This window comes from Limnothrix sp. FACHB-406 (assembly GCF_014698235.1).
GTDB lineage: Bacteria > Cyanobacteriota > Cyanobacteriia > CACIAM-69d > CACIAM-69d > CACIAM-69d.
Genome location: NZ_JACJSP010000003.1, coordinates 1 through 56,513, shown reverse-complemented (window position 1 = coordinate 56,513; position 56,513 = coordinate 1). Strand labels below are relative to the sequence as shown.

Annotated in this window: 50 protein-coding genes, 3 tRNA genes, 1 other RNA gene, 5 pseudogenes and 1 CRISPR repeat array; of the genes and pseudogenes, 34 read left to right on the top strand and 25 right to left on the bottom strand. The window is 54.9% G+C overall.

The genetic code is table 11. The annotated features are described in order from the left end of the window. Window positions 1-161: 161 nt before the first annotated feature. Window positions 162-833, bottom strand: a complete 672-nt coding sequence (locus H6G53_RS03910) for a hypothetical protein (RefSeq protein ID WP_099534138.1) — start codon at window positions 831-833, stop codon at window positions 162-164. A gap of 211 nt (window positions 834-1,044) precedes the next feature. On the opposite strand from H6G53_RS03910, the gene H6G53_RS03905 reads away from it, so the two are divergent. Both H6G53_RS03905 and H6G53_RS03900 read left to right on the top strand, forming a co-directional pair. Continuing rightward, window positions 1,045-1,117 (top strand) — tRNA-Ile (locus H6G53_RS03905). A 155-nt stretch (window positions 1,118-1,272) separates the two neighbouring features. Next, on the top strand, window positions 1,273-3,087 hold the full coding sequence (locus tag H6G53_RS03900; protein ID WP_190531001.1) for a M3 family oligoendopeptidase: 1,815 nt from the start codon (window positions 1,273-1,275) through the stop codon (window positions 3,085-3,087). 47 nt (window positions 3,088-3,134) lie between these two features. On the opposite strand, the gene H6G53_RS03895 is transcribed toward H6G53_RS03900, so the two are convergent. Continuing rightward, entirely contained in the window at window positions 3,135-4,439 is a 1,305-nt protein-coding gene (locus H6G53_RS03895; protein ID WP_370567785.1) for an AmpG family muropeptide MFS transporter, read from the bottom strand. Between the two features lie 163 nt (window positions 4,440-4,602). Here H6G53_RS03895 and H6G53_RS03890 point away from each other — a divergent pair, with 163 nt between their 5' ends. Next, complete coding sequence (locus H6G53_RS03890; protein ID WP_190529914.1) at window positions 4,603-5,151, top strand: DUF1003 domain-containing protein; 549 nt, start codon at window positions 4,603-4,605, stop codon at window positions 5,149-5,151. A 105-nt stretch (window positions 5,152-5,256) separates the two neighbouring features. On the opposite strand, the gene H6G53_RS03885 is transcribed toward H6G53_RS03890, so the two are convergent. From H6G53_RS03885 to acs, 3 genes are all read right to left on the bottom strand, one after another. Further along, window positions 5,257-5,745 carry a type II toxin-antitoxin system VapC family toxin gene (locus H6G53_RS03885; protein ID WP_190531000.1) on the bottom strand — a complete coding sequence of 163 codons (489 nt, stop codon included), beginning with the start codon at window positions 5,743-5,745 and terminating at the stop codon, window positions 5,257-5,259. 45 nt (window positions 5,746-5,790) lie between these two features. Further along, window positions 5,791-6,390 (bottom strand): hypothetical protein, encoded by a 600-nt coding sequence (locus tag H6G53_RS03880; protein WP_190530999.1) that lies wholly within the window; start codon window positions 6,388-6,390, stop codon window positions 5,791-5,793. Between the two features lie 90 nt (window positions 6,391-6,480). Then, complete coding sequence (gene acs, locus H6G53_RS03875) at window positions 6,481-8,451, bottom strand: acetate--CoA ligase (RefSeq protein ID WP_190530998.1); 1,971 nt, start codon at window positions 8,449-8,451, stop codon at window positions 6,481-6,483. Window positions 8,452-8,594: 143 nt separating this feature from the next. Between acs and H6G53_RS03870 the strand changes: the two genes are divergently transcribed. The 4 genes from H6G53_RS03870 to H6G53_RS03855 all read left to right on the top strand — a co-directional run bounded on the left by H6G53_RS03870 (window position 8,595) and on the right by H6G53_RS03855 (window position 11,197). Then, a complete protein-coding gene (locus H6G53_RS03870; protein ID WP_190530997.1) occupies window positions 8,595-9,365 on the top strand; it encodes a GIY-YIG nuclease family protein in 771 nt (256 codons plus the stop codon). Between the two features lie 95 nt (window positions 9,366-9,460). Beyond that, window positions 9,461-9,901 carry a DUF29 family protein gene (locus tag H6G53_RS03865; RefSeq protein ID WP_190530996.1) on the top strand — a complete coding sequence of 147 codons (441 nt, stop codon included), beginning with the start codon at window positions 9,461-9,463 and terminating at the stop codon, window positions 9,899-9,901. A 5-nt stretch (window positions 9,902-9,906) separates the two neighbouring features. Further along, on the top strand, window positions 9,907-10,329 hold the full coding sequence (locus H6G53_RS03860; RefSeq protein ID WP_190530995.1) for a DUF29 family protein: 423 nt from the start codon (window positions 9,907-9,909) through the stop codon (window positions 10,327-10,329). A 61-nt stretch (window positions 10,330-10,390) separates the two neighbouring features. Next, window positions 10,391-11,197 (top strand): hypothetical protein, encoded by an 807-nt coding sequence (locus H6G53_RS03855; protein WP_190530994.1) that lies wholly within the window; start codon window positions 10,391-10,393, stop codon window positions 11,195-11,197. Window positions 11,198-11,286: 89 nt separating this feature from the next. Here H6G53_RS03855 and H6G53_RS03850 read toward each other — a convergent pair whose 3' ends face one another. Next, a complete protein-coding gene (locus H6G53_RS03850) occupies window positions 11,287-12,363 on the bottom strand; it encodes a hypothetical protein (protein WP_190530993.1) in 1,077 nt (358 codons plus the stop codon). 381 nt (window positions 12,364-12,744) lie between these two features. Next, window positions 12,745-14,251, bottom strand: a pseudogene (locus H6G53_RS03845) (leucyl aminopeptidase). A 217-nt stretch (window positions 14,252-14,468) separates the two neighbouring features. On the opposite strand from H6G53_RS03845, the gene H6G53_RS03840 reads away from it, so the two are divergent. The 6 genes from H6G53_RS03840 to H6G53_RS03815 all read left to right on the top strand — a co-directional run bounded on the left by H6G53_RS03840 (window position 14,469) and on the right by H6G53_RS03815 (window position 19,046). Then, complete coding sequence (locus H6G53_RS03840; RefSeq protein WP_099532734.1) at window positions 14,469-14,648, top strand: hypothetical protein; 180 nt, start codon at window positions 14,469-14,471, stop codon at window positions 14,646-14,648. 57 nt (window positions 14,649-14,705) lie between these two features. Then, complete coding sequence (locus H6G53_RS03835; RefSeq protein ID WP_190530992.1) at window positions 14,706-15,425, top strand: class I SAM-dependent methyltransferase; 720 nt, start codon at window positions 14,706-14,708, stop codon at window positions 15,423-15,425. A gap of 36 nt (window positions 15,426-15,461) precedes the next feature. Further along, the gene (locus tag H6G53_RS03830) at window positions 15,462-15,863 is read left to right on the top strand and encodes a nucleotidyltransferase family protein (RefSeq protein ID WP_242030732.1); all 402 of its coding nucleotides are present in this window, start codon (window positions 15,462-15,464) and stop codon (window positions 15,861-15,863) included. A 21-nt stretch (window positions 15,864-15,884) separates the two neighbouring features. Beyond that, a complete protein-coding gene (locus tag H6G53_RS03825) occupies window positions 15,885-16,235 on the top strand; it encodes a DUF86 domain-containing protein (protein WP_190530991.1) in 351 nt (116 codons plus the stop codon). 272 nt (window positions 16,236-16,507) lie between these two features. After that, window positions 16,508-17,905: an NAD-dependent malic enzyme gene (locus tag H6G53_RS03820; RefSeq protein ID WP_099532731.1), complete on the top strand. Its 1,398-nt coding sequence runs from the start codon at window positions 16,508-16,510 to the stop codon at window positions 17,903-17,905. A 178-nt stretch (window positions 17,906-18,083) separates the two neighbouring features. Continuing rightward, entirely contained in the window at window positions 18,084-19,046 is a 963-nt protein-coding gene (locus tag H6G53_RS03815) for an alpha-E domain-containing protein (protein WP_099532730.1), read from the top strand. Between the two features lie 270 nt (window positions 19,047-19,316). Here the strand turns inward: H6G53_RS03815 and gndA are convergent, their stop codons facing one another. Next, complete coding sequence (gndA, locus tag H6G53_RS03810) at window positions 19,317-20,738, bottom strand: NADP-dependent phosphogluconate dehydrogenase (protein ID WP_190530990.1); 1,422 nt, start codon at window positions 20,736-20,738, stop codon at window positions 19,317-19,319. 1,257 nt (window positions 20,739-21,995) lie between these two features. On the opposite strand from gndA, the gene H6G53_RS03805 reads away from it, so the two are divergent. The 3 genes from H6G53_RS03805 (at window position 21,996) to H6G53_RS03795 (ending at window position 24,462) form a co-directional block, all read left to right on the top strand. After that, a complete protein-coding gene (locus H6G53_RS03805; RefSeq protein ID WP_242030731.1) occupies window positions 21,996-23,798 on the top strand; it encodes an adenylate/guanylate cyclase domain-containing protein in 1,803 nt (600 codons plus the stop codon). Between the two features lie 95 nt (window positions 23,799-23,893). Next, a non-coding RNA gene (ssrS, locus tag H6G53_RS03800) (6S RNA) lies at window positions 23,894-24,099 on the top strand. A 198-nt stretch (window positions 24,100-24,297) separates the two neighbouring features. Further along, window positions 24,298-24,462: a hypothetical protein gene (locus tag H6G53_RS03795; protein ID WP_190530989.1), complete on the top strand. Its 165-nt coding sequence runs from the start codon at window positions 24,298-24,300 to the stop codon at window positions 24,460-24,462. Between the two features lie 125 nt (window positions 24,463-24,587). Here the strand turns inward: H6G53_RS03795 and H6G53_RS03790 are convergent, their stop codons facing one another. The 4 genes from H6G53_RS03790 to H6G53_RS03775 all read right to left on the bottom strand — a co-directional run bounded on the left by H6G53_RS03790 (window position 24,588) and on the right by H6G53_RS03775 (window position 28,354). Then, a complete protein-coding gene (locus tag H6G53_RS03790; protein ID WP_190530988.1) occupies window positions 24,588-24,854 on the bottom strand; it encodes a type II toxin-antitoxin system RelE/ParE family toxin in 267 nt (88 codons plus the stop codon). A gap of 19 nt (window positions 24,855-24,873) precedes the next feature. Continuing rightward, window positions 24,874-25,209 (bottom strand): hypothetical protein, encoded by a 336-nt coding sequence (locus H6G53_RS03785; RefSeq protein WP_190530987.1) that lies wholly within the window; start codon window positions 25,207-25,209, stop codon window positions 24,874-24,876. 185 nt (window positions 25,210-25,394) lie between these two features. Next, a complete protein-coding gene (locus H6G53_RS03780; protein ID WP_190530986.1) occupies window positions 25,395-27,230 on the bottom strand; it encodes a helix-hairpin-helix domain-containing protein in 1,836 nt (611 codons plus the stop codon). 158 nt (window positions 27,231-27,388) lie between these two features. Beyond that, window positions 27,389-28,354: a PRC-barrel domain-containing protein gene (locus H6G53_RS03775; protein ID WP_190530218.1), complete on the bottom strand. Its 966-nt coding sequence runs from the start codon at window positions 28,352-28,354 to the stop codon at window positions 27,389-27,391. Between the two features lie 489 nt (window positions 28,355-28,843). On the opposite strand from H6G53_RS03775, the gene cas3 reads away from it, so the two are divergent. The 4 genes from cas3 to cas7c all read left to right on the top strand — a co-directional run bounded on the left by cas3 (window position 28,844) and on the right by cas7c (window position 35,005). After that, window positions 28,844-31,198, top strand: coding sequence for a CRISPR-associated helicase Cas3' (gene cas3 / locus H6G53_RS03770; protein WP_190530985.1), 2,355 nt, complete (start codon window positions 28,844-28,846; stop codon window positions 31,196-31,198). A 77-nt stretch (window positions 31,199-31,275) separates the two neighbouring features. Next, window positions 31,276-31,962, top strand: coding sequence for a type I-C CRISPR-associated protein Cas5c (cas5c, locus tag H6G53_RS03765; protein WP_347343089.1), 687 nt, complete (start codon window positions 31,276-31,278; stop codon window positions 31,960-31,962). Window positions 31,963-31,971: 9 nt separating this feature from the next. Then, window positions 31,972-33,789 (top strand): type I-C CRISPR-associated protein Cas8c/Csd1, encoded by a 1,818-nt coding sequence (gene cas8c, locus H6G53_RS03760; RefSeq protein WP_190530983.1) that lies wholly within the window; start codon window positions 31,972-31,974, stop codon window positions 33,787-33,789. 70 nt (window positions 33,790-33,859) lie between these two features. Continuing rightward, window positions 33,860-35,005, top strand: a complete 1,146-nt coding sequence (gene cas7c, locus H6G53_RS03755; protein WP_190530982.1) for a type I-C CRISPR-associated protein Cas7/Csd2 — start codon at window positions 33,860-33,862, stop codon at window positions 35,003-35,005. Between the two features lie 85 nt (window positions 35,006-35,090). Next, a CRISPR array of direct repeats spans window positions 35,091-37,569; the repeat unit is 37 nt; unit sequence GCAGCGCCCGGCCCCCGGGCTGGGCGAGGATTGAAAC. 111 nt (window positions 37,570-37,680) lie between these two features. On the opposite strand, the gene H6G53_RS03750 is transcribed toward cas7c, so the two are convergent. Then, a complete protein-coding gene (locus H6G53_RS03750; protein ID WP_190530981.1) occupies window positions 37,681-37,968 on the bottom strand; it encodes a YggT family protein in 288 nt (95 codons plus the stop codon). A 258-nt stretch (window positions 37,969-38,226) separates the two neighbouring features. Between H6G53_RS03750 and psbX the strand changes: the two genes are divergently transcribed. The 3 genes and pseudogenes from psbX to H6G53_RS03735 all read left to right on the top strand — a co-directional run bounded on the left by psbX (window position 38,227) and on the right by H6G53_RS03735 (window position 40,289). Beyond that, complete coding sequence (gene psbX / locus H6G53_RS03745) at window positions 38,227-38,349, top strand: photosystem II reaction center X protein (RefSeq protein WP_099533165.1); 123 nt, start codon at window positions 38,227-38,229, stop codon at window positions 38,347-38,349. Window positions 38,350-38,485: 136 nt separating this feature from the next. After that, window positions 38,486-39,325, top strand: a pseudogene (locus H6G53_RS03740) (Ycf66 family protein); the annotation flags it as partial. A 394-nt stretch (window positions 39,326-39,719) separates the two neighbouring features. Next, window positions 39,720-40,289 carry a biopolymer transporter Tol gene (locus tag H6G53_RS03735; protein ID WP_234406568.1) on the top strand — a complete coding sequence of 190 codons (570 nt, stop codon included), beginning with the start codon at window positions 39,720-39,722 and terminating at the stop codon, window positions 40,287-40,289. 176 nt (window positions 40,290-40,465) lie between these two features. On the opposite strand, the gene H6G53_RS03730 is transcribed toward H6G53_RS03735, so the two are convergent. The 3 genes from H6G53_RS03730 to H6G53_RS03720 all read right to left on the bottom strand — a co-directional run bounded on the left by H6G53_RS03730 (window position 40,466) and on the right by H6G53_RS03720 (window position 41,692). Then, on the bottom strand, window positions 40,466-41,242 hold the full coding sequence (locus H6G53_RS03730) for an RNA methyltransferase (protein WP_190530979.1): 777 nt from the start codon (window positions 41,240-41,242) through the stop codon (window positions 40,466-40,468). 14 nt (window positions 41,243-41,256) lie between these two features. Then, window positions 41,257-41,340 (bottom strand) — tRNA-Leu (locus H6G53_RS03725). Window positions 41,341-41,500: 160 nt separating this feature from the next. Beyond that, window positions 41,501-41,692 (bottom strand): hypothetical protein, encoded by a 192-nt coding sequence (locus H6G53_RS03720; RefSeq protein ID WP_190530978.1) that lies wholly within the window; start codon window positions 41,690-41,692, stop codon window positions 41,501-41,503. 46 nt (window positions 41,693-41,738) lie between these two features. Between H6G53_RS03720 and murA the strand changes: the two genes are divergently transcribed. From murA to H6G53_RS03705, 3 genes are all read left to right on the top strand, one after another. Further along, window positions 41,739-43,085 carry a UDP-N-acetylglucosamine 1-carboxyvinyltransferase gene (gene murA / locus H6G53_RS03715; RefSeq protein WP_190531272.1) on the top strand — a complete coding sequence of 449 codons (1,347 nt, stop codon included), beginning with the start codon at window positions 41,739-41,741 and terminating at the stop codon, window positions 43,083-43,085. 59 nt (window positions 43,086-43,144) lie between these two features. Then, entirely contained in the window at window positions 43,145-44,008 is an 864-nt protein-coding gene (locus H6G53_RS03710; protein WP_190530977.1) for a M48 family metallopeptidase, read from the top strand. Between the two features lie 14 nt (window positions 44,009-44,022). Then, window positions 44,023-44,103 (top strand) — tRNA-Leu (locus H6G53_RS03705). A 353-nt stretch (window positions 44,104-44,456) separates the two neighbouring features. Here the strand turns inward: H6G53_RS03705 and H6G53_RS03700 are convergent. After that, a complete protein-coding gene (locus tag H6G53_RS03700; RefSeq protein WP_190530976.1) occupies window positions 44,457-44,975 on the bottom strand; it encodes a molybdenum cofactor biosynthesis protein B in 519 nt (172 codons plus the stop codon). Between the two features lie 99 nt (window positions 44,976-45,074). Continuing rightward, window positions 45,075-45,416 carry a photosystem II reaction center protein Psb28 gene (psb28, locus tag H6G53_RS03695; protein ID WP_099532117.1) on the bottom strand — a complete coding sequence of 114 codons (342 nt, stop codon included), beginning with the start codon at window positions 45,414-45,416 and terminating at the stop codon, window positions 45,075-45,077. A gap of 211 nt (window positions 45,417-45,627) precedes the next feature. Here psb28 and H6G53_RS03690 point away from each other — a divergent pair, with 211 nt between their 5' ends. Then, a complete protein-coding gene (locus H6G53_RS03690; protein WP_190530975.1) occupies window positions 45,628-46,092 on the top strand; it encodes a hypothetical protein in 465 nt (154 codons plus the stop codon). Window positions 46,093-46,175: 83 nt separating this feature from the next. Here the strand turns inward: H6G53_RS03690 and H6G53_RS03685 are convergent, their stop codons facing one another. Further along, complete coding sequence (locus tag H6G53_RS03685) at window positions 46,176-47,159, bottom strand: GntR family transcriptional regulator (RefSeq protein WP_099532097.1); 984 nt, start codon at window positions 47,157-47,159, stop codon at window positions 46,176-46,178. A gap of 462 nt (window positions 47,160-47,621) precedes the next feature. On the opposite strand from H6G53_RS03685, the gene H6G53_RS03680 reads away from it, so the two are divergent. From H6G53_RS03680 to H6G53_RS03670, 3 genes are all read left to right on the top strand, one after another. Then, the gene (locus H6G53_RS03680; RefSeq protein WP_190528874.1) at window positions 47,622-48,272 is read left to right on the top strand and encodes a thylakoid membrane photosystem I accumulation factor; all 651 of its coding nucleotides are present in this window, start codon (window positions 47,622-47,624) and stop codon (window positions 48,270-48,272) included. Window positions 48,273-48,283: 11 nt separating this feature from the next. Next, on the top strand, window positions 48,284-49,042 hold the full coding sequence (locus tag H6G53_RS03675; protein WP_190530974.1) for a HEAT repeat domain-containing protein: 759 nt from the start codon (window positions 48,284-48,286) through the stop codon (window positions 49,040-49,042). A 156-nt stretch (window positions 49,043-49,198) separates the two neighbouring features. Further along, window positions 49,199-49,393: a transposase gene (locus tag H6G53_RS03670; protein ID WP_370567784.1), complete on the top strand. Its 195-nt coding sequence runs from the start codon at window positions 49,199-49,201 to the stop codon at window positions 49,391-49,393. A gap of 318 nt (window positions 49,394-49,711) precedes the next feature. Here the strand turns inward: H6G53_RS03670 and H6G53_RS03665 are convergent, their stop codons facing one another. The 5 genes and pseudogenes from H6G53_RS03665 to H6G53_RS19155 all read right to left on the bottom strand — a co-directional run. Next, window positions 49,712-51,412: an MBL fold metallo-hydrolase gene (locus H6G53_RS03665; RefSeq protein WP_347278310.1), complete on the bottom strand. Its 1,701-nt coding sequence runs from the start codon at window positions 51,410-51,412 to the stop codon at window positions 49,712-49,714. Window positions 51,413-51,462: 50 nt separating this feature from the next. Continuing rightward, on the bottom strand, window positions 51,463-51,585 hold the full coding sequence (locus tag H6G53_RS18905; protein WP_099533167.1) for a hypothetical protein: 123 nt from the start codon (window positions 51,583-51,585) through the stop codon (window positions 51,463-51,465). 331 nt (window positions 51,586-51,916) lie between these two features. Beyond that, complete coding sequence (locus H6G53_RS03660) at window positions 51,917-52,807, bottom strand: PD-(D/E)XK nuclease family protein (protein WP_190530972.1); 891 nt, start codon at window positions 52,805-52,807, stop codon at window positions 51,917-51,919. A gap of 30 nt (window positions 52,808-52,837) precedes the next feature. Continuing rightward, entirely contained in the window at window positions 52,838-53,275 is a 438-nt protein-coding gene (locus H6G53_RS03655; protein WP_347343096.1) for a Uma2 family endonuclease, read from the bottom strand. A 34-nt stretch (window positions 53,276-53,309) separates the two neighbouring features. Further along, window positions 53,310-53,606 (bottom strand): annotated as a pseudogene (locus H6G53_RS19155) (transposase); the annotation flags it as partial. Between the two features lie 21 nt (window positions 53,607-53,627). Here H6G53_RS19155 and H6G53_RS19150 point away from each other — a divergent pair. The 4 genes and pseudogenes from H6G53_RS19150 to H6G53_RS03630 form a co-directional block, all read left to right on the top strand. Beyond that, a pseudogene (locus H6G53_RS19150) lies at window positions 53,628-53,893 on the top strand (GNAT family N-acetyltransferase); the annotation flags it as partial. A gap of 109 nt (window positions 53,894-54,002) precedes the next feature. Beyond that, window positions 54,003-54,737 carry an alpha/beta fold hydrolase gene (locus H6G53_RS03640; protein WP_190530970.1) on the top strand — a complete coding sequence of 245 codons (735 nt, stop codon included), beginning with the start codon at window positions 54,003-54,005 and terminating at the stop codon, window positions 54,735-54,737. A 104-nt stretch (window positions 54,738-54,841) separates the two neighbouring features. Beyond that, on the top strand, window positions 54,842-55,153 hold the full coding sequence (locus tag H6G53_RS03635; protein WP_190530969.1) for a hypothetical protein: 312 nt from the start codon (window positions 54,842-54,844) through the stop codon (window positions 55,151-55,153). 409 nt (window positions 55,154-55,562) lie between these two features. After that, a complete protein-coding gene (locus H6G53_RS03630; RefSeq protein WP_190530968.1) occupies window positions 55,563-56,012 on the top strand; it encodes a hypothetical protein in 450 nt (149 codons plus the stop codon). 122 nt (window positions 56,013-56,134) lie between these two features. Here H6G53_RS03630 and H6G53_RS03625 read toward each other — a convergent pair. After that, window positions 56,135-56,407: pseudogene (locus tag H6G53_RS03625) on the bottom strand (DapH/DapD/GlmU-related protein); the annotation flags it as partial. Window positions 56,408-56,513 lie beyond the last annotated feature (106 nt).

The window sequence follows — 56,513 nt, the reverse complement described above, 5'->3', positions numbered from 1 at the left end:
TCCCAAGGAGGGCGAAGGGGAGCCAGAAATGCTGGTTTACGGCGATCTCGTTGGTGATGGTCAAGTCCCTCTCCCGACTTGGGAGAGGGATTTAGGGTGAGGGTCTTGATTGATGCAAGAGGTCTAATGGCTGATGGAGCTGTGGCCAAGGGCGATCGACCCTAACGCACGGGAATGCCCTGAATTTGAAGCTGTAATTGCTGATCGGGATAATCGGTCAGAGACAGTTGCAACGACTTCACGCCATCCAGCAACACCGTCGGCACGATCGCCTTGCCCCGAACGGTGGCTCCGTCGGCCGGTAGCTCACTGGGCAAATCTTCCACGATCGCGCTCAGGGGATCGCCCCGATCGTCCGCCATTTCCAAAAAGCTATAGAGAAACTGCACCGCCCGATCGCCTTGATTGCGCAGCGTCAACTCCAGCACCAACGAATCGCCCACCCGACTGGCTCCCACCACCGTCAGGGTCACACCTTCCGCCTTGGCCGAAATGGGCAACTTGGCCACCGCCGTTTGTGACAAAGGCTTGGCCTGAGGTTGAGTTTGGGTCAAAGCCGGATCCACCGGCTTGGGCGGCGCATTGCCCACGGGAGCCGTTTGGGTGATGGCCTTGGTTTTGGCCAGCAACTGTTGCTCATTCAGCAGTTTCAGGGGAGCCGGTTCCGGTCGCTTGCCGCCTCGTCCTGAGGAGTCCGCCGTGGGGCGAAAGTCCGGCTGCACAATGCCCTTCAGCGCCTCCCGTCCGAGGTTGTAGCCCCAGGAGGTGCTGGCGATGCCCGTGCCCGCCATCAACAACAACAACAGAATGGTCAAACCAGCGCTGGGATTCACGGCAGTTGATGAAGATTACTTGAGAGAGGTTGAGAGATCCAGGACAGATGGCGGCTGGCTGATCACTCAAGCCATTCAAACTCTATCCAAGAATATTGCCCAAACTAGCGGCCAATGGCAAAATTAATGACGAGTGTAAACTCACACGACTCTCCAAAAGCGATAGACCGCCCCCACAACCTATCGCTGAGCATTGAGTCTTCGACATTTTCCAGGGTTGGCCGAGCGGTTTAGGCAGCGAACTCATAATTCGCCTCAGACAGGTTCAACTCCTGTACCCTGGATTGTTTTACGATCGAACCGACTTGATCAAGCCAAATCGATCGAGCTGGCTCACTCGAACCGGCCTGATTGAACTGGCTTGATTGAACCGGCTTGAATTGAATGTGACTGTCTGAAATTGCTGCGTGAACCCAAGGTTGAGGCGAAGGTTGGAGCTATGGTAGCAAGTGCGATCGGGACGGCCCAAACCACCGACAAGAACGACCCATTAACCTGGAATTTAGCCGATTTATACGCGGGATTTGATGATCCCCGCTATGAGGCTGATTTGCACTGGGTGAGCGATCGAGCAGAGAATTTTCGGATCGCCTACCGCGATCGCGTGGCCCTGCTGACGGCGCAGGAGTTGGCCCAGGCTTTGGAAGAACTAGAAGGCATCTACCAAGCGGTGGGCTATCTTTGGAGCTTTCCCTCGCTCACCTTTGCGGCCAACACCCGAGACACCACCGCCCAAGGGGAGGTCGATCGAATCCAAACGGCCTTGACCACCGTGAATAACGAGCTGGTCTTTTTTGACTTGGAACTTCAGGCCATGAGTGCCGACCACTTGGCGGAGTTGCGACAGGCCCCAGAACTGCGGCTCTACGCCCATTACCTGGAATCCGTGGGGCGATTTGCGCCGTTTCGGTTGCCGGAAGTGGTGGAACAAACGCGCAACCGAGACAGCCTGACCGGGCGGCAGGCCTTTATTCAGTTGAGATCGATCCACTTGGGCGAACAGACCTACACCCCCGTCACCACGGCCGATGGCAAAACCGCCACCACGGAAGCCGAACTTTCGGCTCTGTTGTTTCAGGGCGATCGCACCGTGCGCGAACAGGCCTATCACTCGGTGCGAGTCGTCAGCCAACAGCACAACACCCTCTATGCCTACATCCTGAGCACGATCGCCCAGGATCACGCGATCGAAAACCAAATGCGCGGCTATCGATCGACCCTGGAAAAACAGTTAATTAGCGACGAAGTGCCCGAAGGGGTGTTTTGGGCCGTGATGAATGGCACGCGCGATCGCACCGAAATTTGGCAAAACTATTACCGCATCAAAGCAAAAGCCACCGGAGCCGCCATTCGCACCTGTGATGTTTATGCTCCCTGGAGCACCGAACCGATCGCCCCGCTCTCGTTCTCAGAAGGCATTCAAATCCTGCTGGCGGCCCTGGAACAATTCGACACCACCTATGCCCGCCGGGCCGAAGAGTTTTTCCTAAACCGTTGGGTTGATGCTGCCGTGCGGCCGGGCAAACGAGGCGGCGCATTTTGCAACTATACCCACGGCAAACATAGCTATTTGTTTTTGTCCTACACCGACGATTACAGCTCTCTATTCACCTTGGCCCATGAGATGGGTCATGGCTTGCACTTTGCCTGGATTGACGATCATCAACGCTATTTCAATAGCAATCCACCTTTGGTGTTGGCGGAAGTGGCTTCCACCTTTAATGAACTGCTGCTGTTAGATTATTTGCTCGATCGCCATTCCGATCCGAATATGCAGCGCAGTTTAATTACGCGCCAGCTAGAAGATCAACTGAGTTTGCTGTTCCGACAAACCACCATCAGCCGCTTGGAATTGGCCCTGCACGATCGAGCCGAAAAGGGGCGATTTGATGCTGAATTTTTGAATGACGTTTGGGATAGTCTCTACCGAGATCTATGTGGCGATGCGGTTGAAATTTTGCCAGAGCACCAATACGACTGGGCCCGAATTGGTCACATTTTCTTCAAGCCCTTTTACTGCTATCAATACGCCGCTTCGGACATCGTGAGCCTGGCTTGCTATCAACAATATCGCCAGCGAGGCCGAGATTTTGTACCCGGCTATTTACAACTGCTGGCCAGTGGGGGCAGCGAAAACCAAATGGCCGCCCTTAAGCATTATGTGGGTGTGGATTTGGAAGACCCGGCAACCATTTCCCAAGCGCTAGATTATGTGGCGAATTTGGTCGATCGCCTGGCCAGCACCGTGCCCTAGCGGAAGGCTGCCCAATCATTCAGGCTGGAGTTGACCGGGGTTGCATTCTATTGGTTAAGCTCCGATGGAGAATTCGATTGATGCCAAGGAGCAAACCAGGGCAACAATGCCAACCCCGGCAGCGCCGCCCCGATCGTGAGCAAAAAGAAGCCGGGCCAACCCAACTGTTGGGCTAAAGCACCAGAAGGAGCCGAAAACAAATCACGACTCACAGCCATCAAACTGGACAGCAAAGCATATTGGGTGGCGGAAAAACGAGCATTACAAAGACTCATCAAAAATGCCGTAAATCCTGCTGTTGCTAATCCACCGCAGAAATTTTCTACATTAATTGCCAACACCATGGCGGTAGCATTTTTTCCCACCCAAGCCAAAGTTAAATAGGCAACATTGCTCAGGGCTTGTAATCCCCCAAAGACCCAGAGCGATCGCCCAATGCCAATTTGACTGAGAATTGCACCGCCCGTTAAGGAGCCGACAATGGTGGCAATCAAGCCCATCACCCCTTGAATAGCGCCCACTTCCGTTTGGCTAAAGCCCGTTTGCAACAAAAAGGGCAGGGCCATATTGTTCACCATCGAATCGCCCAAGCGATAGAGCACAATGAAGGCCAAAATGGCCAGGCCCCGTTGCCAATGGTAGCGATCGAGGAAATCTTTAAAAGGTAACCAAACGGCCTCCGACAGGCTGGCGGGTGGTTGTTGGGGGGCTGTGGGTTCTGGGGCCAGCCAACTCAACAGAATGCAGCCCGCCATCAAGACCGCCATCATGCTGTAGGTAACCGGCCAGGTGAAGCGATCGGCCAGCACCAGCGCTGCTCCGCCCGCAATGAGCAGCGCCCCGCGATAGCCCAACACGAAGATGGCCGCTCCGGCTCCCATTTCCCGAGGAGTCAACACATCTGTGCGATAGGCATCGGCGGCAATGTCCTGGGTGGCGCTGAGCAGGGCCACCAACACCGCCGCGATCGCCACCCCCTGTAGCCCCTGTTGGGGATTTTGCACCCCCAACGCCAACAGGGCCAGGGCGATCGCCCCTTGGCTGAGGGCCAACCAACCCCGCCGCCGCCCAAAAAACGGTGGTACAAATCGATCGAGCAAGGGGGCCCACAAAAACTTGAGGGAGTAGGGCAATCCCACCAGGCTAAAGGCCCCGATCGCGCTCAGGTTCACCTGCTCCATCGTCATCCAAGCCTGAAGAGTACGGCTGGTTAACAGCAAGGGCAACCCCGAGCTAAACCCCAAGAGCAGCAGAGCCGCCATCTTGGGCTGTTGAAACAACCGGGCGATCGAGGCGAGGGGGGACGGAAGAGGAACTTTCACGGGTGTTGGGCAACCGGCATAGAGAAACATTGGGTTGAGTTTACTGCTGTTAACCAACCGAGAGCGATCCGACGGGAGTGGTGCAACAGTGGTGTGAATACCAGAGACTCCCCCCTTTCACTGCGGCTATTTTTAGCCACAACCCCTTGAGCCTCAATATCCTAGTGCTAACTTTCTCCCACGAGATCGCGTTATGCCCGTCAATTCTCCCGGCTATCCTCGTCGCCCCAGCCGCGCCAATATTACCCCCGAGCAATATCGGCTGATTCAGCGCCTACGGGAACGAAATCCCGCTGAGAACCCACCCAAAGAAAAAGCGGATTTGGGTTCGCATCTTGCTGACTTGGTGGCTTCAACGGTTGGCTCTTGGAAATTTGTCATCATCCAGTCCATTTGTTTAGGTTTTTGGATTTTTTGCAATGTCAGCAACAAGACTATCCATTGGGATTCCTATCCATTCATTTTGCTGAATTTGATGTTGTCATTCCAAGCAGCATACACAGCACCAATCATCATGATGAGCCAAAATCGGCAAAATGAAATTGATCGCCAAGAGGCTAAGCATGATCATGAAGTGAATCTGAAATCAGAGCTGGAAATTGAGCTGCTGCATGACAAAATTAATCTTCTGCGCGAGGCAGAGTTGAGCGAAATTCTGCACCTGCTGCGTGAGCAACAAAAACAGATTGATGAACTCCAAAAGCAACTGAAAGCCGCTTCCATCAAACCTGATTCAGCGTGAAGGACAGGATCCTTTTTTTGAATTTCAGGTGAGTTCAGAGGATCACAGCTCATCGCAGCTAGACAATGCAGGATTTTTCTGAGTGCTCAAGTATGGGGCGATCGCTCATGATTCCATTCCTGGGAATAGGATTTCTTGGAACGATCGAGCATCAATGCCATAGCGCGTTAGGTGCTTGCGATTTTCAGTGACCAAAACCACATTGACCCAGGGTGAAAAGAGCGATCGAACCTGAGCCGCCAAAATGGGATCGCCGCCCAAGTCACGATCGGGTTCCGTTTTTTGACCCCGGTAGCGCGCTTCGGCCCAAAGAGTTGCTGCAAGATTCAGATCAGTAATCGTGATGGGTAAGTATCGAACTGATTGTAAAAATCGGTTTAATCGCTCAACCCCTCGATAGTTCGGATCTTTAAGGCGCTGTAATTCTAAAGATCGCCGCATTTCATAATCAACAATTCCTGGTAGAAAAACTTCAGCATCAGAGAGCAATATTGCCCGAAACCATACTTTCAATTCAGTAAACTTTGTAGGACTAGGGTTTAGTAATTGACCTAAAATATTCGTATCAAGAGCAAGCTTATTAATGATTTTCATTTCATTGAATTAAGAATAATAGATTGGCATGACAAAGCAAAAATCTCATAAATTTGTCATTACTTCGTCCCAGGTGTGATCTAATTCATGATCAGGGTTGTTATTCCACTCATCGAGTAAATTCAAGAGTTCTTGATTTCGTGTTTTGATTTCCTGAAGACGATCTGCATGGAGTGATTCAGCATCAGGTACTAAGCTAGGATCCAATTTGAGTTCAATACTAAATCTGCTAGGGTCTGAAATTTGGTACGCAGACTGTACTTGTAATTCAGAATCAGAGGTTAACAAATTTCGATTTTTATCTACAGAACCATTTTGATGCTGTAGACAAAGTTCTAGCCCAGACATTGCAAGGCTCTGCAAAATGGCTGTCGCCTGAACATGATGTTTTCCTTGGGATAATTCAATCAAAAAATTCACAAAATTTTCATCAATAATGATGAATCTTTCAGGTAATTCCGTTTGTGTGTTAATTGCAACCAAAAATTTTAGTTTCGGTGAGAGATGGTGATTTTCAAGCGCCAAAAACTGTAAAACAATGCTTAAAGGAAATGCATAGTCAGTTTGTGAAAATTGATAGGCTGGAAGCGAAGTTTCTCCCACCGCAATTGTGCCGCTAGAAAGTATCGTTGGATGAGTTGACATAGGATTTCTCTGATTAATTTAATTTTATGGAGTGTGGTTAGCATTATGGGCAGGATAGATAGACTCTCTGTCCTGCCCATAGTCTAGCAATTACGATCCTTCGCGGAGTTTGTCGAGCACGGAGCGATCTTCGAGGGTGGAAGTGTCCCCAGAAACCTCTTGGCCCGAAGCGAGCGATCGCAACAAACGACGCATGATTTTGCCCGATCGCGTCTTCGGCAGCGCATCCGTAAAGCGAATTTCACCGGGCCGGGCGATCGCCCCGATTTCCTTCACCACGTGCTGTTTCAGTTCCTTGATCAGTTCCTCGCTGGCCGCCGCCGTCCCTTCCAGGGTGACAAAGGCCACAATGTCTTCGCCCTTCAGGTCGTCTGGCTTGCCCACCACGGCTGCTTCCGCCACCGCCGGGTGCGACACCAGCGCCGACTCCACCTCCATCGTCCCCAGCCGGTGGCCCGACACGTTCACCACGTCATCGACGCGGCCCATGATCCAGTAGTAGCCATCAGCATCGCGGCGCGCACCATCCCCCGCAAAGTAGAAGTGCTGGCCGTCCTTGGGCGCGATGTGCTCCCAATAGGTGCTGCGGAATCGTTGGTCATCGCCAAACACCGTCCGCATCATGCTCGGCCAGGGATGCTTCACGACCAGATAGCCACCCTCGTTGTCGCCTACCGGGTTGCCATCGAGATCCACCACATCCGCCAAAATGCCGGGGAAGGGCTTGGAGGCGGAACCGGGCTTAGTCGGAATCGCGCCCGGCAGCGGCGTGATCATGAATCCGCCGGTCTCCGTTTGCCACCAGGTATCGACGATCGGGCAGCGCTCGCTGCCAATCACTCGGTAGTACCACATCCAGGCTTCCGGGTTAATCGGTTCGCCGACGGTTCCCAACAGCCGTAGGGAACTGAGGTTGCGGGCCTTGGGCAGATGCTCGCCCATTTTGATGAAGGCGCGGATCGCCGTGGGAGCGGTGTAGAAAATCGTCACGCCGTATTTTTCAATCACGTCCCAGAAGCAGCCGGGATTGGACGATCGGGGCGCGCCCTCATACATCAAGGTGGTGGCTCCGTTGGACAGGGGGCCGTAGACGATGTAGCTGTGGCCCGTAATCCAGCCCACATCGGCGGTACACCAATAAACATCGGTGTCTTTGATGTCGAACGTCCATTTGAACGTCATGTGGGTATAGAGGTTGTAGCCCGCTGTGGTGTGAACCACGCCCTTGGGTTTGCCGGTGCTGCCGGAGGTGTAGAGCACAAACAGCAGGTCTTCGCTGTCCATCGGCTCGGCGGGGCAATCGGCGCTGGCGTTTTGTTGCAGGTCGTGCCACCAATGGTCGCGGCCCGGCTCCATGTGAACGTCTTGTCCCGTGCGCTTCACGACCAGCACGTTTTCGACGCTGGGGGCGGCGTTGTTGTCGAGGGCGCGATCGACCTGCACTTTCAGGGGCACGGCGGTGTCTTTGCGGAAGCCCCCATCGGCGGTGATCACCAGTTTGGCCTTGGCATCGTTGAGGCGATCGCGCAGGGCTTCGGCGCTGAACCCACCAAACACGACGCTGTGGGCCGCGCCAATCCGGGCACAGGCCAACATGGCGATCGCGGCTTCCGGGATCATCGGCATGTAGATGCCAATGATGTCGCCCTTTTGCGCGCCGAGGGATTTCAGGACGTTGGCAAACTGGCAAACTTCCCGATGCAGTTGGGCATAGGTGAGGGTGCGCGAGTCGCCGGGTTCGCCTTCCCAAATCAGAGCGGCTTTGTTTTTGCGCCAGGTGGTTAGGTGGCGATCGAGACAGTTATGGGAAATGTTGATTTTCCCGCCGCCAAACCATTTGGCAACGGGGGGCTGCCAATCAAGAGCGGTGTCCCATTTTTGGAACCAGTCGAGTTCTTTTTCAGCGAGTTCTGCCCAAAAAGCGGTGGGGTCGGCAGCGGCGCGATCGTACAGGGCTTGATAGTCGTCCAGGCTTTTAATTTCGGCATTGGCCGCCAAATCCGCAGGCGGCGCAAAGGTGCGATTTTCTTGAAGGATCGATTCGATCGTCGGTTGTGACATGACAGTTCAACTGATCAGCGTTTGCTCTCAGTCGAATGTAGTACGAGCCGGGACTACGGGCGATCGTCTGGTTAAAAGTTGATACATGTAAAATAAAGGCTAATGATCTAAAATTTGTTTTGTAAGTAAACACAAGCGCTCACATGACCAATCAAAATTCAAGTAGCCTGTACCGCTACCGGCAGCAACCGCTCACCCCAGTTATGGCAGCAGAACTAATTCTTGAACTACTATCTGGTGAAATCATTGAAACAGAGAAGGTTCGTAAGATCATTCTTGACGAGCATATTCAGAGAGGAGGAAAGCCCCCTTCTGGAAAAACGGGAATTATAAGCTGCATTAAGCACGCTCTGAGATATTTAAAAAATCAAGAGCAAGCAGTTAATTCTTCCAGGAATAATTGGACAATTTTGGGTGGTAAGAATCTACCCTCTTCCAGTCCAATCACTGATTTTGAAAAGATATCGGATGATCTAGAAGAAAAATTTCCAGTGTTAATTCAGGGGATAGTATCTGATACGAATGGCGATTCAAGTATCAATGATACTTTGAGACCGGAAGTTGAACTAGGTAGTGGAGAATCATGTGTATATGTTTTTTACTTGAAAACATATAAAGAATTTGCATTGATGAATAATCAAAAGCGTTGGCCGTGCAAGATTGGCAAGACAGATGGAGATCCAACGCAACGAATTTTGGCACAAGTGGGAACAGGCCTACCTGAATATCCACAATTTGCGGTTCTTCTGCGGACTTCTAAACCGTCTGATTGGGAGTCTAGTATTCATAGAATTTTGAGAATTCGTAATCAAGATAAAACTGACGCGCCGGGGAATGAATGGTTTTTGGCTTCACCAGAAGAAATTATTGACATCATCAAAATCATAGATCCATCACTGTTTCTGAAGGAGTAGCAGGGTGAGCATTGCTAACCCTACGAGTTACCCGAAAAGAAAAGATTAAAAATGATCATGGCTAATTCGCAAGCTTGATCGGGAGCTTCAGTATTATGGAAGAAATTTTGACATTACATGAGCTATTGCTGGCTGGCGATGTAGCTGGTGCATTGGTAATTGTTGAGGAACTCGAAGAGATGGGGCGCAGCGCGATTGTCGATCAAATCTATAGCTATGCGATCGTCCTCCTGACTCATCTCATCCAGCAAAAGGTAGAAGAGCGATCGACTCGTTCTTGGGAAGTTGCTATTCGAAATGCCGTCCGCCACATTCAGCGAAAAAACAAACGCCGAAAATCTGGTGGTTATTATTTATCGGTTGATGAATTACAAGAAATTCTCGATGAAGCCTATGCTAGCGCGATCGATCGAGCTGCGCTAGAAGCTTTTGAGGGGCGCTATGAGGCTGAAGAGTTAGCGGCGATGGTCGATCGCATTGCCATCTTGAAACAAGCGTTAACTATGATTGACTCGCAAGCTCAAGCAGGAGCCTAAGTATTATGGAAGAAATCTTGACGTTGCATGAGTTATTGCTAGCGGGTGATGTGCATCGGGCGCTGGCGATTGTGGAAGAGATGGAAGAAATGGGACTAACTGCCATTCGCAACAAAATTCGGAGTTACAGCAAAATTTTATTGATTCATTTAATTAAACAAGCAGCCGAAAAGCGATCGACCCGTTCTTGGGAACTCTCGATTCAAAATTCTGTAGACGAAATTTTAAACACGAACCAACGATCGTCCGGTAGCTACTACATCAAACGGGATGAACTGACAGCAATCCTTGAAAAGGTTTATGGACTAGCCCTGAAAGCAGCAGCGATTGAGGCCTTTGAAGGGCGACATGAGGCCGAAGAATTGGCCGCAATGGTCGATCGCCCCGAAATTTTGCAACAGGCATTGAAGATGATTGCCCCTGAGTAATAATTTTCTTGATCAATCAGCGTTTATAACTGACACACACCCAGCCACAGCCCGAAACATCATGAATATTGTGCAATATCACGAAGTTTGTCATCGGATGCGATCGGGAGATGTGATTGCCTTTGCGGGGGCGGATATTCTGTCGGGAACGGTGCGCCTTTCAACCCAATCCACGGTTTCCCATGTGGGCGCTGTATTTCAGCCAGCATTCATGATCAATGGGCCCAGCAGGATCAACGTTGATGGTAAGCCAGATGGCGAAGTTGATTCAGATGCCAAAGGTGACCAAAATCCTAGTGCAAGCGCAACGGAGGATCAGGAACATATCAGTTTGGAGCTAGCTTCCTCCCTACTCGAAATTGATATGCTGACCACGGATCAACCGGAAATTTATATTATTGAATCCCATCCCCTTTGCTTTGACCAAGACACGGGAATTGCCAAAAGTGGCGTACAAATCAATAAATTAAGCGCCCTGATGGATGGCTATGATGGCCAAATTTGGTGGCTACCGTTGGGGGAGCAACATCGCTCTCGCTTGGATCTGCAAAAGTTCACGGATTTCATGCGCCAAAGCGAAAAGCGTGCCTACGATTTTGTGCAGGCTGCGTTGGCGGGCTTGGATATCTTAGATGAAGTGGGATTAACCTGCGCCCAGGAAGATCACTCTAGTTTTTTCTGCTCTGAATTAATTGCAGCGGCCTTCCAAGCGGCTGGGTTAATTCAGGGGGTTAACCCATCGGAAACAACCCCGATCGACCTTTGTCGCTTTCCGATTTATGCGGAGGATTATTACTTGCTCTGGGGCGACCCGATCGAGATCCCTGGCTATAACGCTGCTGATTTTCCGAGTACCTTGAAAGATTAGTTCCTGTGATCAATTTAAATCACTACAGACAAGGGGTTTAAACCCCTTGCTGCCAGGATTTTGCGTTGTCATCAGGACTTGAAAGTGTCCTAAAATTGCTGACCCACAAACACAGAACGTGTTTCGCCATCTCGTCGGAGGGTCGCGGCTTGGTTGGCCACCTCCACCAAAGTCCAACCACTGGCCCCGATCGCCTCGCCCATGCTGACCCGTCGGGTTACGCCGTTCACAGAAACCAAGGCTGAGGAGCGATCGCCCAATTCCAAAACCCCCACCAGAACGTAGGTCATGCTGGGAGCAACCGCAACGGGCCCCGGTGACGCGGCTGGGCTGGCGGTTGGTTGAGGGGAAGCGGCCGGCGCGGGGCTGGGGCGGGTGGCAGCTCCGTTGGGTTGGGGTAAGTTGGCGGACAAGTTGGGATTCCGTTCCAGCAAACGGGTTAAGCGCTCGATCGCGTCCACCAAGTTGCTGGACAGGGGAAACCCAACCGGGGCCGCAGGCGTGACGGCAGCGCTGGAGGCCGGTGGCGCGGGGCTGGGGTTCGGAGGATTGAGGGTGACAACGTTCGGCAATTGCGAGGGCACTGGCGCGATCGCGGGAGGCTGGGGCAACGGGGCAACGGGGCCGCTGCCATTGGTGCGCCGCTCGATCGCATCCAAGGAACGGGAAATATAGGCAGCAAATTCCGTATCGTCGGGGGCGCTGCTGCCGTCGTTGGCCACGGAAGCAACGGGAGCCGCCGGGGAGCCGTCGGCCATCACCGCTGCCGGTTCGTTGCGATTGGCGAACCACAGGCCCACGGTGGCCAACAGGGACAGGGCCGCCGCGCCGATGGTTAAGCGATCGAACAGGCGCACCGATTGCCGGGCCCGTTCCGCGTCGGCCACTGCTTCGATTAGCTCTGGATCTGGCTCTTGAATTTTGGGCGGCGGCGGGGGCGGCAACACCTCCGCTGGCAACACCAAGGGCGGCACGGCGATCGATTGCAGGGCGATCGGGGGCGAGGGTTCCGGGGGTGGGGTCAACAGTTCCACACCCTCTTCGAGCGATCGCTCCAAATCCCCAAACAAGTCATCCATGAGCTGGTCGGCATACCAGTCAGCGGCCGAGGTCGATCGGGGGGCGATCGTCGGGTTGGATTCGCGAGGCTCAATGGACAAAGTCATACCACCACACCAAATATGGGCAAGGGACGCAGCCGCCATCCCCAAGCACCGCCTTGCCCAGACACAACGTTGGGTTGCTGGAAGGGGGCAAATTTCGCAACGGTCAGACTTTCAACTCGGCTGAACCACCGAAAGATTGACCCTGGGCAAGGCTACGGAGTTGGGGCCGATTCTATTGAATCGTCGCCAGTTCGTCAAACGCTAGGGAATCTGAATGCTAGGGGATCTGATGGATTGATGGATTCGCCGCTGGTCGGCGCTGCGGGCCTCATACGTCCTCGCAGCGCCCTGACCGGGAGCGGCCGTTACTGATCCAGACTGAGCCAGTCCAGACTGAGCCAGCCCTTGAACCAGCGATTCAGCCGCTCAGTGAGCTAGTTATTAAGCCAAAATCCACTCCACCAAGGTACGAACCCCGTAACCGGTGGCCCCGGCGGGATTCAGTCCTGAATCCTTGTCGCTCCAGACGGGCCCCGCCACATCCAAGTGCGCCCAAGGCGTGTCTTTCACAAACTGCTTCAGGAACAGGGCAGCGGTGATTGAACCACCCGCGCGGCCGCCGATGTTTTTCATGTCAGCCACCACGGATTTCATCTTGTCGAAGTAGGGTTCTTCGAGGGGCATTTGCCACAGCTTTTCACCGGCCTTGGCGGCGGCGGCTTTCAAGCCGTTGGCCAGGGTTTCATCGGTGGCCCACAGGCCAGCAATCTCATCGCCCAGTGCCACCACGCAAGCGCCCGTGAGGGTGGCCAAGTCCACGATCGCCTCCACGCCCAGCTTGTCCGCATAGACGAGCGCGTCGGCCAGGGTCAGGCGGCCTTCTGCGTCGGTGTTGCCCACCTCGATCGTTTTGCCATTGGAGGCGGTGAGGATGTCGCCCGGGTGCATGGCTCGCCCGCTGATCATGTTTTCAGTGACGGCGGAAATGAAATGCACTTCCACATCCGGTTGCAACAGGGCGATCGCCTGGGCCGCGCCAAAGGTTGCGCCCGCGCCGCCCATGTCGGTTTTCATCATTATCAATGCTGCTGCCTGCGCCGGCCTTGATGTTCAAGCCGCCGCTGTCGAAGGTCAGACCCTTGCCCACGATCGCCAACTTTTTGCGGGGCGTGCCTTGGGGCTTGTAAACCAAGTGGATAAACTTCGGCGGCAGGTCAGACGCTTGGGCAACTCCCAAAAAACTGCCCATACCCAGTTTTTCGCAATCTTCCTTTTCCAAAATCGTCAGTTCCCAGCCGGGGTTGGCGGCGATCGCCTGGGCCGTTTCGGCCATGGTGATGGGGGTGACCACGTTGGCCGGAGCGGCCACTAACTCGCGGGCCAAAATGGTTCCGGCAGCGATTTTTTCCCCCCGATCGATCCCTTGGGCGATCGCTGCTGAGTCTGTGGTTCCATTCCGGAATGGCAACAGCTCGATCGTCTCGGGCTTGGGGGTTTTGCCGTTTTCTTCGCTATCGGACTTGAAGCGGCGATCGCGATAGAGCGACAAATGCACCCCTTCGGTGATGGCTTGGGCAGCGGCGGCCGCCTCTTGGTTGGCCAGCGGAAACGCAATGGCCAGGCGATCGCACTTTTGGGCCCGGGCGGCCTTGGCGGCGGCGGCGGCCCCTTGGCGCAGCCGATCGAGCGGCAGATCCTCTGAGTTGCCCAACCCAATCAAGATTAATTTGCGAACGGGTGTGCTGCTACCCACGCGCAGGGTTGCAGTGTTGCCGGGCTTGCCCTTAAATTCGGCCTCATCGATCGCCTCGCGCAGGGCCCCACCCAGTCGATCGTTCAAGGCCGCCAAGTCACCCGCCAGGGTTTCCAGTTCCGACTCAAACAGCCCGATCGCCAAACCAGCGCCCGTCCATTCGATCGGGCTGCTGACACTTGCTCGAAATTCCATGATTGCCTTGTGATGGTTGCGTTTTGCCGCTTTCTACTCTAGCGGTTTGGCTACACTGATAGACAGGGTGAACCCGGAAGCCCCGGGAGTCGCTCTCCTCCCATCACCGTTGACTGGCATCATTAGCACCCAAGTGCATCCAAAAGCATTCAGTCGCGTTTAGTCGCGTTTAGTCGCGTTTAGTCGCATTCAACCGTTGTATCTAGAGGTTCGATCGATGGCTCAGCTTGCAACCCTCGTGATTTTTGGGGCTTACATCTTCTTTGGGGTGAAATTTTGGAACGGCTTTCAGCGAACCAACTTTACCCAAAATCGAATTTTCCTAACCCTACTTTGGCCAGTTTTGCTAATTAATGGCTCCTATCGTAAAAACTTCCAAAAAGCTCTCAAAGGTTAACCATCATTCCCCGGTTTCTAGAGCAATATTCAACCCCAATTTTTGAGGGCGCATTCATTGGTTAACTGGAGCATTGCCGAACTTCAATCCCGTGATTGGAACACCCCTGAACTACAGGCCCAAATCCAAGCCGTTGCTGCTCGATATAACAAAGAATATCGCGGCGAAGCCTTTGAAGTCCCCGACGAAGTGGCCGCCTTGCCGCTCTATCCTGAATTCGCGACTGGATCCCTCACCAGCCGCATCACATCCCCCTTTTGGGAATTAGCCAAGCCCCAAAAAGGTTGGCGCTGTTTGGATTTGGGTTGTGGGGGCAGCTTTTTGTTTTATCCCTGGCGCGATTGGCAAGCCTTTTTCTATGGGCAAGATGTGGCTCGCGTCGCCTGCGATTTGTTGACAGCGCGGGGCCCACAACTGAACTCCAAACTGTTTAAGGGCGTGCATTGCCAACCGGCCCATGAACTGAACTATGAGCCAGGATTCTTTGATTTGGTGATTGCCACAGGGGTGAGCTGCTACTACCCGATCGACTATTGGGCTGCTGTGGTCGATCGAGTCAAGCCCCTCCTAAAACCCGGTGGTTTATTTGTCTTCGATGCCATTTTGCCCGAATTACCCCTAGCGGAAAATTGGGCAATTTTAGAAACCTATTTGGGGTCAGAGGTTTTCTTGGAAGAGCCGATCGCCTGGAAAAAACTGATTCAGGCCGCCGGTGGCAAAGTGACCGCCACACGCGAAGGCGATGTATTTGCCCTCTATCGCGTCAAATTCAGTTGAAATGCAATCCAAACTTCGGTTCAATGGCGATCTGCCATGACTCACTCCATGACCAACTGCCTTGATGGTGTTGAGTGCGATCGAGCGAAGCCTCTGTGTCGCTCAATTACGCTTCAGCCAGGCCTCACCGTTGATTGTCAAAAATTGATGTTGTTGTGTGATGATTGGCAGATCACTGAAGTTGCATTATTCGGATCAATTCTTGGCGATCAATTTCGGGATGATAGCGATGTGGATTTATTAATTAGCTTTTCCCCGATCGCTAAGGTTACACTGCTGGATCTATACACAATTGAATGTGAATTTAGCAGGCTTTTTCAGAACCGCCCCGTGGACTTGGTGACTCGACGCGCCATTGAGAAAAGTCATAATTCTATTCGGCGTAACAATATTTTAGGAACTGCCCAAGTTATTTACCGAATTAATCATCAAGATTGATCATCCGGTTACCGTAACCCCATGAATCATGATCGAGAATATTGGTTGGATGCAATCAATGCTTGTCAACAAATTCTGGATTTTACAAAAGGCTTGGATGAGGATTCCTTCCTCCAAGATCGTAAAACGCAATCTTCGGTTCTTTACCAAATTACAGTTCTCAGCGAGGCAATGAACCGCTTTTCAGATAGCTTCATCACCCAAAACTCCCAGATTTCGATTGCGGCAATTCGAGGAATGCGAAATCGAATTATTCACGAATATCGAGAGGTTGATCTATGGATTCTTTGGCAAGCGATTCAAATCAACATTCCAGAGTTACTAATTTTGCTAAATGACAGTCAATTCCCTGAGCAGATGCCTGAGAAGTAACTTGGGGTACTTGCAAAGCGCTAGTAGTCCTGGGTAGCAAGGGGGTTGCGTATCTTGTTCTTGTCGATTAATGAGACCCACAGGCAATGAGACTTACTAAGGTAAGGGTCTTGATTGTTCAGACATGCTCTCAGGTTTGCTCGGAAATCTTCAGCAATTCCTGACCGATCGACCAAGGCCAACGGCTCATGGGTGGTAGATTATAGAGCTTTAGTTATCCCTGCCTTGTCAGCTTCTAACTCATTAACCTGCTATTCGGGAAGGATCGGTTCGTGGTTAAACTAACGCCAAATCCCAGTTTCAGTGTTTCGTTGCGTCTTCAGTTGCCAAACCAGGTGGGAATGCTGTCCCAGGTCATTCAGGCGATCGCGGATGCGGGGGGCAACTTGGGCGATATCACCCTCGTGGAGCAAAATCGCCAACAGACCATCCGGGATTTGGCAGTGGATGCGGCCAGCACCGAGGGCGCGGAGGCTATTGTGGCAGCCGTGAAAGCGATCCCGGAGGTGTTGGTGCTGGCGGCGGCCGATCGCACCTTTGCCTTGCACCAGGGCGGCAAAATAACCGTCAACAGCAAGATTTCGCTCGATCGCCAAGCGGATTTGGCCATGGCTTATACACCGGGGGTGGGTCGCGTTTGTCGGGCCATTGCTGACCAGCCCGATCGGGTCTATGAGCTAACGGTGAAGCAAAACATGGTGGCGATCGTCACCGATGGCAGCGCCGTGTTGGGGTTGGGCAATTTGGGGCCCGAAGGGGCATTGCCCGTGATGGAAGGCAAGGCCATGCTGTTCAAGGAATTTGGCGGGGTGGATGCTTTTCCCATTTGCTTAGCCACCCAAGATGCCGATGAAATTGTGGAAACCGTGAAGCGGATTGCGCCGGTTTTTGGGGGAGTGAACCTGGAGGATATCGCCGCGCCGCGCTGTTTTGAAGTGGAAAAGCGGCTGAAGGAGGAGTTGAATATCCCCGTGTTCCACGACGATCAACACGGCACGGCGATCGTCTCCTTGGCGGCCCTGACCAATGCCCTGAAATACGTGGGTAAAGCCCTATCGGCGGTCAAAATCGTAATTAACGGTGCGGGAGCGGCGGGGATCGCAATTGCCCAACTGCTGCGCACGGCCGGAGCCACCGACATTGCCATTTGCGACTCGAAGGGGCTGCTGACGATCGATCGCACCGATTTGAACCCCCAAAAGCGAGACTTTGCAGTCGATCGCCCCGGGCCGCTCACCCTGGCTGATGCGATGGTCGGTGCTGATATTTTCCTGGGGGTCAGCGCGCCCGGGGTGGTGTCCGTGCCCATGGTGGAATCCATGGCCAAAGACCCGATCGTCTTTGCCATGGCCAACCCGATTCCGGAAATTCAACCGGAACTGATCATCGGCAAAGCGGCCATCATCGCCACCGGCCGCAGTGACTATCCCAACCAAATCAACAACGTGTTGGCGTTTCCGGGCCTGTTCCGGGGGGCCCTCGACAGCCGGGCCAACAAACTCACCCAACGAATGTTCTTGGATGCGGCCTTGGCGATCGCCTCGTTGGTGGACGATGAGCAGTTGGGCCCCGAAACGATCGTCCCCTCAGCCTTTGATTCGCGCGTGGCTCCAGCGGTGGCCGCTGCGGTGCAAGCGGCCGCTCGCTTAGACGGCGTTGCTCGTTTGTAAGGCGATCTCCCAGCGGGGTGATGCTGAATGATTCAGGCGTTGATTGGGGAATTGCGGCCGCAGCTCAAGCTCAAGCCATTCTGGAACCAACTAGGATGTTTAAGATATGCTCTAGGCAACTTTCCCCGATCAAAGCTTCTTACTGAATCATCCCCTGGAAATCATCCTTTAAATCACCATGCTCAGTCGCGTTGCGGACTCGATTTATTGGCTTAATCGCTATGTGGAGCGGGCGGAAAATGTGGCCCGATTTGTTGATGTCAACCTCAAGCTAAGTTTAGATTCTCCTGCGGGCGTGACTCAACAATGGAAACCCCTGTTGATGACCACGGGAGACTTGGCACTTTTTCAGGCCAATTATGGGGAAGCTTCCGCTGAAAATGTGATTCAGTTTCTAACATTTGATGCGAATTATCCCAATTCGATTTTGTCTTGCTTGAAATCAGCGCGGGAAAACGCTCGATCGATCCGAGAGATCCTGTCTACGGAAGTCTGGGAACAGATTAATGCGTTTTATTTAATGGTTAAAGAAGCGGCCGCCAGCTACAGCGCGGGAGCCGTTGATCTAGATAAGTTTTTTAATGAAGTGAAGCTGGCGAGTCATTTGCTCTATGGCGTGACCGATGCCACCATGACCCACGGCGAAGGCTGGCACTTTGGACAGGTGGGCCGATTCCTGGAGCGGGCAGATAAAACATCGCGAATTTTGGATGTGAAATATTACATTCTGCTGCCTTCGGTGCAGGATGTGGGCACAACGCTCGATCGCCTCCAATGGATTGCGTTGCTGAAGTCCGCTAGCGCCTATGAAATGTATCAAAAGTGGCGCAATCACCGCATTTCGCCCACGGGAGTTGTGGAGTTTTTATTGCTCGATCGACAGTTTCCCCGTGCGGTGCAATTTTGCCTGTTGCAATCCCAAAAATCCTTGCATGAAATTACTGGAACACCGACGGGCACTTGGAGCAATCCTGTGGAGCGGCCCCTGGGACGGTTGTTAGCAGAACTCAGCTATTTTTCAGTGGATGAAGTGATCGATCGGGGTCTCCATGAATTCATTGACAATTTGCAGCAAGAACTCAATGTGATTGGCGAGCGCATGAATGAAACATTTTTTGCGCTGCGACCGGTGGGTCTTTAGACCTGTTTTTGGGAATTCGGACTCAACTTCGGCTTTCGAGTGGTCGGATGACCCTAGCGGCGCTTAATTCTCGGGGCTTGGGAGAACAAGCCAACCATTCCGTAATCATGGGGCTGTGCTTCCCGTTTGGAGTTGAGCGGCGATCCGGTGATGCCGGAATTTCGGTTAGATTTACGAGCCATTTGGCCTCCCGAATCCACAGGAATCTCACCAAATGCGCCCTAACCTTCCCTTGCCACCGCTCAACAGCCTTGGGCGATCGCGGCCTAACTAACCGTTTGCCAATGCGGCCCATTCCGTGTGGAACGTGCCCGGCTTGTCGATCCGCTCGTAGGTATGTGCGCCGAAGAAATCGCGCTGGGCTTGGGTGAGGTTTTGGGGCAATCGATCGCGCCGGTAGCTATCGAAATAGTCCAGGGAGGCGCTGAAGGCCGGAACCGCGATCCCCGTTTGGGCCGCCGTTGCCACCACCGATCGCCAAGCGGCCTGGCGATCGAGAATGGTTTGCTTAAACTCCGGAGCCAGCAGCAAATTCGGCAACTGTGGATTATCCGTAAAAGCTCGCTCAATCTTGCTCAGGAAGCCCGCACGAATGATGCAGCCGCCTTTCCAAATTCTGGCCATTTCCGCCAAATTTAAGCCATAGCCAAACTCAGCGGAAGCCTTTGCCAACAGGGCCATCCCTTGGGCATAGGAACAGATTTTGGAACAGTAGAGCGCATCCCGCACTTGGTCAATGAATGTGGCTTGATCCACCGGGGCGATCGGGCCGGGGCCGCTCAGCTCTTGGGCCGCCGCCGTCCGCTCGGCCTTGATGGATGACATAATCCGGGCATTCACCGCCGCGATGATGGTTGGGATCGAAACCCCCAATTCCAGGGCGCTCATCACCGTCCACCGGCCGGTTCCTTTTTGCCCCGCTGCGTCTTGAATCAGTTCCACCAACGGTGCTTGAGTGTCGGGATCACTGACCTTAAAGATTTCAGCGGTAATTTCAATCAAAAAGGAGTTGAGTTCGTCCGTTTGGTTCCAAGCCGCAAAGGTGGCTTGCAACTGGGCTTGGTTCAGGCCGCCCACGGTTTTCAGCAAGTCGTAGGCTTCGGCAATGAGCTGCATATCGCCATACTCAATGCCGTTGTGAACCATCTTGACGTAGTGTCCAGATCCGCCGGGGCCGATGTAGGTGACGCAGGGGCCGTTATCCACCTGGGCGGCGATTTTGGTGACGATCGGCTCAATTTTTTCATAGGCCGATCGCGTGCCACCGGGCATCAAGCTAGGGCCATTCAGCGCCCCTTCTTCGCCGCCGCTCACGCCCATGCCAATGTAGGTCAGGCCCAAGGCTTCCAGATCTTGGGTGCGGCGTTCTGTGTCCTCATAAAGCGAGTTGCCACCGTCAATCAAAATATCGCCCGGAGCCAGCAGGGGCTTGAGCTGTTCAATCACCGCATCCACGGGCCCGCCGGCCTTGACCATAATCAAGATTTTGCGCGGTGGTTCAAGGGCAGCCACAAATTCTTCCAAGCTGTAGGTGGGTTGCACCTGCTTGCCCTGGGCCCGGGTGGCCATGAATGTGTCGGTTTTATCGCGGCTGCGGTTATACACCGCGATCGGGAATCCATTCCGTTCAATGTTCAGGGCAAGATTTTCGCCCATCACAGCAAGACCGATGAGTCCGAAACTTTGAGCCATAGGAAAAATCTGGGTCGGCTAACAATCGGCTGAGTTGTGGTTGGCGGGCCAATCATGCAGGCCCCAACCAACATCACGGGAGTCGCAGTTCAAAGTTTTTAGCTCAAGCACTGTTGCGGGCGCTGTCGTGGATGTTGCAATGGGCTGGCCGAGGAAGCGCAGGCTATTCGGATTAGGGGGACGGAATCGCAACACCCGAGGCCACAACAGGGGCCAACCACTCAGCACCGTCATCCTTGATGACAACTTGCCTCAGATTAGCCCGATCCCCTGGGGACGGACTGGAAGATTCCGTTAAAAGTCTGCTCAAGAACCATCGGGACAACATCGAAGACTATTGATTGAAGACTATTTAAAGACTGCTGAAAGACTAAAAACTGGTTAAAGACTAGCCAAAGGCGGGTTCAAGGCAGATTCAAGCTCATTAATCGCTGTAATCGCTAATGGGATTGGGGTTGCCGGAAGTCGCCCAATTGGGGCGATCGGGGCTAATCTGGACTGAACTTGGACAGGATCGAGAATGCCACGGAACGCAACGTGGAAGGCAATTGCGCCATTGTCTAGGTTCAAGTGCTAGCGTTGGGTCAGGCGAGATTTTGACAGGCTGTCTCGGATGCGATACCGGCTTGTTGATTTGCGGGAACTCTGCGGGAATTCTGTTTTCATCGCAGTTCGTGACCGCAGCTCTCGATTGCAGTGTTTGATTGCGGTTCTTGATTACAGTTCGTGACCATAATTGGTCATTGCAATTGGTCACTGCAATTGGTCACCAACAACGCATCACCACAGATCAACTCAACTCGCATCTAGCGGGGAAAATGGGAAGGAGCGGTGCTTTTGCAGTGCCGGTTCTGGATTTGGGTATGGAAACGGGCGATCGGGGGACGCTTGGCAAACTGGTCGCGAGGGGAGGGCGATCGCAGGGGACATCTCAAACAAACCGATTGCGTTCAGAGCGATCGGGCAAGGGGCTTAAACCAGGCTTTAATCAAGGTTGGACGGCTTAACCACAGCCTAAACACGAAAACAGCGAGGCAGTGATGGGGCCGCAGCGGGATTGGTTAACCGGACTGGGGCATGGGCGTTCTGAAAAACTGGTCTGGCCCCTCACCGCTTGTGAGCCTGAGCGCTGTCGAATAGGGTGTAATGCATCGATCGGTTAACGTTCTCGGCGCTGTTCCCGGTGCTATTCTCAGCGTTCCAGTCGATGCGGGTTTGGCGATATTGATTCGATTGCTGTGAAGCAGAGTAGATGGCATGGCTGAGATCCAATTACGCCTTCAGGTTCCCGGTAGCCCCGATCGACTGATTCCCGTGGAAACCGACTCCGTGACGATCGGGCGGGCCAGTGATTGCGAGCTGCCCCTTTCTCCCTATGGCGTGTCGCGACACCATGCCCGAATTAGCCGCGCCGATCGGGCTAGTCCCTGGATGGTTGAAGACCTGCAAAGCAAAAACGGCACACGCCTGAACCAAACCCCCCTCCAACAGCCAACTCCCATCGCCCACGGCGATCGGATCTATATCGAAAATGTTTGCATCACCGTCCTGTTGGCAGGAGTGGGCACGGCCAACGCGGTCGCGAATCCCACCATCACCCGATCGCGCCAATCGCCCCAAGGGCCCAAAGCCGTCTATTCCCAACGGGTGCAGGTTCCCTTAAACCCCGAGGCTTTGCCGCCCACCGTGTCCGTGGTGCGGCCCAATCTGGTCAAGCTGCCCCTGATTGATGCCACGGCCGATGGCAAAATGCGAATTTCACGCGATGCCAGCGACCTCAAAGAACAGTGGCTCCGCACCAGCGAAGGCAGCGGCGACAGTCTTTATGAGCGCGATCGCACCATTGCCCGCTTGCGCGATCTCGTGGAAATCGCCAAAGGCCTCACCTCCGCCGCCAGCAGCAACGCCATCTTCTCCCAAGTGCAAGAAGTGGTGTTTCGCTATCTCACCAACATTGAGCGCCTGGCCCTGTTGGTGGATGTGGAAGGCAATGGCCAACTGCAACTGCTGAACGCGGCCGCCCGCGAAACCGAACGGGCCCGCGACCTCACCCTCAACAGCGGTTGGATCAGCCAAAGCATTTGCCAAAAAGTTTTCAAAGAAAAAATTGCCCTACAAACCGCCGATGCCCAAGCAGACGAGCGGTTTGGCGCAGAACAAAGCATTCTCTATAAAGGCATTCGCAGCGCCATGGCCGTGCCGCTTTGGAACGAAGACAAAGTGGTCGGTGTGCTCTATGCCGATGCCAACCTGTCCTCCGAAAGTTGGGTGCAAGAGGGCGAAGACGATCTCAGTTTCTTTTCCGCATTGGCCAACCTCGTGGCTGCCAGTGTTCAGCGGTGGTTGCTCACCCGCAAACTTCAGGAAGAAGAGCGCCTGTGCCAAAAGCTAGAGCGCTATCACTCGCCTGCGGTGGTGCAACAAATGATCGCCGCTGGCACCCACGAGGATGGCCGGATTCCCACCACTGATGGGGAACTCAGCATTCTGTTTGCGGATATTGTCGGGTTCACGGCCCTTTCGGAGCGCCTGAGTCCGGCGGAGGTGGCGGACTTGTTGAACCGCTTTTTTGAAGAAATGCTGCAAGAGGTGTTTGCCCTAGGCGGAACCCTCGATAAGTTCATTGGCGATTGCATCATGGCCTTTTTTGGTGCGCCGGAACCACAACCGGATCATGCCGATCGCGCTGTCATTGCTGCCCGGCGAATGCTGGAACGCTTGGATGATTTGAACAAACGGAACGTGTTGGGCGAGCATTTGCAACTACGGATTGCCATCAACAGCGGTCGGGCCGTGGTGGGAGATGTGGGCAGCTCCCAACGGATGGATTACACAGTCTTAGGCGGCGCGGTGAACCTGGCGGCCCGGATGGAGGCGATTTGTCCGGTGGGCCAGTGCATCATCAGCGCCAATACCTATGACTTGGTGTCGCGGAAGATGAATTGGGTGCAAATGGGAGAATTTCGGTTCAAGGGCATTGAACGGCCAGTGCCCATTTTCCAAGATGGTCACCGCGCCCAAGAGCTAGAGTTGGTGAAGCTGTTGACGGAGCCTTCTTGAGAACTGACTGCGGATTTGGGCGATCGCCTCAGGGCCAAAACTAGCGCTCTCGGGGCGATCGTAATCCTAAAACTGTTTGCTATAATTCCGGTTGGGTTTTGCTGCAATGTTGGTGACTGCCAATAATTGTTTTGCGATCTATGTTTGTTCCAATTCGGGGACTCACCGAATGTCTTAGTGGCAGTAGACTGAGCGAGCGTTTAGGCGCTTTGTTAACTCAGAAACTTTAAACGGAGACAAGAGTACCCACCTGGTTTTTCCAGGTCGGAAGCTGAGGCAAGACGGCATTTGCGGTTAACCCAACTCCTCAGAATTTGCTTCAACCAATTGATCAACAATTTGGTAAATAACACGGGCCACCACTCGCCTCAGCGACGGTGGCCCGTGTTTTGATTTGAATTTGATTGATTTGAATTTGCCAGTGGCAAATGGGTCGGCGCATATTGTTGGGCGCACATTGTTATATATCCTCCGCCATCATTAGATCGATCGAAACGAATTGACCCTTGGAGATCTTGCGTACCGGAGGGCGCATGGCGATGCGCCCCTACGGGATTTTGGGGGCTATGGGGCGATCGATTCATGGGCCACGGCGCGATCGACCCACCTCGCATTCAACGACCATCCCCGATCGGTTGGGCCGCCCCATGCCAACGGTGCGTAGGGCACAAACCCAATCGCCGTAAACCGCCCACCGTTGCCCTACGACACCCTACGGGTCGGTGATGCTGCGTCGTTGCAGGATGGATTGGGCGATCGGAGAAGTCAGCGGCGCAAAATGTTTAGAGTTTAAGGAAAATAGCGATAGATCTCGCGACGATGTAGGGCGCGGACAAAAATAATGGTGTTGTCTTCTAATCGAAAGCCAAGGCGATAGTTGCCTACTCGGAGTCGATAGGTATTGGGGTGGCCTTCGATCGCTTTGATTTGACTCAACTCGCTTAAATGTTCGGCTGCTTCGATCGACAGTAGGGCGGTTTTGATGGCTTGTAATGCTGGACGATCGCGAATGGCCTGCAAGTCTTTGAGAAAGCGCTTGAGAAATTGAACCTGCATTGTTGATCTAGTCCAACGCTTAACTATCCAACAGGGCAAAAATTTCAGCGCGATCGACAGGTTCTTCGTCTTCAGGCCCCAAGTCATTCATGGCACGACCTAACGCCAAGTCTTCCAAAATTTCAAGCAAGAGGTCGCGCAACAGATCGCGACGATCGCGCAATAGTTCAATCAGCAGGGGTCGCATCAGATCGCGGAGGCGATCATCGGTCAGGGTCAGATCATTCATGATGATTTGCGCAAAACTGGAGAGGGGCGATCGCGTTGTCTCAATGGTAGCGCGGGCTTTTGGGCGATCGACCTTATCGATCGAAAGGAATTGACCCTCGGAGATTTCGCGGCTCGGAGAACGCATGGCGATGCGCCCCTACGGGATTTGGGGGGCCATGGGGCGATCGATTCATGGGCCACGGCGCGATCGACCCACCTCGCATTCAACGACCATCCCCGATCGGTTGGGCCGCGTTCAATTTTCGGTGCGTGGGAGGAACCCATTCAGTCTTTTTGTGACTCACTTTAGTGACTATGTAGCCTTGCTCCCTACGGTTGATCAGCGGCGGGGCGATCGGGCTGGGTGAGCGTGCTGGGAACCACCACGGGCACAGGTGTAAGCGAGTCCAGCAAAATTTGGCGAGAGTCGGCCGTGAGGTGGCGGACTGTGGCGGAATCCAGATAACCCCAAGCGTATTGGTCGCCCAAAATCCGTCGTTGATATTCGGAAATGGCTTCAATCCATTGAATTTGTAGCACCGTTTGGGTGGCCTCCCCGCCCGGGGGCAAGGAGCCGGAAATGGTTCCATTGCCATAAAACAGGCCCGGCTTGCCCAGAGCAGCGGCGATCGCCCGTTGGGAGCGCTCCGTGAGGGCCGATCGGGAAAGCCGCACGAGGGGCCGATCGGGATCCTGCGTCAGGGTCACCATTTCTTGGGTGAGCTGATTGGTAAGGCCTTCGATTTGGCTGCGGGTGCTGTCAAATTGGATCAGGGCCAGGCGCTGCTGTTCTGGGCTAAGGACAGGGGGGCGAGCCGTCAGGACGCGGGGAATGAGGGCGGGGACTCCGGGGGTGGAAAAGTCGAGGGCTTCTCGGCTGGCAATGATGGCTGCGGAGACCAAAAAACAGCAGCCCAACCCGATCGCAGAAACCCAAGCGCTCGATCGGGAATAGCCGGGAGCCAGCCAATAGTTGCGGGCGGTGACGGTGGGCGGCAGGGGGCGCAGGGGAATCGTTTGGATGCTGGCGGCGGTGGGCGGCGGGGTCACCACCCGGGGAGCCTTGCGGTGCATTTTCGCCAGTTGGATATGCTCGCCGCGCCGGATGGCGGCTGGAGAGGGAAAGGGATCGCGCCCTCGGAACTGCCGCGCCCGATCGCACCAGGGACAGGAACCCTGATGGCCAAAATAGACATGCTGGGGATTGGCGCTACAGGTCACAAGGTTGTTTTCGGCGCTGTCCAAAACGGCTGCCCACTGACGGGCGCTGGGCCGATCGGCGGGGTGGCGGGTTTCAAAGGCCTGGCGAAAGAGGTTTTGCAATAGCGGATCGAGGCCCGCAAAGGGCGGCGCGATCGGCTTGGGCTTCCAACGGGGCGATCGGGCACTGTAGGGAAATTCTCCGGCCGCAATGCGTTGGTCAATCAGGGGCGGATCGCCGGATCCCAAAAAAGCGCCGTCAAAGGGGTGGGTTCCCTCCATCAACAATTGAAAGAGCAACACCGCCAACCCAAAACAGTCTTGGGCCGCAGTGCGATCGACCTCTCGAAAGTTGCGCCCTTGCAGTTCCGGGGGCGTATATTCCGGCTTGCCCACAGGACAACGGAAGGTGCGCCGTTGCTGGCGATCGACCACTTGAAACGAATCCGTATCCACCAGGGTGACCAGGGCGGTGGGGGCGGCCAGCACGTTGGACTCGTTCACATCCCCGATCGTGTAGCCCTTTTCATGGAGCACATCAACGGCGGCGGCCAGGTTACGAGCCATCCGCACCAGGTAGCGATAGGTGAGGCCCGGCAGCTCGCGCCGTCGCATCTTGGGCGTGTAAACCTCGTGTAGGGGGCGGGTTTCGGGTGCTTTGGGCATCAAAAACCCAACAATCGCCCCATCCACCACCACCGCATCCACGGGCCAGGCAATCGTAATCGGTGGTTCCAACGGATCCAGCGGCGGATCGTTCAACATGGCGGCCAGTTTGGCCACTCGATCGGGCGATCGTTGGTCGGGGTGATAAATCTTGGCCAGCAGGCTAGATTCTTCCGCAACCTGATAAATTTCCCCTTCGCCGCCCGCTTTCCCCGTGGTGCGCAGCGTGATCCGCTCGCCCGTCATGGCGCGTTGGGCCAGGAGGGTTCGGCTCCGTTTGGTTAGGTTCGATCGCTGCATGATCTGGGTTTTGCGCCGCCACCCTAAACATACTGAATTTCAGGGGCCAATTGCGGGAGCAACGTTCGAGCTAATGGCGGGGGCAATGGGAGACAATCGGAGGCAAATTCAACCGGACAGCGGGGCGATCGAGCCGCTCAAACCATGCCGCACCAGCATTAGTAATCTTCGTATTCCGGTTCCCGTTGCCGCACCTTCTCGGGAATCTCCAGCTTGGGTGCGCGGTAGCCCGGTTCCTCATCAGTCCAAGCATCGGAATCTACGTTGTCATCGTAGCGATCGTAGACTTCCTCATAGTCATACTCATCTTCCCGCACATACTCGCGATCCCGTTCGCGGCGCGGGGGCTGATCGCTCCAGTTATCGTCCTCGTCGTAATCTTGGCGGCGTTGTTGACCATAGCGCGGGGCCGGCTCTTCCCAGGTTTCCTCTTCCCAAGCTTCCTCTTCGTAGCGGCGCTCGGCTCGGGTTTCGGTGCGAATTTCTGGGCGGGCTTCGGTGCGCAACCCGGAGGCTAACTGGTTGCCGGGGGCAGCGGTGGGAGTAAAGTACAGATCCTCTTCATCCCGTTCCCAGGGAGGGCTGCTGAGGCCCAAGCGCTCCAGGACACCAACGCTGAGTTGAATCAGGCGGGCTTCGGCCCCTTCAAACACAATCAGCCGATCGGGGCCCGTGCTGACCACTTCTTCGATCGGGAGTTCATAGGTGCTGATCACCTGTTCGGGCACTTGGGGCAAGCCGATCGAGGCAATGACGATCGAAACCAGCTTGCCATCCTCCACATCAAACTTGAACCCGCGTACCTTCCCCAGCAGTTCGCCGGTTTCGGTGATCACCTCACAACCAATCAAGGTGTTGTAGGCATCCGCTTCAATGTAGTCCTCGATCGCCCGATCGTCCTCCACCAGAATCACATCACCAATTTGGCTGATGCTATCCAGGTTCATGAAGCGCGGCATCGCCGAAACGGCGAGGATATTGTCCTTTACGCCAAAGCCAATAATCTCCTGGCGATCAATATCGACCCAAACCTGGCTGATGATGCCCAGGCGCTTGCCGGTGTTTCGGGTAATGATTTGCGTTCCAAGCAGGTCAGAGCGCTGGCGAATCGATTCAGAGGTCATTGACTGCAAAGGGGGATGGATTGCAACAGATCCGAAGTCGGGATGCTTGTCGATAGTAAAGCATAGGTTGACGGATTGAGGGCGGGCGGCTGGTGGTGTCGATTGCCGAACGCGATTGATTTAGACCTAACTAGCTCGGCAAGTCTATTTCCGTGGGTCACGTCATCCGTGGGTCAAGTCAAATGACTGTTACCGTGACCCGATCGTCAGGTAATAGGGGGCTGACAACAAGGGGCTGAGTCGCTCGTAGGGTGGGCACTGCCCACCGAACCGTTGCTTCATGGCATTTGCGATATGGCGTGCCAATTATTTTAGGTAAAGGCTGTATCTGGTGAATATGTAAAGGCTGTATCTGGTCAATATTTGGCAGATGTTTTATGTATAGAAATTAATAATTGTACTAATTTCATTAATTTCACTAAAACTCAAATTCTGGGGGACATAATGATCAATTATTGCTGATCATGTCCCTAGGGCATCATGCTGATCATGAGTGATCCATACCCCCGTCCCCAGGAACCGGTATCCCATACGCCGCCCCAAGATTCCAATCGATGGCATGGCCTGCGCGACCATTTGCAGCAAGTGGCTCGCCTAACCGCACAATTTGCCGCCCCCCTAGGAGCCGATCGCCTAGGTTACTACGCTGGCCTTTGGCATGATCTGGGCAAATATAACCCTAAGTTTCAGGACTATCTCTACCACTGTCACCAGGCAACCCGGCACGGACAAAATAGCCCAGCGCCCAAGTCTGTTCCCCACGCAGTCCACGGCGCAAAGTTAGCAGAGCAGCAACTTCCCGGCGAGCTGGGCTGCAAACTGGCCATGATCATTTTTGGTCATCATGCCGGTATTCCTAACTTGGCAGATATGGGTAGCAAGCTAGCCGGTAACCATAGAGCCAAAACTGAACAGGCCTATCAAGCGGTCTTGCGGGAAGCGGAAAAAACCGATCTTGAATTGGAGCCAGATCAGGATTTAACTGATTATGCTCCGGCAGAAACCGATGATTGTTACCAACAGGAAGTTTTTTGGCGGTTTCTGTTTTCTTGTTTGGTTGATGCGGACTATTTGGATACGGAGCAGCACTTTAAGCCCACAGAATCGAGCCAGCGCCACTTGGGAATCACAATTGCCCAATTGCAATCGACCTTTGAGCGTGCCTATGCCCAAAAAATCCTGAAACCCTTAAAAAATCCCCAATCTCCCCTCAATTGCCTTCGAGCTGAAATCTATCAACTTTGTCAGCAAGCGGCGAAACAACCGCCGGGTGTATTTCGGCTCTGTGTCCCCACGGGCGGCGGCAAGACTCTGAGCGGCCTGCGGTTTGCCCTTGACCATGCGGTGGCCCATGGGCGATCGCGTGTCATCTTTGCTGTGCCCTACACCAGCATCATTGAACAGACCGTCAATGTCTATCGCGATTTGTTTCAAGCTGAACTGGGCCCTGAGGCGGTTTTGGAACACCACAGCGCTGTTTGGCAAGAAACACCTTCCAAAAACGAAAACGAATCTGTGATGCGTGGCGACGATCGTGCCGAGGATGCTCGCCAGGCCTTTGCTCGGGCCCGGTTAATTGCCCAAAACTGGGATGCTCCCTTGATTGTGACCACAACGGTGCAACTGTTCGATAGTTTGTTTGCCAATCGGCCGAGTCGTTGCCGCAAATTACACAACCTAATCAACAGCGTGATTGTGCTGGATGAGGTGCAAACCCTCCCGATCGAGCTGTTGGATCCGATTCTTTGCGTGCTGCGTGAGTTGGTCACCCGCTATGGAGTGACGGTGGTGCTTTGCACGGCCACCCAACCTGCCCTCGCCGGTCAAAATGCCTATCTTCAAGGATTTGCCACCGACCAAGTGCGGGATATTGTGCCCCCGGAACTGGCCAAAGCTCATTTTCAACAGTTGCAACGGGTGAACTATGTTGTGCCGCCGAAATCTTGGTCTTGGGCGGATTTGGTGATGGATCTGCAAAACCGGCAGGCAAACCAAGCACTCATCGTTTTGAATACGCGCCGCAACGCTTTGGATGTCGTGGCTGCGTTGCAAGGCGCTGGCTGGCCCCGCGAGGCGCTCTTTCACCTCTCCACCTTGCTTTGTGGGGCCCATCGTCGCCAGGTGTTAGCCCAAGTGCGCGATCGCCTGCGGGCAGGGCTGCCTTGCTTGCTGGTGGCTACTCAAGTGGTGGAGGCGGGGGTGGATATTGATTTTCCGCTGGTCTATCGGGCTGAGGGGCCGCTCGATCGCGTTGTGCAAGCGGCCGGCCGCTGCAACCGAGAGGGCAATCTTTGTGATCAGTCAGGCGAGCCAATTTTGGGACAAGTGGTGATTTTCTCTCCCCAAGAGGGCCGGTTACCTAGTGGCAGCTACGAAACCGCCGTTGGTACGGCCAATCGCTATCTTCAGACCGATCGCGTGAATCAAACCTTACACGACCCCAAAACCTTTGAGCAGTACTTTCAGAAGTTATACCAAACGGTTGGGCGCGATCGGGGTCAAAAGATCCAGAACAGCCGAGAAAGTTGGAGCTATGCCGAAGTAGCCGAGCAATTTTCGTTGATGAAAGATGAGACCGTGCCCGTGGTGGTTCAGTACGACGATCGCGCCAACAACCTGATTCAAAAAATTGAGCGCTCCGGTTCCCTAAACAGGGGCGATCGCGATGCGCTCCAGCCCTACATGGTGAACCTGCGCTTCTACGAATTCAACCAATCAGCCCATTGCCGCCGTGAGGTTGTCCCTGGGCTGTGGTTTTGGAAAGGGGGCTACGATCGGCAACTTTACGGAATTGAGATCAATGGACAACCCATCCAACACGACCCAGCCGACCTCATTCCCTAGTTCACTATCAAGTGGGTTAATCAACAATTCACTGACTTTCCAGCATGGAGATTATGAAAAACCTAAATTCATTGAGGGTGAAATTTACCGCGCCCTATGCTTGCTTTACGCGCCCTGAGTTCAAAGTAGAACGCATTTCCTATGATGTGCCCACCCCAAGTGCAATGCGGGGAGCCTGCGAAGCCATTTTCTGGAAGCCAGAAATGCGCTACAAAATTCGCGAAATTCATGTTCTGAAGCCCATCAAATACTTTTCAATTTGGCGTAATGAGGTGAATAGTCGCCAAGTATTTGCCACTGCCCAAGGTTGGGCCAAAAAAGGCGAAGGATCCTATTTTGCCGATGACGATCGGGCCCAAAGGCACACCCTTTGTTTGCAAGATGTGGCCTATGTGGTTGATTTGGATATTGAAGTTTTGCCCCATGCGGCCGCTGATGTGGCCAAATATCGCGATCAGTTCCAGAGGCGAATTGAACGAGGCCAGTGTCACCATCAACCCTATTTGGGAACGAGGGAATTTTCAGCATTCTTTGAGAAGCCAAATCCCGATCATTCTGCTGATTGTGCAGATCCCAGTCTCAATCGTGAACTGGGTTTGATGTTGTATGACGTGGAATTCCAAGAGCAGCCGAAGGGGCCGGTTAGCTATCGCAAACGAGATCAATCGGGCGATCGAATCGTTACGGCTCAGGCTCATCCTCGTTTTTTTCGAGCTTCCTTAAAACAAGGTGTGCTGACCATTCCTGAACAACCCTTATCCTAGGAGGCGCTTATGCTTCTGAGCGAGTTGGCCAAGCTGGCAACCCGAATTGATGAAACACCATCAATGTATGGTTTTTCGCCAGTCAGTTGGCTGATTGAAATTGATCAACAAGGAAGACCGATCGGAACAAGCCTGATGACTCCAATGGTCGAGGAGTCACGAAAGGGGAAAAAACGAGGCAAGAAAATTATTGTTCCCCACATTGGCCGCACAGTAGGCATTCAGCCCAAGCTGTTGGCAGATACGGGGGAGTATGTCCTGGGAGCCGCCCGATCGACCTCTAAGCCAGAGCGTGTTGCCGAATGCCATCGACAGTTCAAAGACCTAGTTGCCAACTGTTTTAGTGCAACTCAAGAACCCGCTGTAGAAGCCATTTTGAAATTTTTGGAAAGTTGGGATCCCGTTCAACAGCGATCGCAATTTGCGCCCAATTTGCAGCTTTCTTCTGAGTTTGATGCCAGTGAAGTTGTCACCTTTCGAGTTCATTTTTCCGATGCCCCCGCACTCATTCCCGCAGAGAACAAGGCGAATCTAGAAAAAGTTCAACAATTTTGGGCTGCTTACACATCTGGTGAAACAGTATCAGATAGCCGAGAACGTCCCATGGGTTGGTGTTTGGTAACCGGAACCTATGGCCCATTGGAACAACGATTACCTTTTTTCATTAAAGGTCTTCCCAATGGACAACCTTCAGGAACAGCTTTGGTTTCTGCAAATTCCGTTGCCTTTGAATCCTTCGGGCTGGCAAATTCCCTGACTTCTCCCATTTCACGGCCAGCAGCGGAAGGATTTGCTAAGGCGCTAAATGCCCTTATTGCCAGTGAAAACGACAGTCTTCGCATTGGGGATAGTGTCTATGTTTGGTGGGTGCAACAGGGTGCTGAAGCAGTTGATTTGAAGATCTTGGGCAAGCCGCGTGATCCATTGAATTCAAAAAGAATTCAGAATCTACTGAAATCACCAATGACTGCTCAGGAAATCAGCGAGAAGACGAGTGCAGCCCTCGCTCAACGTTTTTTCGCAATTGCGCTCACTGCCAACAATGCCAGAGCGGTCATTCGTAGCTGGATTGATGTGACGATCGAGTCAGTCAATCACAACCTGAAAATTTGGTTTCAGGGGCAGAAAATTGACTCGCTCTATGAGGAAGATCGCGAATTCTTTGGACTCTATGAACTAGCCGCTTGTGCTTATCGCGAGCCTAAAAAAGATATGTTGTCCCGAACTCCAACAGCGCTGTTTTTGGCGGCTATTGAAGGGCGGCCATTGCCTGCTGACTTGCTCGATCGCCTCCTGCGTCGAATCCGAGTCGAAGGGGGCAGCATCACCCACACAAGGGCTGCTTTGCTCAAGCTAATTCTGACCTTGGAAGGAAAAATCAACATGAATGAGCCTCAAAATGCGATGGAAAGCCTAACTCGCAATCCGCAATTTCAAGACGAACAATTGGGCGATCGGCTCGCCTACCATGCTGGTCGCCTGTTGGCGCAAGTTGACAGGATTCAGTATGCCGCCTTGGGCAAGGTCAATGCCCCGATCGCCGATCGATACTATGGCTCCATGTCCATCAGCCCTTGCTATCTTCTGGGAAAAATCATTGGCAAAGCCCAGGCCAATCTATCCAAACTTCGCAAAGAAAAACCAGGTTGGCACAACCAGTTTCAAGAGGAGTTGGAGGAAATTCTTAGTAAAATTCCCGATCGCGACCTGCCCAACTTGCCCAGTCGTCTTTCAATGCAGCAGCAGGCTATTTTCGCCATTGGCTATTACCACCAACAAGCACACAACCGCCAGCAAATTCGCGATCGGGCTGCTAATTTCTCTTAGCCAAGCCTATTGCTAGCGCCCAGTCATGCTGTTTGCTTGATCACTTGAATTAATTTTCTGGAGCTTAATCATGTCCGCAATTCACACTAATGCCCAGCGTCGCCACGATTTTGTGCTGTTGTTTGATGTGTTGGATGGAAATCCCAACGGCGATCCAGATGGTGGCAATCTTCCACGGGTTGATATGGAAACCATGCATGGTTTGGTAACGGATGTTTGCTTAAAACGCAAGATTCGCAACTGGATTGCTACCTATGGCGATCTGATGGCAGAAAATAGTGAAGAAGCAAGGCGGCTTAAGCTTTTTGTCAAGCATCATGGCGTTTTGAATGACCAAATTCGCGAAGCTTATTTGGCTGAAGGTCTACCAGTTGGTCAACCGTCAGAAGAAACGGTTAAGGACTCCAAAGTTTTGGAGGCACTATACCAAGTTCGTGAATTCCTACCTTCAAGTTTTACTCTGTTTGAGGAAGATGATGACAACAATGATCCCGTTGTGAAGTTGCGCTACAGCGGTGAACTAGATGCCGATGAATTGAAAGAGCAACTCCAGGAGGCCGAGGCTTCACCGGAATGGAAGACTGTCAAAAAATTGGTGGAAGACCTGATTAAAAATTCTCGCAAGCCCAAGAAGAGCTTGCAAAATACGGAAAAGGCAAAGCACTGGATGTGCGCCAATTTCTTTGATGTGCGAATGTTCGGGGCAGTGATGAGTACTGGTTTGAATGCTGGTCAGGTTCGTGGGCCCATGCAATTAACCTTTTCTCGGTCAATTGACCCAGTTTTTCCAGAAGATTTGGCAATCACACGAGTAGCAGTTGCTGACGCGAAGGATCGTGAAAAGCTACAAACGATCGGGCGCAAAACCAAAATCTCTTACGGTCTATATCGAGGCTATGGTTTCTTTTCGGCTCCTTTGGCCAAGCAAACCGGTGTGACCGATCGGGACTTGGAACTGTTTTGGGAAGCGGTTCAAGGAATGTTTGAAGTGGTGGATCGATCGGCTAGTCGCGGGCTAATGGCTGTGCGTGGGTTATATATCTTTTCCCATGAAAATCCATTGGGTAATGCACCAGCCCACAAATTGTTCGATCGCATTTCGGTGCAAAAGCGTCCTGAGGTCGATACACCGCGATCGTTCGATCACTACGTCATTGAACTAGACGAAACAAATTGGCCCCAAGGAGTCACCCTAACCAAGCTGATTGAAGGCTAATTAGTCCTTGGCGGAAGCCAACTCTCAACCTAGTTGGCTTCCGCACATTTTCTTATCTTTTGGTTCAGGCCAGTTCGTAAACCCTGCAGCGCCCGGCCCCCGGGCTGGGCGAGGATTGAAACATCAGCTAATTTAGATTTTTTAGGGCCAGATTTATATTGCAGCGCCCGGCCCCCGGGCTGGGCGAGGATTGAAACCCGTCCTATGCATGGATTTCCAACCCCAAGGGTGCGGCAGCGCCCGGCCCCCGGGCTGGGCGAGGATTGAAACAATATTCGTGGTGCAACGAGCTTGAATCTAACTCGCAGCGCCCGGCCCCCGGGCTGGGCGAGGATTGAAACTTTCGAGGGTATGGGCCATGGCAGCGGCAGTTGGCCGCCGCAGCGCCCGGCCCCCGGGCTGGGCGAGGATTGAAACACCCTGTCGGCCAAGACGGTCGATCGCCACAAGGTGCGCAGCGCCCGGCCCCCGGGCTGGGCGAGGATTGAAACCCCAGCCACAACGTTATTGGATTGGAGGTGAAAACCATGAGTGAGCAGCGTCCGGCCCCCGGGCTGGGCGAGGATTGAAACCCCAGCCACTCCGCAATCTGAGTCACCCCGGACTGTGGCAGCGCCCGGCCCCCGGGCTGAGCGAGGATTGAAACATGTGGTGGTCGTGATCCAAGATCATCTGTTGATGCAGCGCCCGGCCCCCGGGCTGGGCGAGGATTGAAACCGACACCGGTTGCGGCCTCGGATTGTTTGACCTCTAGGCAGCGCCCGGCCCCCGGGCTGGGCGAGGATTGAAACGGTTCAGACGGATCGCGCTGGGGTTTTCGTCTCATCGGGCAGCGCCCGGCCCCCGGGCTGGGCGAGGATTGAAACTGCAAAACGGCTGTGGCATTGCCGGTTTTAATCAAATTGCAGCGCCCGGCCCCCGGGCTGGGCGAGGATTGAAACGGCCGCCATGCCGCAAGCCACGGCCCCGGCTCCGCAGCGCCCGGCCCCCGGACTGGGCGAGGATTGAAACCACCACCCGGTCAAGGTCTACTTGCAAGATGAGCTGATTGCAGCGCCCGGCCCCCGGACTGGGCGAGGATTGAAACCTCTTCGAGATCGACCCAATTATCCCTGGCTTCCGAGCAGCGCCCGGCCCCCGGGCTGGGCGAGGATTGAAACAACACCGTCACCACCGTTTGCAGCACCGGCAGCCCAAGCAGCGCCCGGCCCCCGGGCTGGGCGAGGATTGAAACAGCCGAAAAAACGCCGCCGCCCAATCTACTCCCCGCAGCGCCCGGCCCCCGGGCTGGGCGAGGATTGAAACGCGGGTCACGCTTGGCCCATTGCTCGATCGCCCCAAGACTGCAGCGCCCGGCCCCCGGGCTGGGCGAGGATTGAAACAAGTCAGGGTGGCGGCAATTTCACCCGATTTGAGGCAGCGCCCGGCCCCCGTGCTGGGCGAGGATTGAAACGGTGGATTGAGTGATCGCTGTGGTGCGTTGCTGATAGGCAGCGCCCGGCCCCCGTGCTGGGCGAGGATTGAAACGGGGCTACTTGGGCCAGCTCAGGGCCGCTTGGGCCAGGGCAGCGCCCGGCCCCCGGGCTGGGCGAGGATTGAAACAACAGACGGGGGGTATGTGGACTAACCGGGGCGATCGGTGCAGCGCCCGGCCCCCGGGCTGGGCGAGGATTGAAACTGGGGGGTAATCGGTACGGTAGGCGCTGCCGGTAAAAGGGCGCAGCGCCCGGCCCCCGGGCTGGGCGAGGATTGAAACTTGGTTCAGCATGGCGCTTCTGCGTCGAAATCAGGGCAGCGCCCGGCCCCCGGGCTGGGCGAGGATTGAAACTCCTTCCTGACCTCAAGGCTGTAGACGCGAACCATCGCAGCGCCCGGCCCCCGGGCTGGGCGAGGATTGAAACTCGGCAAGGAGTCGCATCGCCAAGAGGTGGAGCGATAGCAGCGCCCGGCCCCCGGGCTGGGCGAGGATTGAAACCGGCAACGTCCCCCTCTGACTCCCGGATCCTGATCAACGCAGCGCCCGGCCCCCGGGCTGGGCGAGGATTGAAACTTGATACCCTCGATCGCGCCTTGGATGGTCAACCGCAGCGCCCGGCCCCCGGGCTGGGCGAGGATTGAAACAGGATTAGCCCGGAATTTCAGGCATTTTGCCGTCGTGCAGCGCCCGGCCCCCGGGCTGGGCGAGGATTGAAACCACCAGGGTTTGATCCACCCATCCGCTCGCCAGGATAGCAGCGCCCGGCCCCCGGGCTGGGCGAGGATTGAAACAGCTCGGCCGCAACCGAAGCGATGTCATTGCCCTCGCAGCGCCCGGCCCCCGGGCTGGGCGAGGATTGAAACTCGAATCAGCCACCCGTGATTTTCATTATCGACGAATTGCAGCGCCCGGCCCCCGGGCTGGGCGAGGATTGAAACGTCGTCGTTTGTATTGCATTCTTCGGGTTCTAGTACGCAGCGCCCGGCCCCCGGGCTGGGCGAGGATTGAAACAGTGCGTGAGTTGCTGGAGAGCTACCTGCTGACAGACGGGCAGCGCCCGGCCCCCGGGCTGGGCGAGGATTAATAGTCGCTTTATAAATCAGCTCTAAATCCGGATTTAGAGCTGCAAAGTCGGCTTTAGATTCTCTGTTATGAGTTAGCTCCTAGGTTTGAACTGGGCTAAAAACCGGCATTTCGGTTAGTTCAAGCTCATGATAATCAGCCCCTGTTGCCCCAGCAGCACTTCACGCAAAAGGCTCACTAAACCAACCCAAATGATCGGGCTGATGTCCACGCCGCCGATCGGGGGGACGATCGCGCGGGTCACCTTCAAAAAGGGTTCCGTCGGAGCCACCGCCAACTTAAAGGGCAACTTTTGGGCATCCACCTGGGGATACCAAGTCAGTACGATTCGGACAATGAACAACAAAATGAACAGACCCAACAGCAGGCTCAGGGCCCACGATCCAATCACAACGGTACTCATGCCGAACTTGGGGTAGAAATTGAGAAGGGCGGGCGATCGGCCTCGGGGGGATGGCTAGCGCAAAATCTGGCTCAGAGGGCAGCGCCCGGCCCAGATGCCACCCAACCCCGCTCGGAGATATCAGCCGCAGCACGGATGATCGTAAAGCTTGACGGATCATTCTGGGAAATTCTCAATTCCGCTGGGGCGACAGAGCGTCGATCGGGCGATAAAATACAACCCTAGAGCCAATTGTGCGTTTTCAATCCGAGGATAACTATGACTGCTTCTTTGGCGAATTTCCTGTGGAGCCTGCTCTTGGGAGCCGTAATTGTGGTGCTGCCGATTACCGTTGGCTTGATCGTCATTAGCCAGAACGACAAGGTAAAACGCACTTTCTAAGGTTGCTTGTCGTGCCGCTCAGCCCCTGCGGTTGGGATAGCCTCGGCGCGATCGCCCGCAAAGGACGGCGGTTCCGGTAACCCCATCGGAGCCGCCGTTCGTCGTTAGAATAAACCCGTAACGTTCTTGAGGGACGATGGTTAACGTTGGCTTTAGCTGGGGCAGCCTCATCGGCATCATCCTCGCGGTGGCGGGCGCTGCACTCTATTTCATTCGATCGTACAAGCCAGGACTGGCCCGCGATTACGACATCTTTTTCGCGGCGGTGGGTCTGCTGTGCGGTGGCATTCTGTTTTTTAATAGCTGGCGGCTGGATCCGATTCTGCAATTCAGCCAATTCCTGTTGGCAGGGTCAGCCATCTTTTTCGCTTACGAAAGTATTCGGCTGCGGAACGTGACCACGGAGCAGGCCAAGCGCACTGCGCCCCTGGTGGATGACGATCGGCCCGTGAGTCGGGTGTATCGGGCGGAGCTGGATGACATGGAGCCGATCGAACGCCAGCCCTACAATCGCCGGATTCGGGGCAGCGACGACAGCCGCGACAGCCGCGCCGCCGAGGAATATGGCAAGGAATATGGCAGCCGATCGCGCGATGGCCGTGAAGTCCGCGACAGCCGCGATAGTCGTGATGGTGGGTATGATGCGCCGCCGCGCCGCCGACCGCCGACCCAACGCCCCCCGCGCGATGACCGCGATTCCTTTGGTGGCCCCAGTGCCGGAGCCAGCCCCGATGGTGGTGTTCCTCGCAAGCGTCGGCCCGCCCAGCGCCCGCCCAACCGCCCCGAAACGGGAGCCGATTGGAGCGAGCCGCCCGTGAGCCGATCGAGCCGTCGCCCCGCTGCTGACTCCACGCGAGTTGACTCCACAAGAGTTGACCCAACCCGATCGGAGGAATCTTGGGGCGAAGATCGCTGGGAACAGCCCGATCGATCCCCTCGCAGTCGGCGCGATCGACCCAGCGGCCCCGAGGATCGCGCTCCCACGCGCAAGCGTCGTTCTGGCACGGCTCCCTTGGCCGATGAGCCACCGGTCAGCCGCACCAACTACGTTGACGAACCGCCCGCCCGCAAAAGCAGCTACAGCGATAGCTATGCCGCAGAGGTGGAACCCGCCGATAGCTACGTGTCCTATCAACCGATCGACCCGGAACCCACCGAAGAAGATTGGGATCGCTACGCCGACCAGGCCAGCAGTCGTCCGCCCCTGGATCTGAGTCCCAAGGACGAAGAAGGTGATGGCTCCCTGGGCAGCAGCCGTGACTCGGAAGCCCGTTTTTCCGACGGTAATGGCAGCGATCGCTACGAAGACGACTTCGATCGCCCCGTCAAGTTTGAACGCTAACCTCCAGCGAAACTTCCCCTAAACGCCCTTGTCCGTTTTGCGATCGTCCCTCAGATTGGGTCAACGGGCCCTAAGCCGGAGCGCGGTTGTTCTCAGCACAGCCGCGCTCCTGGTTGCTTGTGGCAACGGAGCCAACCTCAACATTCCCCTCACCCTCAATTCCCGCTATGCCGATGAGCAGCCCAGTCTCAGCGGCGATGGGCGGATGTTGGCCTTTGTTTCCAACCGAGGGGGCAACCGCCAGATTTTGCTATTTGACTTGCAGCAGCGCCGCTTCATTGAGCTGCCTCGGTTAAACCGCCGAGACGCGATCGCCGAGCAACCCAGCCTCAGCCAAACCGGTCGCTATTTGGTTTATCTGGCCAGCGACTACGCCCGCCCAGAAGTTGAGCTATACGATCGGGCGACGGGCCAGGTTCAAGTGCTCACCCAGGGCTATCGCGGTTGGGTGCGATCGCCCCGCATCAGTCCCGATGGTCGCTTTATTGTGTTTGAAAGCGGGGCCCGGGGCCAGTGGGATATTGAAGTGCTCGATCGGGGAACCAACATCGAACTGGATTTGCCAGAAGGACAACCCCAACCCAGCACGGAACCCTAGCACTTCTCAGCTCTCAACCCTACAGGCTGGGGTCTGAGATTCTGGCTAAAGATTCTGGCTAAAGATTCTGGCTAAAGATTTTGGATTGAAGATCCTGGTTGAAGAGTTGGATTGAAGATTCTGGTTGAAAATTTGGAGAGAAACGCTTGGGTGAAGCTCTGGGCTGAAATGGGTTTCTAGGCCCGGGTTTGCTGGCGTTGAATTTCGTACAGCAGGAGCGCCGCCGTCACCGACACATTCAGGGACTCAACCCCCGGCGCAAGGGGAATGCGCACAGCCGTATCCGCCTCAGCAATTAGCTCCGGAGAAAGACCCGCGCCCTCGTTGCCCAACAACACCATCACAGGCGATCGCAAATCCGCCTCCCAATAGCTGAGGTCGGCCGTGGGTACTGTGGCCACAATCTTGAAGCCCTGTTGCTTCAGGTCGCGCACGGTCGATCGCAAATCTTCCGCCACCTGCATCGGCATTCGGAACCACTGACCCGCCGTGGAGCGCAACACCTTGGGATGATCCAGATCAACGCTGTCGTCACTTAACCAAATTTGGCCACAACTGGCCGCCGCCGCCGCCCGTACGATCGTGCCCAGGTTCCCCGGATCCTGAAGCCGTTCCAAGCCCAAGGCAATTTGGAGCGATCGCTGAGGGGCGATCGGGCAACGCTGGGCCACCGCCACCACCCCATCCGGGTTCACCGTGGTAGCAATCGCTTGGAGCACTGACTCGGCCACCAGCTCGATCGGGGCGTGGGCCGCCGCCCGCGCAAAATCCGCCGGATATTTTTCTTGCCAAGTGGGTGTGCAACAAACAAAATCGAGGGAATAATCCACTGCAATTGCTTCTTGCAACAGATGAGTTCCCTCGATTAAGAATTGATTTTCTTCGCGTCTTCCCTTGGCTTGATGAAGCTTTTTAAGCTGCTTAACCAGTGGGTTTTTGACGCTTGTAATCATGTTGGCGTTTAAGATGCGGAACCCGGGACTTGAACCCGGAAGTCCTTGCGAACACAAGAACCTGAATCTTGCGCGTCTACCAATTCCGCCAGTTCCGCTTGCGCGGAATTAATATTAGCACTTTCAGTCTGGAGCGCAACCCCTTTTAGAAATTTTTTTTGGATTTTTTTGAGCAGCATTGAAAAAGTGGGTTCCATGGCGATCGGATCGCCAGCGATCGCCCATGATCTTTGCTCCCGCTCCAACATCCCTCAGACGCTAGCTAACCGCCTCCGAGGAGCATTGGCTCAGGTAATTGACCCGCCCCGTCTGATCGCCCTGATGGGGGTGCAGCTTGCCGGGAAAGTGCCAAAACCGGAATTGACCGATCGCCCCCCATGCGTGGGTTTCGGGATCTGGAGAACATTGCCAGGGAAGTTGAGTTGTGTAGAATCTAAACGAAATTTGCATTCTCGCAACATTTCAGCTTGGCGCGCGTTTTTGGAGGACCACGGCCATAGTTTCCCCGTCTAGCACTTCCCCCCTCTCTGCTTCCCGCGAAGCGGATGAACCCATCCTCGAAATCGTGGGTGGTCAGCCACTCAGCGGCCATGCCTCAGTCAGTGGAGCCAAAAACTCCGCCCTCGTGCTGTTGGCGGCCACGGTGCTGTGCTCCGGAGAATGCCGAATCCGTAACGTGCCCTTGCTGGTGGATGTGGCGCGGATGGGTCAGGTGTTGGAAGCGCTGGGGCTGAAAACCCGCTGCCTGGGCGACACATGGGAAATTGACGCACGCCACATCAACCGCGCCGAAGCTCCCTATGAGTTGGTGAGCCAACTGCGGGCTAGCTTCTTTGCCATTGGGGCCCTGTTGGCCCGGATGGGCGAGGCCCGGTTCCCCCTGCCCGGCGGCTGCGCGATCGGGGCGCGGCCCGTGGAACTCCATGTGCGGGGTCTCCAGGCCATGGGGGCCGACGTGCATATCGACAGCGGGATTGTATTCGCCAGCATTCGCGGCAAGTCGCGCCTGACGGGGGCCCGCATTTATCTGGACTATCCCAGCGTGGGAGCCACAGAAACCTTGATGATGGCGGCCACCCTCGCGGAAGGGGAAACCATCCTGGAAAACGCCGCACGGGAGCCGGAAATTATTGATTTGGCGAATTTCTGCAACGCGATGGGGGCGAAGGTTCGCGGCGCAGGAACGGACACGGTGGTGATTGAGGGCGTGGAAAAGCTCCATTCCACTGAACATTCCGTGATTCCCGATCGCATCGAAGCGGGAACGTTTTTGGTGGCGGCAGCGGCCACAGGATCAGACCTGTTGGTGGGGCCAGTGATTCCCGATCACATGAGCGCCACTTTGGCCAAGTTGGAGGCGATCGGGGTGCAAACGGCGATCGAGGGAACCAACATTCGCGTTTTCCCCGGCCATGGCCTGTTGGCCACGGATTTGGAAACCTTGCCGTTCCCCGGTTTCCCCACGGATATGCAAGCCCAATTCATGGCCCTGCTCACCCTCTGCGAAGGCAGCAGCACCATTACCGAAACGGTGTTTGAAAACCGTCTGCGCCATGTGGCAGAGCTGAATCGCATGGGGGCCAACATTCGGGTCAAAGACCGGGTGGCGATCGTCAAGGGCGTGCCGTTCCTGTCCGGTGCGCCGGTCACCGCTTCGGATTTGCGGGCGGGGGCGGCCTTGGTGGTGGCAGGCTTGGCGGCCCGGGGCAAAACCACGATCCGCGGCCTGCATCACCTCGATCGGGGCTATGAAAACATTGAGAACAAACTCCGCTCGATCGGGGCCAACATCCAGCGCCTGAATGGGTTTGCAGAGGGCGCAGTGCCCGCAGCCGTGAGCTAAACTCAAGCCAGAGCCAGGGCCCCGCGGCCCGTCCTCCAAATCTTCCTTTTTCCAACACCATGGCTGACGGTTCCGAGCATTCCACCTCCCCAGCGCCTCTGCGGTTGTTGGGGCTGCGTGCCAACCAGTTTCGACACCCCCTCGATTTGGCAGCAACCCAATCGCTCGATCGCTGGCCGGGTTTGGATTTGCTGGTGCGTAATTTGGTGGGCCCGATCGCGGAAGAGGTGATGTATCTCGAAAACATTGCCGCCAGCCTGTTGGTGGGGCCCCACCAACTGCCCCATCTGCACCACCTGTTGCAAGAGGCAGCCCAGCGGCTGGACTTGGAAGCACCGCAGCTTTACGTGCGCCAACACCCGGTTCCCAACGCCTACACCTTTGCCATGCGAGGGCGGCGGCCCTTCGTAGTCATTCACTCGGCCCTGTTGGACTTGCTCACCCCCCTGGAAACCCAGGCAGTGATTGCCCACGAGCTGGGTCATCTCAAGTGTGAACATAGCCTCTATTTGACCCTTGCCAACGTATTGGTGTTGGCGGCGGGACAAGTGCCCGAGTGGGGACGGTGGTTCGCCCAGGGTTTGCAGGAGCGGTTGCTGGAGTGGTCTCGTTGTGCAGAATTCACCTGCGATCGAGCGGCTTTGTTGGCCGTGCAAGATCCTACGGTGGTGGCTTCGGTGTTGATGAAATTGGCGGGTGGCTCACCGAATCTTGCGCCCCTGTTGAATGTCGAAGCATTCCTGGCCCAGGCTCGGGCCTATGACGCGATCGACCAATCCCAACTGGGAGCTGCCCTCAAACGCGCTCGCACCGCAACTTTGACCCATCCCGTTCCCGTGTTACGGGCCCGTGAAATTGATCGTTGGGCCCACAGCCGAGAATATCGAGATTTGTTGCACCATTTTTCAAAAAATCCGCTATAATTGCAGAGCGCTACGGGCAAGTGGCGGAACGGTAGACGCACCGCACTCAAAATGCGGCGGAGAAATCCATGAGAGTTCGAATCTCTCCTTGCCCACTTTTGATTCATCAAATTAAGAATCAATCAGGTTAGAAGCCGATCAAACTAAGTCACTCGATTGATCTAAATCGCTCGATTGGTAAGGTGATCAGATCACCCAACTGATCAGCCGATTCGTGATTAATTAATATTGAATTAAGCTCGGGTTGAATTAACCTAGAAAGCTTCCTAAATCAACATTTCGATCCATACAGCCTTTGCCTAAAATAATTGGTACGCCATATTGCAAATGCCATGAAGCAACGGTTCGGTGGGCAGTGCCCACCCTACGGGCTACTGTGCTTAGTAATCGAGGTAAGGGCTGTATTTTTGATCTTTAACTTCGATCTGTAACCCAGAATCTCTATCCGCTATTTCTGAAGCTGAGTCACCAAGTGAATTAGCTCCGGCAGAATCAGAGAATCTAAGGCAAGGCTAACCGCATTGCTCGATCCGGGCATCGAAAACACCAACTTTCCTTGGCAAACCCCAGCGATCGCCCGGGAAGCCATGGCCCGTGAGCCAACCTCTGCAAAGCTCAGTTGCCGGAGCAGCTCACCAAATCCGGGCAAAGTCTTGTCGAGCAACCGGGTGATCGCGTCGTAGGTTGTGTCCCGAGGCGCAATGCCCGTGCCCCCATTCAGCAACAGGGCATCAATATCCGGGTTTTGGCACAGTTGCAACACTGTTTCCGCAATCAGCGCCGGTTCATCCTTCAAAATCTGGTAGGTCACGATCGAGTGGCCCGCCCAGGTCAGGCGATCGCGAATCAGTTGCCCACTGCGATCGGTCTCAAAATTGCGCGTATCACTGACGGTGATTACCGCACAACGCACCTGAAGAGACTCGCGATCGGGATGGGGCCCCTCCAGGGACTGTGGCTGACTCATGGGCGATCACCCCCTCGGGCATGGTTCTGAGATGGTGGAATGGTCGGGCGCTGAGTGGCTAGGCGTAATTGAGTAGCTAATTGAGTAGTTGGGCGATCGCTAGCTGTCAGCTTTCGTGAAGCCCAAGCCGTTCGCTTCAGCGTAGCGATTCATAAACCGCATAAACCGTTCCCAATCGTTCTCCGAGGTCATGACGTAGTAGGCTTCAATGCCCGACGGCTGACCGTTAACAAACTTGCCTTTCACATCACGGGTCATCAACTCACCCTCTTCGTCGATCAGGTACATGCCGGTGATTTCTTGATCGGCGGATGCAGCCAACGTTTTAGGGTTATCAAAGATAAAGATGGCGCGGCCGTTGCTCCCATCACGCGATCGCGTCAAGCGGACATCAGGTACCACCTCTTCGTTAATGCCTCGGATGAATTGAATGACTGCCATATTGTTAAAACTGGTAGTTGAAGCGTGATGAACCGCCAAAAAGCGTCGTTCGATCATCGCACAAAACCTCCACCCCACCAAATGGGCAACCGCCGCCGATCGCCGTGCATCAATGCCTACAAACCCGCGCCTAACGACCCGAGCCTAGCAACCTGCGCCTAGCAACCCGCGCCTACAAACCCGCACTCCAACGAGCACAACAGGACTGGTTATGAAACCTAACCGCAACTTGCTAACGAATCAAGCTTGGATTGCTCTGAGCTGTGCCGCCGCCCTGGCCGGAGCGGGCCTGGTGGCGACTCTGGCAGAAGCAGCCACCCCAGCGAACCCGGCCAGGGCCGCAGCTCCCGCCATTCAAGGGGCGATCGAACAATCCTGGGAAGGGATGCTGGCGGTTTCCCCCCGAGGCTTGGCCCAACACCTGCGGCAAATTGGCGCAAAAATGTATGGAGCCTACTGGTGCGGCCATTGCCAAAATCAAAAGGAATTATTTGGTCAGGCGTTCAACCAAATTCGCTACATTGAGTGCGACCCCCGAGGCCGCAACCCGCAGCCGCAACTGTGCGCACAGGCGGGGATCGAGGGTTATCCTACCTGGGAAATTCGGGGGCGAAAATATCCGGGTGTCCAACCCTTGGCAACCCTGGCGCGACTGTCCAACTATCGTGGTCAGTAACTTTGCTATGGCCAGTGATTTTGCCGCGGCCAATGTTTACTACGGCCAATAATCGCCTGGTCAATGCTTGGATTTGGCCGTTCCTAGGCCAGGCCTAACTCCCGTTGGAGATGGTTCATGGATTGGCTGCCGATGTAGTTTTCGCAACAGATCACCTGCGGGGGGCGGATGATGTCTTCTCGGTGCGCGGAAACGGCGGCCTTGACCTTGGGGAAGCTGTCCCGATCGCACCCGATATAGCGCACGGTTTTGACCAATGCCCCGAGCTTGTAGGTGTCGCTGGGGAGGGTGGTCATCACCAAAATTTCTTCGCCCCGGAAGCTATGGACAATCACTTCCGAAGCCCGCAGCCAACCGGGACTGATGCTGACCAGACCGATCCGCGTACCGGCCGGGAGATTCTTCACGAATTCAATTTCTTCGGCATAGTCATAAATATCCACGGGGATGACGCGGGCCGATTTGGGGGCGGCAATTTTTTCCGCATCGCCAATGAAGTAGCGGCTGGTGACCACGGTGGCAGAAGCGGTGCGATCGAGCGCGGCTGGCAAATCTTCCATGGCCACCAATTGCACGGGAATTTGCAGCGATTGCTCAATTTCACCGGCCATAATTTCGCCCACCCCCAAGTCCTGTTGAGGGGCGGTGACAATCACGCGGGCGCTGCATCGTAACCGCCAATCCACTTCCCCCAAAAACAGTTCCCGAGCGGTGCTGAGGCTGCAACCGGCTTCGATTAGCCGATCGAGGCTTTGCTTCACCAGTTGATAGGCTTCGGGGTTTTTGTCAAAAACGGGCGATCGGAGTTGGGCCCCGCCTTCATGACCCAAGGCCCGCACGTAAATGCCAGAGCCGGGCTGGGCTTCCACTAGGCCGTTATCTTCAAGCTGGCGATAGACCTTGCTGATGGTGTTGCGATGCAAGCCCGTTTCCATGGCCAGTTGGCGGGTGCTGGGCAAACGGTGCCCCGGCGGAAACTGCCGCGAAGCGATCGCAAACCGAATTTGGTTAAACAACTGCGTGGATGCCGGAATATCACTGTCAGCTTGAATACGGAACCGAACCATAGCTAAAGCTAGAGCCGCTCGCTCAATGGGTTAATGAATAGAACAGACAACGGTAAGCGTAGGGGAGAGAGGCGCTGAAGAGGAGTGGTCACTGAAGCCCTTGACCCAGCGTGCCGACCAGGATCCTTTCAGCGAAAAAGCGGAGAACTGACCGGAGCAGGGCTGGTTTTGGGCTGATCTTGCCCCCCATCATACCCATGGAAATTCCAATCGGCCCGTTGGGTGGCACATCTTCCGCCAAGGAAGCCTGGCGCGATCGCCCGGAGAGACCCCAGCAGACCGGCGCAATTGTCCCAGAGTTGCGGCGACCGATCGGGGCATTGGGCCACAATTCAGACGTGGGGGGTTTCGCGGTTCGCGATAGGATAGGCTCTGCAAGGGGCTTATACGCTGTCTATTTCGCGTTTTTGTCTTGCGTTTTTTAACGATTTAAATGTCACGGTTTCAATGTCACGGATAGTCATGTGGGTTCGGGGTTTGGCACTGGGCAGCGCTATTGCTCGCTGGTGGGGACGACAGGGGCTAGCTCGGGCGATCGCCCTGCTGCTGTCGTTAACGATCGGGGGTTGGGCCTTGGGGGCCCTGCCAGCCCAGGCCACATTGAATGACGATAATTTTGATGGCAATATTTTTGCGCTCTATGCGGGCAACGGTTCTTTGGTGCCGCCTCGGGTGACCTTGGCCCAATCGCGGGAACGGCAGCGACCCACCCTGTTGGTGTTTTTTGTGGACGATAGCCGCGATTGCAAGCGATTTTCCTCCACAATCTCCCAATTGCAGGCGTTTTATGGCAAAGCGGCGGACTTTTTGCCCATTGTGGCCGATTCTCTGCCCCTGGAGCCAGTAGCGGATCCACTGCAACCGGCGCATTACTACCGTGGCGTTGTGCCCCAAACGGTTTTAATTGATCAATCGGGGAAAGTATTGCTCGATCGCGCCGGTCAAGTGTCCTTCGAGGAACTGGACGATCGGTTCCGAGCAGTGTTTAACCTGTTGCCGCGCTCGGAGTCCGTGGAACTGCGCCGCCGGGAAGTGAATGAGGTGAATGTGGAATTGGTTCCAGAACCGGCCAAGCCGGCCTCCAAGGCGCAATCGACCAACCGCGATCGCTAAGGAGGACTGCTATGCCGGTGAATGATGACCTCGGGTTACTCGACTTAGATTCAGCAGAGTCAGATCATCTGAACATTCTCGAAACTCCGCCCCCGAGCGAAGCCACGCCGCTCCCCGATCCAGACGTGATGTTGCAACTGTTGCAAGATCCGGATCCGGCCCAGCGTGCGGTGGGAGCCAGGGCGTTTTGTGAGCTGCAAGACCCCAGAGCCAGCGAACGGCTGATTTTACTCATTAACGATGTTTGTCCGTTGGTGCGGATGAGCGCCGCCTATGCCTTGGGCCGCAACCCAGATCCAGAGGCGATCGACCCCTTGATTGGCCAACTCCAACGAGATTGGAATGGCTACGTGCGCAAAGGCATCGTTTGGGCCCTGGGCAATGGGCGCGATCGCCGGGCCTTGGCTCCGTTGGTGCAAACCCTGCAACGGGACATTGCGGCCGTGCGCCTGTGGGCGGCCAGTTCCCTGGGGCAAATGGGAGCCGTGGGTTATGAGGCGATTGTGGGGGCCGTGCCGCCGCTGATTTTAGCCCTGCGCCAAGATCCTGTTCCGGCCGTACGCAGTAACTGTGCTTGGGCCCTGGGGCAACTGTGCCGCGACTTGCCCTCCAATGCGATCTATGCGGGAGCCGTGGATGGGTTGATTGAAGCCCTGGTGGAAGATCGCGAACTCGGCATCAAGGAAGACGCGCGATCGGCCCTCTTGAAGCTGGGAGATTCCCGCGCCCTGCAAATCATTGCGGAACTGGAGCAGGAAGGCTGGTTATAACCAGGCCGTCACACTCCACCCCTAATCCGAACGTGAATTCGGGCTAAGGGGAGCGAAGGAAAGACGGGACTGGTTAAGCTGAGGCATTAACCAAAACAACACTCAGCCCAACCCCGTCATGCTTAGTCTAGAAGCTCTGTTCTGCAAAATCGATGACTGCTGCTTTGTCGCCCCCAATGTGCTCACCAGCATCAGGTGTTTCAGGAGTTAGCGGCCTGGGGCAGAACCTCTATGGGTTGGTTCTTTGGTCTCAAGCTGCATCTGGTGGTCAATGACCAAGGTGAACTGCTCGACTGCTGCTTAACTTCTGGCAATACCGATGGCCGCAAACCGGTACGCAACTTACTGTAAAGACTGTTGGGGCAAAGTGTTTGCTGACTGAAACTATGTCTCAAAAGCGGTAGCTCATCAGTTGTGGCAGGACTATGGCCTGCAATTTCTGGTCAAGCCTCGCCGCAACATGAAGAATTCCTTGATGCGGTATCCCGCGTAGTTTGTTTCAATCCTCGCCCAGCCCGGGGGCCGTGGCGCAGCGCCCGGCCCCCGGGCTGGGTGATGACCCCAAATACCTGTTTCAATCCTCATTTAGAGCTGCCAAGATTGAAAACCTCGGCTTTAGATTCTCTTCATGAATTAGCTCTAAACAATATCTGCAACAACATTTGCTGTTTAGGTAGGCTGTCGATCGCTGTTGCTGGCATAGACCGGACAACAACCATCGGGAGCCACACGCCGATCGGCCAGAGGAGAGGCGGGATTTCGGCAATGTTGCCCCCGATAAAATTGGCAAGTTTGGCAACAGATCAAGTCCGGCGTGTCGGGCCAGGCGGTGTTGCGATCGAGCACTTCCCGAGGGGACATGCCTCGCAACACCAAATCCGATCCCTGCCAGCGCACTTCCACCAGCCCCGTTTCCGCAAAGGCTTTCCAGCGGGGACTATGGACGATCGCATCAGGCAGATGCACCGTGGCGGCTCCCTCTCCGGTGCTAATTTCCCCTTCATATCGCTCGATCGGGGCGGCCGGTTGGGCAAAGCTTTCCCCGATCGGCAACTCCAAAGCAGCACCCGCACTGGGGCAATGGATTTGGTAGCGGCTGTTGAGTTCATCCAGGGCCGCCAAACCCGACAAATGATCAATGCCCCCATGGACAAACACCACATGCTGAGGGCGCATGTTGTGAATCAGTTGCAGCGTGCCCAAGCCGTCCGAATGTTCCGACAGTTCATAGGTGCTGTAAAGAATTCGATCGCCCTCATGGGGGCTGCGGAGAGGTTCGGCTTCCAACCGGCCACCCGCGGCCGCCTGCACAGACACCAACCAACGTCCTGTCTGACAGAAGCGATCGCACAGTTGGGCCACGGGCAAATCATCATCCACCAACAGCAGGCAGGGGCCTTCCAGGGCCAAATCGGGCCCGTTTTGATCGCTCGACAGCCGCCGCACAAGTGGCCGCACCCGATCATCCCAAAACAGATTTTGATGGCGGGCAAAATTCTGCACCGACTCCGGCAATCGATCGAGAATTGCTAAATAGGCATCACAGCCGGCCGCCACCTGGCGATCGACCCAAATGGTGAACTCGCGCCCCGTGAAGTAGTGGTGGCTGCGCAACAGCATCAATAGTTCTTGGCCCAGACCCAACAGCGGCACGGGCAACAGCACCGATCGCCCCTGGGCCAGGGCTTGGCTGACCTGATCCGCGAGGTCATTTTCCTGGCGGCGACGACGCGATCGGCGGGCCACCCCGTAGGATCCCTCCACGATCAACACATCCGGCGCAAGGCCGCGCACCTCCGTGAGGGGCATTCCTTCCACCAACCGGCCATTAGACAGGAAAAAATCCCCGCTGTAAGCCACGCAATATTCGCGCGATCGATTGCTGCGGGATTCGGCCCGGGACTGGTATCGCAACAGAGTGAGGGCCGCTCCCGGCAAATGACCAGCGGGCAACAACTCCACCGTCAAATCATCAGCCAAGGCCACGGGCGATCGCCAAGGAAGGGCCTGACAAAACAGCGGAATTGACTCCAGAGGGCGATCGAGCCAATTGGTGGGCAACAGTTGGGCTGTTTCGCCGCTGGCAAAAATCGGCAAATGGGGAAACTGCTCATGGAGCTTCAGCAAGCCGCGTGCATGGTCGCGGTGGGCATGGCTGCAAACCACCCAATCGGCCGGCATTCGGCCCCAGCCCACCATGCCCGATCGCGGTCGGATGGGGTTTGGATGATCCCACGCTTCACCCAGGAGGGGCGACAGGCTCCGCAAGCCACAATCCAACATGACGCGATGGGTTCCCAATCGCACCACCAGACACATCCCTTCGCCCCCATGGCCCACGGCATAGGGCAAGCACTCTAGCTCGGTCACAGGTTTGGGTTCCTTGATCGATCGGCCGCCACTGGGCCGATCGCCCTTCGTTAGTGAGCCGAACCGTTGCCGTGATAGTTATCCGTGTCGTAAAACCCGTTGCGCGTGCCAAAAAACAGGCAAGCCACCGTAAACAAACCGGTCAACACCGCCAAAATCAATTTCACATCCATGGGACGCAACCACTCACACCAGCTAAAGGAAATAGGGGGGGAAGCTTGGGGAAATGTTAAATTCCCGAATTTTCCCAAATTTCATTGATGCCCCGGGCCGAAACCAAGGATCCGGCGGCGGGTTTGAGGCTTCGAGCCTTTCTTCTACCGTATCGAGCGGCTCCCGGGCTGTCAAATCGGGATGCAGCCAACGGCCCTGAGCCGATTGGGGCCAGGACAGATCAGACCCAACTGAGACCCAACTCAGGCCCGATCAGTTGGCATCAAATTCCAAAAAATTTCAAAAGTTAATTCCAAAAGCTAATTCTAAAATCCAATTCAAAAGCCCAATTCAAATCGGGATTTCCTCGATCGCGTCCCACAGGCGATCGAGCGGTTCCGCCAACGTCCAAGGCAAAGCCGCCACGGCCGATTCCGCCACCGAGGGCGATCGGCCGCAACGGCTGGCAAAGGAACACGATCGACAGGCGGGGCTGTGGGCCGGCAATTGTGGCAGCGCCTGCCCCCCGTGATAGGCAGCGATCGCCTGATCAATCGCTTGGCCCATCTCCAGCAATTGTGCTTGGGTTGATTGGTGCCAATCGGCGCTGTATGCAAACGTTTCGCAAGCCAACTCCGGCCCGTTGGCGGCGGTCGAAGCGGCCGGCGATCGGACAAACCAATAGCTCATGGCCAGGCGATCGGGCGGTAAATGGCTCGTTTCCGCCAACACAAAAAGATACAAACGAGTTTGCCAATCCTCTTGCAGTCGATCGCGCGACAGGGGTTGGGCGTGAGTTTTCCAATCAAAAATCTGCGCTTCCGTGGGCCGGGTTGCCAATAGGTCATACACCACAGTGAGTAGGCGATCGCCCATCACCCAAGTGCGGCGATGTTCCGCATCCAGTTCCCAATCGCTGGCTCCCGATTGATCCCACCACTGGCGCAGGCTATCCCAAGTGCGATCGACCGCTTGATGGAGCGCTTGGGCTTCCGCATCCTCTTCTGCCTGCAAAACCAAGGACATCTTGGCCGCCGATTCAGCCCCCAATTCAGTGAGTTTGCAGTCCGTTCCACGGCTCTGAATGGATTGTTGCATCAGCCAATGGAATCGACTTCCCCAAACCATTCGTTCCTGTTGGTGGGGATTGGCCGGCAACAGTAAACAATCCAAATAGAGATGTTGAAACTGTCGCGGACAGGTCATCCAAGCATTCAAAACCCCTTGGGACAAATGCTGCATCATGCAAAACAATGTGGCTATCCAAAGCCATTAAAAATCAAGTTCTTGAAATAGTTCAGCGATCGGGAGGCTGAAATCTGGAATGATCGCTTCACCATCGAGGCGATCGGCTGTTTTAAGAAGGCGATCGGGTTCTTGGGGCGATCGATAAACCAAAATATAGCGCTGCTGTGGATTAATCACCCACATTAAGCTTGTACCGTTAGCAAAATATTCCGTGATTTTCCCGTCAATTTCTTCGACGGTGTTTCCTGGCGATAATACCTCAACGGCTAAGTCGGGTGCGACTTCGAGAAAACCGGTGGGTAGGGTGGTGAGTCCTTGAAGTTGGTTTTTGGCAAAAAAGGCTAAATCGGGCGATCGTCTGTTGCCATTTTGCATCTTGAAGCCAGTGCTGGGGTCAAAGAGCAATCCCAGTTTTTGGCTCCGAATATAACTCCCCAATAAAATCATCAGGGTGCTACAAATGTGGCCATGTAAGAGCTGATTTATAAAGACAATATTAATCAGCCATCCCCGCTAATCGTTTCACCATCAAATGCATTAAGCAGCCATAGATCATCCCTTCACTCGTCTCCGAATACAACTCATAGTCCTTGCTCAATCGCCGAAATCGGTTTAGCCAGCCAAACGTCCGCTCGACAATCCACCGCTTGGGCAACCTCTCAAACCCTTTACCGATTCGGCTGATCACCTCCACTCGCACACTCTCGCCACACACACGCTTCACAGCATCCGCAAACTTTTTCCCGGAATACCCCTGATCAACCCAAATAACCTCTAGCCGAGATAGCTTCTCTCAGAAGTGTTGAATGACAGATTCAGGTACTCATCATTTGCCGGTCAGCCAAGTATTTGGCTTGATGATCTGTATGTGGATGACAAGATGAGAAGTCAGGGTGCAGGAGCAGCATTAATGGTTCAATTAGCTCAAATTGCTAAGGAAAATGACTGTACCCATCTTGCTTGGAATGCTGATGCCCGGAATACCCGTGGGCTTCATTTTTATAATCGGCTAGGCGCAGAAATTGTAGATCAGCATGGTAATCGATGTTTTTGAGATGGGTTCCGTGGGCAACTGCATAACAAGTCGATGAAGCGGACACTTGAGAGATTTTGGTAGAGTTGCGCAAGTTATCTGCTGCCGCTTATCTTGGTCGTTAGGCGGCATTACGCGCATCACACTTTCAACACCATGAGTTCATCGCAGGTCATATTTGTTCTGGTGCATGGGGGACATGCGGGATCGTGGGTATGGGATGAGGTCAGGCCGCACCTGCGTCGGCCTGCGTTGGCGGTTGATTTGCCTGGGCACGGGGAGCGACCTGGTGACTTGTGCTCATTGAGTTTTGCTGAGTGTGTCCGCAGCATCCGGGCAGAGTTGCCGGAGCAACCGAGGCTTATTCTCGTCGGGCATTCGTTGGGCGCGGCGGTGGTACTGGCGCTGGCGGAGAGTTTGGCAGAGCGAGTGGCTGGCCTCGTGATCATCGCCGGGCCGGTGCCACAACCGGGTGTTTCGATTACTGGTTCGTTTCCGTTCCTGATGCGCGTGGCCAGCCGCGTTGTTTTGTGGCGCAGCGGTCCGGTATTTACCCAGTCACCACGGATGGCGGAGCGGACGATGCTCAACGGTCTGGATGCGCGGCGGGTGCAGGCGGCGTGCACCCGGTTCACGGCGGAGTCGAGGTCACTGGTGCTTGAGCCGCTGCGTTGGAACGGACGGCCTCCGGCACCTTGCACTTATATCCAGTGCCTGCGTGACCGGGGAGCATTATCTCCGCAGTTTCAGGAACGCATGGCGGCCAATCTGGGCGCGGATGTCCGAGTCGTATCGCTGGACACCTGCCACTATCCGATGCTGGAGCGGCCGGAGCAGGTGGCGACCACACTAAATGAGGTAGCCGATGAGGTCATCACCCATGCCGCCTAACCATGCGCTGCAGCGACCCCGGCCATCGCGCTCCGGTTGCAATCGTGGCGTCCCGCGAGCCGGGTCGCTGAGCTTGGGTCGTTAGGTGTCATTCGCACGTCTCTATGAATTCCAAGCACCAACAGTTGGTTGAGGTTCTCCGAGAGGTGCGCCAGTTCCTTTCGCGGCCCGACAATAACTTTGATTGGTCTTCATGGCAGGATGCACCGGCAGCACTTCGAGAGATTGACAGCATTGTTTCTCGCATTGAGTCTGGCGACATACCCAAGCGTTCCGACATTGAGCTTTTGTTTCTTCCCGCCGGCCCAATCCAGGAGGTCAGTGTGAGCAGTGGTTGGGGGCAGGAGTTCTGCGAGTTTGCCAGCCGTTTCGACACCGCGATTGCGAGAGCCTACGGCGAAGACGTTTTCGCGTAGTTAGGGCGATTCTTGCCGGAGAGTTGGAGGCCAAAGTGAGGAAGTTACAAACTATGACACCTAGTGTGCAATCGTTACGCCCCGTGCGCCGGGTCGCTGAGCTTGGGTCGTTATCTTGCGGTGGATGATGCACAGCGTTCGATCGCCTCTTCGGCAGTGATGCGTTGTTGATCGTGACCAGCGGTACGAGTGCAATGCTGGAGCCGATCGTCTGATGAGCCTCAATGGTTTGATGGCTGAGAACCTGGCGAAACGGGCGATCGCGCTGTTGGGCTGGGGCTGTGGCGTTTTCAGGGCGATCGGTAAGGTTATAGACGTGTCTGGCAGATCCCTTGTCAGTCGTCAAGGTTAATAGCTCGAAGATGGAAGGTTGTTAGCATATCTGTAGCGCTGGGAATGAGGCAGAAAATTGGATTACACCGTTAGTGACCGACAGCAGTATGAACCAATTTTGAGAGATTTTGTTGGGAAAAATTGCTCCCACTCGATCGCTTGTAATTCAATCAAAATCAGATTTGAAGAAAGAGGCCAGTTAAAGAGGAAAGGTTACATTTGGATTGACCCACCTTGGTCATTCATGCAGCATGGAGAACTGATTACAGATGCCTCCTTCTGCCCACATCATGAAGATATTGATTACAAGCCAAGATTCAAAGAATGGTGCAATCTATTTCATCCGTTAAATCAAAGCGTATTCACAGGATATGAATTTTTGAAAGATAGCAGTCTCAATTTGTTTTTTCAAGATTCTTACCAGATTCATATTCCAAAGTATGAGGACTATCCAGATGATGAGGATTTAGAACTGTGGTACGTACAGTGGTACGCAAACCCATTTCAAGAAGAGGAAACTAGTTGATAAGTACCAGCAGTGGAACAAACCTGTTAGAGCAAACTGAAAAAGTTGATTCGGTATTACAGCAACGAAAAAAACCGATAGAATGGGCGATCGCGATTGAGCACCAAAACCGAAATTTTGATTCATGAAATCCGACTTTCACGCGAATTTTCGGTGCAATGTCGAATGATTTTGGCGGGGACACCGCCCACGATGTAACCATCGGGCACGTCTTTGGTAACCACTGCACCGGAAGCAACCACCACGTTGTCACCGATCGCTACGCCGGGGTTGATAATCGCGCCGCCGCCAATCCAAACGTTATTGCCGATCGAGATCGGCTTGCCAAATTCCTGACCCGATCGCCGCAAATCCGGGTCGATCGGGTGGGTTGCCGTCAAAATGCTGACCCGAGGGCCAATTAGAGCTAATTCATAAAGAGAAGCTAAAGCCGACTTGGCAGCTCTAAATTCGGTTTTAGGCTAGACCTACCCGAAGTATCACCCAGCTCATGAGTCGTCT

Excerpts from the sequence above, each read along its gene's own strand:
- cas7c (WP_190530982.1), top strand. The coding sequence starts at position 33,860 with ATGTCCGCAATTCACACTAATGCCCAGCGTCGCCACGATTTTGTGCTG.
- acs (WP_190530998.1), bottom strand. The coding sequence starts at position 8,451 with ATGTCACAACCGACGATCGAATCGATCCTTCAAGAAAATCGCACCTTT.
- H6G53_RS03790 (WP_190530988.1), bottom strand. The coding sequence starts at position 24,854 with ATGCAGGTTCAATTTCTCAAGCGCTTTCTCAAAGACTTGCAGGCCATT.
- cas8c (WP_190530983.1), top strand. The coding sequence starts at position 31,972 with ATGCTTCTGAGCGAGTTGGCCAAGCTGGCAACCCGAATTGATGAAACA.
- H6G53_RS03890 (WP_190529914.1), top strand. The coding sequence starts at position 4,603 with ATGCCCGTCAATTCTCCCGGCTATCCTCGTCGCCCCAGCCGCGCCAAT.
- H6G53_RS03865 (WP_190530996.1), top strand. The coding sequence starts at position 9,461 with ATGGAAGAAATTTTGACATTACATGAGCTATTGCTGGCTGGCGATGTA.
- H6G53_RS03850 (WP_190530993.1), bottom strand. The coding sequence starts at position 12,363 with ATGACTTTGTCCATTGAGCCTCGCGAATCCAACCCGACGATCGCCCCC.
- H6G53_RS03825 (WP_190530991.1), top strand. The coding sequence starts at position 15,885 with ATGAATCATGATCGAGAATATTGGTTGGATGCAATCAATGCTTGTCAA.
- H6G53_RS03775 (WP_190530218.1), bottom strand. The coding sequence starts at position 28,354 with ATGACCTCTGAATCGATTCGCCAGCGCTCTGACCTGCTTGGAACGCAA.
- H6G53_RS03660 (WP_190530972.1), bottom strand. The coding sequence starts at position 52,807 with ATGCAGCATTTGTCCCAAGGGGTTTTGAATGCTTGGATGACCTGTCCG.
- H6G53_RS03855 (WP_190530994.1), top strand. The coding sequence starts at position 10,391 with ATGAATATTGTGCAATATCACGAAGTTTGTCATCGGATGCGATCGGGA.
- psb28 (WP_099532117.1), bottom strand. The coding sequence starts at position 45,416 with ATGGCAGTCATTCAATTCATCCGAGGCATTAACGAAGAGGTGGTACCT.
- H6G53_RS03780 (WP_190530986.1), bottom strand. The coding sequence starts at position 27,230 with ATGCAGCGATCGAACCTAACCAAACGGAGCCGAACCCTCCTGGCCCAA.
- cas3 (WP_190530985.1), top strand. The coding sequence starts at position 28,844 with ATGAGTGATCCATACCCCCGTCCCCAGGAACCGGTATCCCATACGCCG.
- H6G53_RS03640 (WP_190530970.1), top strand. The coding sequence starts at position 54,003 with ATGAGTTCATCGCAGGTCATATTTGTTCTGGTGCATGGGGGACATGCG.
- H6G53_RS03750 (WP_190530981.1), bottom strand. The coding sequence starts at position 37,968 with ATGAGTACCGTTGTGATTGGATCGTGGGCCCTGAGCCTGCTGTTGGGT.
- H6G53_RS03785 (WP_190530987.1), bottom strand. The coding sequence starts at position 25,209 with ATGCGTTCTCCGAGCCGCGAAATCTCCGAGGGTCAATTCCTTTCGATC.
- H6G53_RS03730 (WP_190530979.1), bottom strand. The coding sequence starts at position 41,242 with ATGATTACAAGCGTCAAAAACCCACTGGTTAAGCAGCTTAAAAAGCTT.
- H6G53_RS03635 (WP_190530969.1), top strand. The coding sequence starts at position 54,842 with ATGAATTCCAAGCACCAACAGTTGGTTGAGGTTCTCCGAGAGGTGCGC.
- H6G53_RS03815 (WP_099532730.1), top strand. The coding sequence starts at position 18,084 with ATGCTCAGTCGCGTTGCGGACTCGATTTATTGGCTTAATCGCTATGTG.
- H6G53_RS03840 (WP_099532734.1), top strand. The coding sequence starts at position 14,469 with ATGGCTCAGCTTGCAACCCTCGTGATTTTTGGGGCTTACATCTTCTTT.
- H6G53_RS03675 (WP_190530974.1), top strand. The coding sequence starts at position 48,284 with ATGCCGGTGAATGATGACCTCGGGTTACTCGACTTAGATTCAGCAGAG.
- H6G53_RS03710 (WP_190530977.1), top strand. The coding sequence starts at position 43,145 with ATGGCTGACGGTTCCGAGCATTCCACCTCCCCAGCGCCTCTGCGGTTG.
- H6G53_RS03700 (WP_190530976.1), bottom strand. The coding sequence starts at position 44,975 with ATGAGTCAGCCACAGTCCCTGGAGGGGCCCCATCCCGATCGCGAGTCT.
- H6G53_RS03690 (WP_190530975.1), top strand. The coding sequence starts at position 45,628 with ATGAAACCTAACCGCAACTTGCTAACGAATCAAGCTTGGATTGCTCTG.
- H6G53_RS03685 (WP_099532097.1), bottom strand. The coding sequence starts at position 47,159 with ATGGTTCGGTTCCGTATTCAAGCTGACAGTGATATTCCGGCATCCACG.
- H6G53_RS03885 (WP_190531000.1), bottom strand. The coding sequence starts at position 5,745 with ATGAAAATCATTAATAAGCTTGCTCTTGATACGAATATTTTAGGTCAA.
- psbX (WP_099533165.1), top strand. The coding sequence starts at position 38,227 with ATGACTGCTTCTTTGGCGAATTTCCTGTGGAGCCTGCTCTTGGGAGCC.
- H6G53_RS03680 (WP_190528874.1), top strand. The coding sequence starts at position 47,622 with ATGTGGGTTCGGGGTTTGGCACTGGGCAGCGCTATTGCTCGCTGGTGG.
- H6G53_RS03830 (WP_242030732.1), top strand. The coding sequence starts at position 15,462 with ATGACTCACTCCATGACCAACTGCCTTGATGGTGTTGAGTGCGATCGA.
- H6G53_RS03880 (WP_190530999.1), bottom strand. The coding sequence starts at position 6,390 with ATGTCAACTCATCCAACGATACTTTCTAGCGGCACAATTGCGGTGGGA.
- H6G53_RS03870 (WP_190530997.1), top strand. The coding sequence starts at position 8,595 with ATGACCAATCAAAATTCAAGTAGCCTGTACCGCTACCGGCAGCAACCG.
- H6G53_RS18905 (WP_099533167.1), bottom strand. The coding sequence starts at position 51,585 with ATGGATGTGAAATTGATTTTGGCGGTGTTGACCGGTTTGTTTACGGTG.
- H6G53_RS03895 (WP_370567785.1), bottom strand. The coding sequence starts at position 4,439 with ATGTTTCTCTATGCCGGTTGCCCAACACCCGTGAAAGTTCCTCTTCCG.
- H6G53_RS03720 (WP_190530978.1), bottom strand. The coding sequence starts at position 41,692 with ATGCAAATTTCGTTTAGATTCTACACAACTCAACTTCCCTGGCAATGT.
- H6G53_RS03900 (WP_190531001.1), top strand. The coding sequence starts at position 1,273 with ATGGTAGCAAGTGCGATCGGGACGGCCCAAACCACCGACAAGAACGAC.
- H6G53_RS03860 (WP_190530995.1), top strand. The coding sequence starts at position 9,907 with ATGGAAGAAATCTTGACGTTGCATGAGTTATTGCTAGCGGGTGATGTG.
- gndA (WP_190530990.1), bottom strand. The coding sequence starts at position 20,738 with ATGGCTCAAAGTTTCGGACTCATCGGTCTTGCTGTGATGGGCGAAAAT.
- H6G53_RS03805 (WP_242030731.1), top strand. The coding sequence starts at position 21,996 with ATGGCTGAGATCCAATTACGCCTTCAGGTTCCCGGTAGCCCCGATCGA.